The organism is Bradyrhizobium campsiandrae (assembly GCF_014529705.1).
Lineage (GTDB): Bacteria > Pseudomonadota > Alphaproteobacteria > Rhizobiales > Xanthobacteraceae > Bradyrhizobium > Bradyrhizobium campsiandrae.
The window spans coordinates 1-46,419 of the sequence record NZ_JAANIH010000070.1 but is presented as its reverse complement, the minus strand read 5'-3'; the positions used below and the strand labels follow the sequence as shown (position 1 = coordinate 46,419).

The following is a 46,419-nucleotide window of genomic DNA, read 5'->3' as shown; positions in this document are numbered from 1 at the left end:
ATAAGATTTTGAACGTTGCGAGTTATCGTCTCTCATTGTGTTTACCCGACGCTGTATCAATCGACGACGATGGAAAGGCCGTTGCACATCTTCGCAGTGGACGTAAGGTAATCGCAGCTGTTGCGCCGCTTTCGTCATGGACTTCGCCCGAGCTTCTTTCGACATTATCCGACGTATGCGAGTGGATTTATCTTGAGGGGCGGGACGCTGAAACCCGCCATAGTTTGCTGTCCGCCGAACTGGTTCGGCTGTGGCAGACAGATTCGAGTTGGCAGGATGGACTGCGAGAGAGCCTGGAAGGAGCTTTCGCGTCCGCTCGAACGGCTTACCGTCTCCACATTCAATCCAAGGGCGTCGATGCCTTTAAACTCATGTCCGATCTCCGAAAAGGACTGGCAGATGATGTGCGCTCATTGGCGAATAACACATCCTCGCTTTCGTCTGGGTTGTGGCGCAACAGCTGCGATTACCTTACGTCCACTGCGAAGATGTGCAACGGCCTTTCCATCGTCGTCGATTGATACAGCGTCGGGTAAACACAATGAGAGACGATAACTCGCAACGTTCAAAATCTTATCGCGGAGCCATGCATCGGCTACGATCCACGTGCTTACGCTGGTCGGAACCAAGCCTTTCCCAGACATGTCATTGACGAGTCGTCGAGGGGAAGGCGCCGCATCGACACTTTGCGTAGGAGATGACGTGGAGGAGTCATCGATCCAAGGTCGAACGATCAACCCGGCGCTGGTGCTTTCGAAGTCAATCTCAGCAATCAGGACATTTTCCACGGACTCGAATCTGCTCGACTCCGTGGCAGCGGAGCGACAAAAGCCATCGATCGTGAAAAACTTTAAAGTATCAGGATGCGGTACTTTGACTATTCGTATCGAGAAGGCTCTTTCTGAAAACTCCTCAAGATCATCGTCCAACAGTTCATAATCATCCGAATGATCCGTCACGCTAATGGTGACCCCCATTTCGGCGGCTTCCAGGCGTGCAGCCTGAAGGAATTGCCAAAACGGCGCCCCGCTGACGGTTATCGTCTGTTGATAGAGATCGCAGGTTTCACTGACGGGGCCGGCCGCGTGCTGGCGCAGCCCTTCCATCAATGCTTTCGTCCGAGAGTTCGTCATCAATAATACCCTGCGTCCTGATTGTTATCGTGGCGCTTCCGTCTGGGCCTCGGTCTACATTCACGACGGCTTTGCCTGCGTCATCAAGTTGCTTCGGGTAGATCACCCAGATGTTTTCTTGCGTTCTGAGGCGCCGAACTTGGGGGGACTTGACGCGCGCTTTATCGATTTCGATCACTTCACCTGAAATGCGATTTCGATGAAGCTCGCGCTCAACGTCTTTTCTGAACCCATCGTCCTGCCAGAATGGACCGAAGACTTGAGCCCCGAAAACGTTGAGGTCTTCTCCGGGCTCGATTGCGTCACGCGAACGCGTCGCTTCGTGTAGGTTCCTTCTCCAATTCCGCTTGACGTCTTCCGGCATCGATTGCCGGTAGACAGCGGCGCTGGCCGCAAGTGACTTGATAAGCCGATCGGTGGCATCTGATGGCGTCCAAAGCCGCTTTACGCCCAGAAAGGTCTTGAAGTACTCGGTGATATTTCGCTTGTTGGCTCGGTCGTAGACGGCGAGGTCTCCTCCTTTCGCATCCAACACTATCAACGCTGATTTCTGCATCGCCTTGCGGTCCTCAACGAATGTGTTGTTTACTTCAGTGACCTTTGCGCGAACGCGACCGTCTTTCGTTGTCTGCTGGTAACGCAGCACTTTTTGATCGTCGAACTTGATGAGCGCAAAAGCGGGCGTGGGCAATCCGCCGAGTTGAGCCACGATGAACGCGCCTTTCGACGAAAGCGGTGCGCCCTTGTGGCCGCTCTGAAAGACCTCGGTCAGTTCCTTAGAGCGCTGGACAAACTTGCTGCTGTCTTCGGACACACTCCGAAGCGAGGGCCGCACTCCTGCATCTTCACCGATGAAATTGAACCTGTTTCCGACATTCGTTTCCCGAATCCGCGCTAGAAAAAAGCTCTCGAATCCAGCCGCATCGATCTCGTCCATCAATTGAAAATCTTCGTCGGCCGGGCCGACAACATGGAAAATCATTCGTTGGATGGAAATACGATCGAGCGCATCTTCATCTAAAAGACCCATTCGTTCCCCCGTCACGTGCCGCGAAGCGGAGACGGAAGTAGCAGAAAGTTCGCTGCTCAACTAACGCGCAATGCGGAACATAATGAGAACACTCTGATCCGTCAATACGGACTCCGGAAGTTTGGCTACGGCTCTCACGAAGGCGGAAGAGGAGCTTGTCGCGCGGCCACGAGCCGGGCTGCGCCCGTGTCTTGTTGTTGAAAGCGATCCGATTAGTGGGGCTTGAAGTGGGGCTCAGAAGCATCCGAAAAATCTGGCGCGCGGGCGGCACCTGATTTTTTAACTAAGCCATTGAAAAGGCTGGTGGGGGAGGCAGGACTCGAACCTGCGAAGCCATGAGGCGGCTGATTTACAGTCAGCTCCCTTTGCCACTCGGGACACTCCCCCGCTCGACGGCAGCACAATCGGGCCGGACCTTTGCCGGCGGACCGAAGACGGCCATGGAACGTGAAGGCCGCGACAGCCCGGATGGGGGCGCGACCGGGCGCGTTTATGGGCGAAGCGGTGGGGCAAAGTCAACCGAGGCGAACAGCTAAAATGACCCCCATGCGCACCCAAATTGCCATATTCCGGGACCCGTGACACAAGCGAGCCCATGAAGGATCGAAAATTCGTCCCCAAGGGCGCCCGCAGCGGCTCTAAGCCCTTCAACAAAACAGGAAAATCGGCCGGCCGGCCGGCCTGGCGCGAGCGCGATTCGCACCCCGATGGCCCCGTCATCCTCTATGGCTGGCACACCGTCACCATGGCGCTTGCCAACCCGCAGCGGCGGATCCGCAAGCTGACGCTGACCGAGAACGCCGCGCGGCGGCTCGCGGACGAACAGATCGCAACCCGCATCGCGCCCGAGATCGTCCGGCCCCAGGAGATCGACCGCCTGCTCTCGCCCGACGCCGTGCATCAGGGGCTGCTCGCCGAGGCCGATCCGCTGCCCTCGCCCGACATCGAGACCCTGAAGCAGGAAGGCATCGTGCTGGTGCTCGATCAGATCACCGATCCGCACAATGTCGGCGCCATCCTGCGCTCCGCCGCGGCTTTCGCGGTGAAGGCGATCGTCACCACCGCACGCCACAGCCCCGAGGCGACCGGCGTGCTCGCCAAGGCCGCCTCCGGCGCGCTGGAGCTGGTGCCCATGGTTACGGTGCAAAATCTCGCCCGCGCGCTGACGGCCCTGAACGAGCGCGGCTTCCAGACGGTCGGTCTCGACAGCGAAGGCACCGAGGACCTCTCCGACGTCACACTGCGCAAGCCGCTGGCACTCGTGCTCGGCGCCGAGGGCAAAGGCCTCAGGCAATTGACGCGCGAGACCTGCAGCGTCGTGGCGCGGCTCGACATGCCCGGCGAGATCAAGAGCCTCAACGTCTCGAATGCGGCCGTGCTCTCGCTCTATGTCGGTGCAAGCCGGCTGGGGCTGATGAAGCGCTAGGCGTCAGCGCGCATCTCCTGATGATGCCACGGTACACCTGTTTTGCCCGACGGCTCAAGCACATTTCGCTTTTTCTGAAATGGAGGGCTTGAACAGCGGGCCAATGCGCCCTGATCGCTCATCTCGAGCTCATCGCGCTTCAAGTCCCTGATTTCGCTCCCCCCGGCTACTGTGCATGGGGTTGTTTTGGAGACAAAGCGAAGCGCCCGTCCGCATCACGCGAACGGGCGCTTGATTGGCTCAGCCGATCAGAGATCAGTAATAGCGGCGCAGCACGCGATGGCCGCCATAGTACGGCTGATAGCGCGGGGCGTAGCCATAGCGCGGGCCATAGCCATAATGCGGGCGCGGCAGATAGCCGTAGCGCGGGCCGTAGCCGTAGCGATACGGACGGTAGTACGGGCGGTGATGATAGGCGTACGGCGCGACGGCAGCCGCGCGATAGCCATAGCCGTAGCCGTAGCCATAATTGGCAGGCGCGACGACCGCGTCTTCCTGGTAGGTCGGGGTCGGCGCGAAGGCGCCCGGGCCGGTGTAGGTCGGGCCCTGGTTGACGTAGTAGTATTGCGTGGTCGGCTCGGCGAGGCGCTCATAGCCGTAACCATAGCCGGCGCCGTAGCCATAACCGCCGCAGCCGGTGTTGCAGCCGGAGAACACCGGTGCAACCGGCTGGCACGGGCTGAAGCCGCAGGCCATGGCGGGCGCAGCGCCCACAAACATCACGGCAGCCGCCGCGACCAGTCCCGAAATCATCTGACGCATTACTCTCTCCTGTTGATGTCCGTCTTGTTGGTTCTTGACGTTTCTCAACCCGGCGGCCTGCCGGGCATCTCTTCATGCGGCCGTGGTCGCGGAGGCCGCGGACGGTCGTTGATCTCCGGCGCGAGGATCACCGGCGGCGCGGCGACCGGCGCATCCATCTGCGGCGGCAGCGGCGCCGACGAGGCGCCCCAACTCTGGTGGTAGCTCTCCGGCGGCTTCGGCAATTTGCGGTTCGCCGGCGGCTCGACCTCGAGGCGGCCATAGCCGGGCTGCAAACCCATGCTCGGGTAATAATGGCCGACATCGGAGGGCTGCCGTTCCGGAACGTATGTCCCGCCATAGATCGTGGGCTGTACCTGGACGTTCTTGCCGAGGCCCCAGGCACCTTCGATGACGGCGTAGGACGCATCGATATTGTTGATGATGATGGGCACGCCGGGACGGCCGGGCACGACGATATCGAAACCGCCGCCGGCAAAAGCCGTCGCGGGCAGTCCGATCAGAAAGGCTGCAAGCGCGGATGCGCGCATGGAAGTATCCCGGTTGTCCGGAACACAACCTATCGGAACGCGGCGTAGAGAGGGTTAAGGACAGCTCACCAAATTCCGGTAAGCCTAACGCGTAAGGGTTTTGCGCCGCTCAAATGCTGCAACGCGCACTAGCGAAGCGTTAACGGCCATGGCCTGTTCCCGTCAGCTCACATCCGTTTGACCCGAGGGCTTTCGAAAATCAACCCGAGGTTCGGAACGACAGGCGCCTCCGACATTTAGCTTCCCGTCAATTGGATGGGAGACAATAATGACGAAGATGAAACTTCTCGGCGCAGCCGCAATCGCGGCAACCCTGGTGTCCGGCTCCGCGATGGCACAGGCGGTCGTGACCAACCCGGGACGCTGTGCGGCGCAATTCCCCAACGCCAACTGCACCAATCTCGGCCCAGGAAATCCCTACACCGACAGCGGTTATCGCCACCGCCGTGTGAGCTACCGCCAGAGCAATGGCGACTGGAATAACGACTGGAACAGGACCCACACCGGCTTCTGGCCGACCGACGTCGCGGGCGATGTGGCAGGCGCTGCGATCGGCACCGCCGGCGCCATCGCAACCGCGCCGTTCCGTGCCATCGACAACAGCTACGCCTATGACAATCGTGGCTGGGACAATCGCGGTTGGGACACCCGCAGCTACGCCGAGCGCAACGGCTTCGTCTGCACGCCCGGCAGCTGGTTCAAGGGTGAAGACGGCCGCCGCCACCTTTGCCAATAAGCCGGGTCAGGCAGCGTACGCGCGAACAGGCGGCTCAAGGGCCGCCTGTTTCATGCCGTAAGATCCAGGCCAGGGTTCTGGCCCTTTCCAACCAAGTCTGCTATTGCGACGCGCGGGCGGGCCGCCGGCGCGTGCCGGCCCTGCCCGTTTCCCAGCGGCGTCGCCGGCTTAGCTCAGCGGTAGAGCAGCGGTTTTGTAAACCGAAGGTCGGGGGTTCAATCCCCTCAGCCGGCACCAGCGCGTGATGCGCCTTCAACCTGAAGGCTTTCAGTGACCCCAGATTGGATCAGGTTTCGACATGAGGTAGCATGCGTATCGCATGTCCTCTTATATCAACCGAGAGAACGCCAAGATCATCGCCGGAGCGGTCGCTGCGGTCGTGGCAACGGTTTTCCTTTTCACGGTCGCGATGGCGCTGCTGCTGCCGCAATAGCGGCGTGCCGGCGGCGCGAGGCCGCCGGACTCTGTATGTCCGCGTGGGTTTAAGCCGCGCGCACCGTCCGCAGGAATTTTCCGACCTCGTCCTTCAGCCGGGTGCTGTCAGACGCCAGCATCCGTGCGGTCGAGAGCACTTGCGAGGAGGCCGAACCGGTCTCGCTGGCGCCGCGCTGCACGTCGGTGATATTGGTCGAAACCTGCTGGGTGCCGTGCGCAGCCTGCTGCACGTTGCGCGAGATCTCCTGGGTCGCGGCGCCCTGCTCTTCAACCGCCGCGGCGATGGTCGAGGACACTTCGGAGAGCCGCTCGATCGTCGCGGAGATGTCGCGGATCGCTGTCACCGATTCCTGCGTGGCGGTCTGGATGCCGGAGATCTGCTGGCTGATCTCGCCGGTCGCTTTCGCTGTCTGCTCGGCCAGCGTCTTCACTTCGGAGGCGACGACCGCGAAGCCGCGGCCGGCCTCACCGGCCCGCGCCGCTTCGATGGTGGCGTTCAGCGCCAGCAGGTTGGTCTGGCCGGCAATGGTGTTGATCAGCTCGACGACATCGCCGATGCGGGTCGCCGCGATCGACAGTTCGCTGACGCGCTCGGTCGTGGTGCGCGCCTGGTTGACGGCTTCACTCGCCATGCGCGCGGATTCCTGCACCTGCCGACTGATCTCGTTGACCGAGGACGACAATTCCTCCGTCGCGGTCGCAACCGACTGGACGTTGCCGGAGGCCTCACCGGACGCCATCACGACGACCGAGGTCAGCTCCTGCGCACGCTGCGCGGTGGTGGCGAGCGTCGCGGACGAAGCCTCGAGCTCGGTCGAGGCGGAGCCCACCGTCTCGATGATCTCCCCGACGGCGCGCTCGAAACCGTCGGCGAGGTCGACCATGTCGCGCTTGCGCTGCTCGGCGGCCTGCCGCTCGGCCTCCGCTTGAGCCGCCTTGAGCCGCTCGACTTCGAGCGCATTAGTCTTGAACACCTCGACTGTCTTCGCCATCTCGCCGATCTCGTCGCGGCGGTCCTTCTCGGGCACCTCGGTCGTGAGATCATTGCGCGCCAGGCCTTCCATGGCGAGCTTGAGCCGGGCGATTGGCTTCGACGTCGCCACGAGGCCGATGAAGAGCGCGATCGCAATGCCGATGATCAGCCCGCTGGCGCTGACGCTCATGACGGTCCAGGTCGCCGATTTGGCATCCCGCTCGATGGCCTCCTTGCGCTTGGTCACGGCTTTGGACGTATCGGCCGTGAAGCTGGCTACGCGCTCAAGCGCCGTATCGATCAGCGGGTCACATTCCTTGTGAGCGCGATCGGCGGCTTTGGCATTGTCCTCGGGACTGTTCGCGGCGGCACCGGCCTGGAGCACCGGGTCACAGCCGGCGAATACGCCCTTGAGTAGATTGCGAAGACTATTGAGCTCGCTGGCGCGCGACGGGTCGTCTTGCACGGCTGCATCGAGATATTGGCCAATCTCGTTGCGGTTCTGGCTCGCAATCTTCAGCCGGTTGGCATTGCCAGCCTCGGTCGTCTCGGTGAAAACGGCGTACAGCGCCGCGTGATAGGTCTCGACACGGCGCTGGGCCCGCGTGAGATTGAGTAGAGCCGACTGCGCGGCAGAAAGTTCGCCAAATCCGTCAACGGTTGCGGACAGCTCCCTGGTACCGAAGGCCGCGACCGCGACCAGGGCAAAACCCATCACTGTCACGATCAGTGCAACCTTCGACACGATCTTCAAATTGTTCAAAAAGCTCATCACAGCCGCCCAAACGGTTTCCCGGTCACCATTGACCGAAGTCGTCCCTGCAGCGGTATTGGAAGGAGCTAACGTTAAAATTTGATCCTAAATGACGACAGTCATTTTCCGGAGAAATACCCAGACCGGCGGCCGCGCGTAAGCCTCGCGTAAGCTTCGAACGCTTCCGGCTGTCGTCGGAGCAGAGCCGTTTTGCAGAACGGGCACGCTCGTCTTCGGATCGTGCCGTAGCAATCAAGCCGGAGAGACCTCCTGGCCGTCATCAGGCCGGGCATGGGCACGCGCCAAGTCCTCAACGAACGCGATCACCTCCGCCCGCTTGTCGGGCGGCAGTGACAGAAAGGCGCGCACGAGCCGCAGGCCCTGAGCTTCGTCCGGCGGGTCAGACTTGGAATCCATGTATCCAATGTCAGACGTTCGGGAAAAATATGCAATCCCTTGCGGATCGCCCGCTTGATTCGGCGCCTGGGCTTTGGTGGAATGGCTCCAACAAGGTGGTGGCCCATGAAGTGGATCAGGGAGCGCGACGCACTGATCGCGCAGACACTGGCCTTCGTGCAGTCGGTTTCCGGCAGGAAGGACGATCTTCGTCAACAGGATACCGCTGCGGCCGCGCCCGTCCCGGCTGTGGAGATCGTTTCCGTCCGGACCGTAGCGGTCGCATTCGAAGCGTCGGACGTCGAGCCGCCGGCGAAGACCGTCCCGCAACCGTTACCGGCCACCTCGCCACGGACCAGCGACTTTCGCAGCGAGATGCAGGCGCGTATCGCCAATTTCAGAAAGCATCAGGAGCGCTTCGAACGCGAGCGCGAGGAATATTGCGCGGCAACCCTGGCCAAGCTACGCGCCGCCATTCGCGATGCGCCGCCGCCGGCCCAGAAGTGAGGCGGCGCGCTCCAGAGCCCCAGAACCTAAAGCCAAGACCACACCAGCCAGAGATTGGCTGCGCAGGCCCCGAACAGTGCCAGCGTCAGTGGCAGGAGCATGTGCCCGCAGCAGGTTTTCAGCTCAGTCGTCATGGCCGAAAACATCCGCTGATTCCGCCAAACGAGTCCCAAAGTTTCTTTTTTCAGGGATTCAGGACTCGTTAAGGACTCAGAGCCGGGCGCCCCATCACCTTCGATCACGGCCCTGTGATCGTCCCGGAACCCTCGTGCCCCTCCAGCCGTTAACGCGCTTTCCGGGAGCGGGAAGCATGCCCTACGCCCTGTTCTGCAACGACAGCCAGATCAGCAAAGCCTATCCTGCTGAGGCTGACGTCTGGAAGCTCGCGCAGCGGAGCGGCCTGGTCGTGGATGTCGGCACTGACGAGGAGCGGCAGGGTCCGCGCCGGGTGCTCGACAACGACTATGAGATCAAATCGTGCCGGCCCGCCCAAGGCGAGGACCCCGCCAAGAACAAGGCCGACGCGGAGCGGGAATTAAGGATGGAGCTTGAGCTGAACTCGTGAAGCTCGGCCCCCTCAGGGCATCGCGGTCGCCAGGGAGGCCTGCTCACCGGCGAGCGCCACGCAGGCCTTGCGACGGTGAAGCCCGCGGATCGCCCCGGTCACCTTCAGCACCTTGCCGGAGGGACACGAGAGGTCCCTGACGAAGGCGACCTCATAAGGTGCTAACATCAGAGGCTCGGATTTGAGGATTGTTTGGGCAGAGCACGGCAGGGCGACGAAGCACGAGACCACCACCACCGACGCCAAGATACGCATGTTCGTTGTCCCACCAGCCCGGCAATTCAATGATAACGTATTCCGGAGCGCGAGTTCCGTAAGTCGCAAAACTTATTTTTGCTTTACCCGGGCCCCGTGACACGCGTGAGAAGGCGCGCGCCGGATTGTTTGCTTGCAAATGACGCGCCAGATGGTTCACGCAATGCAAACGTGCGAGCCGGCAAACGAAAGGCCGGCGTGAAGCCGGCCTTCTTGTCCGATCGTGGCCGTCCCGCGCTCGGCGATCAGTAGCGCGAGGCTGCGGGCCCGCCCCAGCCGAAGCGGTAGTTCACGCCGACCTTGACGGTATGCTCGTCATCCCGGCCTCGAACGCCGACGACATCGGCCGGACCGGCGGTAATCGTGGTGCTGCCGAAATTATAATACTGGTACTCGGCCTTGGCCGACCAGTTCGGGGCGAACATGTATTCAAGGCCGGCGCCGACCGTATAGCCGTCCTTGCTGTTGCCGGTGGCCGTGAAGGCCTGCGGCACGCCGGCGACGTTGACGCCAAGTCCGCCATTACGCCAGGCATAACCGCCCTTGGCGTAAAGCAGCGTCGGGCCCCAGGTGTAGCCGATGCGGCCTGTCACCGAGCCGAGTTGGTCCGTGTTGGACGTCACCTGGGTCCCCAGCGGGAACGTGACACCGTTGTTTTTGGTCGGTAGCCAGGAGTACTGGGCCTCGATACCCACGACCCAATTGGGCGCGAACTGATAGTCGAACCCGCCCTGCACGCCACCCAGGAAACGGGCGTCGCTGGACTGGAAAGTGCTGTCGCCGGCGAAGGCGCCGCCGATATGGCCACCGATGTAGAAGCCGGTCCAGTTGTAGATCACCTGCGGCGGCGTGTAGGCCGGAGCCTTGGTGTAGGTGCGCGGCTGCATGTCGGCCGCGGCCGCCGGCGCGGCCAGGGCCAGCAGAGCAGCTGCACCGATCAAGATCGTCCTCATGGTCATCCCCGTTCTTTCAAATCGACCCTCGGGAAACAACGTGGCGTGAATTTGGTTGCTTCGCGGCGGTGCCGGAACGTTGATCGTTCGTAACTGTGACGGGGCGGCAACATCGCGATTTTGTTCCGTCACGTCGGCCTGCGAGGACAGATTTCGTCGTCAGCGCAGGGCTTGTCGTAGCGATTTGTCGCAAGACGAACCGCCCCGTTCAAAGCTCGCCGAAATGTGATCCAGCGGCTCCGGCGGCATCTGTCCTAGCACCGCGCGATAAAGATGGGCTTTGCACTACCGCGTCATCTTTTCCAGTTCTGGAAACGGTGTGTAAACCGCACCGGCGCAGAGCTCGCTCGTGCGGTCGACGATGCGGTCGCCCCGCCCGTTGACGAAGATGGCGGCCCGTTCCCGCATGGCCTTGTAGCTGCCGTCGCTCTCGCGCGGTGTGAAGTGCAGGCAGCCGACGTAGAACTGCCGGCCGCCAACCTCGCGTAGCACCGGATCGGCCATGCTGGCCTCGCGCACGCCGACGGGATTGTTGAGGTAAGCGCGCATCAGGGCCAGCGTGTCGCTGCGAAAATTGTCGGGAAACGGCTGTGGCCCTCCAGCCTGTCCCCCGTCCATCAGGGACGGACGGTCGCCATCGCTGCCAAAGCAGCCGGCGAGTGCCAGGGAGAGCACCAAGGGCAGCACCAAAATCGCCGTACGTTTCGCCAATCGCCCCAAGGAATCAACTTCTCCGGTCATTCAGTTTCGGAGATGTTCTAGCTCCTAGGTTGTACAAAGGGAATTCGCTTCCACGAGCCGAAAAACGACGCACCGGCCCGCCGCCCTACCTCGCGCTTTCGTGCGAGGCAGGGCGACCGAGCCGGGCCTGAACTCCGCGCGAGGCGGCGGGCAATGGATGCCGCCCCGCGGGGGTCAGTCGTTAGCTACGCTTCTCGGTCGTCGCCGGCTTGCCGAGGTCCGGCTGCGCCTTGATCGACTTCTTGACCGACAGATGCTTGTGGTGATGGCGATGCGTCCGCACGGTCTTGTGTTCGTCGGGCGTGATCGCGGCGTTGGCATTCATCGCCTTCGCCTTGGTATCGACCTTGGCATCAGCCTTCATATCAGATTTGGCATCGACCTTGGCACCCGATTTGACGTCGGCAGTCTTGCCGTCGGCCTTGAGGCCCGCGTCGGGCTTGGCCGCGGTGGTCGAGACCTTGCTCTGGGTCTGGTCCGCCTTGATCACCGGCGCAGTCGTCGTGGTCTTGCCGGCGTCGGTGGCGAAGGCCGGGGCTGCGATGACGGAAGCTGCGAGCAAGGCTGCGGAAATGGTCTTCAACATGGTGGTCTCCTCTTGGAAGGATCTTGAGGCGGCGCCCTCTCGCCGACCCTTCGATCATGGGGAGAGCCTAGATGGCGCGCGCTGAACCCGTTCTGAAGCGGCCGGCAGGCTTCCGTTCATCTGGATGACAAGTTTGTCATCTTGCGGTGGGAAGGCCGGGCCGCCGCGGAGGGCCGGGAATGTTTTTGCCGGCGAGGTGTTCCGGTATTCGGGCAATCGTGTAGGATCGCCACGTTCCATACGGGAGAACTTAGATGCGCAAACTTTCCATGCTTCTGGTACCGGGACTTGTCTCGATGGCGCTGGCGGCCGGGCCGGTGCTGACGAGCGCCTATGCTGCCGGTAGCGACGAGCCCTCGCCGCCGAAGTCGGACAGCTCGACCAAGAAAGGGAAGAAGAAGAGCTCTTCCGTCAGCGATCCCAAATTTCTCGCAGCCTATCGCACCGCCTACACCACGATCTACGACAAGCACGACTATACGGACGCGATCGGTCAGCTGAAGCAGCTCAAGCGTGACGACGTCGCCGACGTTGCCAACCTGATCGGCTACTCCTATCGCAAGCTCGGCGACTATCAGTCATCGAAAGTCTATTACGAGATCGCGCTGAAGGACGATCCGAACCACGTCCGCACCTGGCAATATTATGGCCTCTGGCAGCTCGAGCAGGGCAACCGCGAACAAGCTCAGTATCACCTGAACAAGATCGCTTCGCTCGCGGGCACCGACAGCGCAGAGTATCGCTCGCTGGCTGCCGCGCTCGACAAGCCAACCGGCGCTACGCTGGTCTACTAAAAGCACCGCATCTTCGCATCAACGAACGGGCACAACCTCCGGGTTGTGCCCGTTCTGCTTTCTCGGCTAGCTTTGGCGTCCATCCCCTTTTCTTGACGCCAAAGAGCTCCTTGCGGAACTGTGCGCCGCGTTCGCAACAAGCGCGGCAAGGTCAGCGACATCTGGATCGCCGGCGCCAATGTGAAGCCGGCAGCTGTCGTGGCGCGCGAGATCGCGCGGCGCTATCCACCGCGCAAGAGGCGTCCTATTCCCTGATCAGCGCCTCGACCTCACCACGAAACGCCTGCCGCGAACCGTCGCGCGAATAGAACATGTGGCCGCCCGGGTAGACGACGAACTTCACTCGCGACGTCGCGAAAGCCGGCAGCTGATCGAGTGCCCGCTTCGTCCCGAAATAGGGCGTGGCGAGATCGAACAGGCCGTGAGCGACCAGCACGTTGAGCTTTGCATCGGTGGCGAGGATCTGGCGCAGCTCCGACAGCGATTGCGGCGGGGTGATGCCACCGCCAAAATCCCAGTTGCGCTCGACAGCGCCGTTGAGGACTTCATAGGAGCCGTCCGGCCGCCAATTGAGCTTGCGCGTGAGAACGTCGACCGCAGCACTCGTCAGCGGCGCCTGCAACGCATCACCGGAGGGGTCGCCGAAGCGCGAGTTGCTGGAATCCGGATAGGGATCGAAGCCGCGCACGGAAGCGTCGTAACGTCCGGTCACCATGCCGTTCTTGCGATCGAGCTCGCGGCGGAATTCGCTGACATCGAAGCGGCCGGCAAGCTTCCGGCTCACCGCCCGGTCGATGCCGGTGAGCTCCGCGACTTTGTCGGCAAGACGATTGGTCGCCTCCTGGTCCGCTTCACCCTTGACGAGATCGGTCAGAAATTCGCCGCGTGCGTAGGCCTCCACGTCGGCGAGATCGGCGCGCTTGACCGGGCCGGTGACCAGTCCTTTGGCTTCGCGTGCGACCGCGACATAGCTCGGCAGGCTGGCGACATATTGCAGGAGGCTGGTTCCCGTGAACTCGCGGAAATCCAGCAGTGGCGACACCAGGATCAATCCCCTGACGCCGACGCCGTGCTGAAGCTGCAGCTGCCGCACCACCTTCGGTCCGCGAATGCCGCCATAGCTTTCGCCCGCGACGTATTTCGGCGACGTCAGACGGTCGTGCCTCTCGAGCCAGCGCCGGATCACAAGCGCGATCGAATTGACGTCGCCATCGACCGAATAGAACCGCTTTCGCGCATCTTCACCGCTCGCGATGACACGGCTGTAGCCGGTGCCGACGGGATCGATGAAGACGAGATCGGTGAAATCGAGCCAGGTTTCCGCGTTGGGCTTCACCTCCGGCGAAGCCGATGGCGACAGCCCCTCGCCGTCGAGCGGCAGCCGCCACGGTCCGGCCGCGCCGAACTGGAGCCACGCCGAAGAGGCGCCGGGCCCGCCGTTGAACAGGAAGGTCACCGGGCGCGTGGCGCGATCGGCGCCATCGAGCTCGTAGGACATGGTGGCGATGTCGGCGAGCGGTTCACCCTTGTCGTCGAACACACGGATCGAGCCGGCGGTCGCGGCGAAGTTGAGGGTTCGGCCCGGCAAATCGAGCGTCTGCTTCGTGGTCGAGTCACCGGGCAAGCGATGCTGGTCGGCGGCCGATGGCGCGGCAGGCGCTCCATTGCCCCCACGCCCGCCCTTCTGTCCCGCCGCCTCGTTGCGCTGCTGCGGCGGGTCGTCGGCGCGCGCCAATCCCGCGAAGCCGAAAGCCGACAAAGTCAGCACCAGCATCGTACTGCGAAGCTGCGGCAAACCCAAAGCCATGATCATTCTCCCTGCCCGGCTCGGCGGGCCGGGTGCGCAGCGATCGCTAGCGAAGAATTGCGACGGTTTGGGGGATCGTAGGGTTGCGGCGGCCAAAGCGGCGTTCGGAGCTCAAATCACCCCGATTTTACCCTGAATCGGGATGGACCGTCACCGGTTTGCCTTCTCCGGTGGTCGTCCTCGACAATGCGGGCCCACCTCGTATAGACGAGCGCGGCGGAACTTTCTCGAGCCAGCGGCCCTGCCGGAAGCCATGACCCAGCCATCGCGACACGATCGAATCGCCTTCGTCGCCAGCCCGAGCGACGAGGCGCAGGCCGCCTTCGCCCAGCTCACCAGGGACTATGGCAATTGCGATCCGGAGGAAGCCGACGTCGTGGTCGCACTTGGCGGCGACGGCCTGATGCTCCAGACGCTGCATCAAAACATGCACACGGGAAAGCCGATCTACGGCATGCACCGCGGCACGGTCGGCTTCCTGATGAACGAGTACTCGACGCACGATCTGCGCGCCAGGCTCGCGGCCGCGCATGAGTCCGAGATCAATCCGCTTCTGATGCGCGCGACCGACGTCAACGACCGGGTGCATTTGCACCACGCCATCAACGAGGTCGCTCTGTTCCGGCAGACCTATCAGGCCGCGCGGTTGAGGATCGTGATCGACGAGCGCGAGCGCATGCCGGAACTGGTCGCCGACGGCATCATGGTGGCAACGCCGGCCGGCTCGACCGCCTACAATCTGTCGGCACAGGGACCGATCCTGCCGATCAACGCCGCGCTGCTGGCGCTGACGCCGATCAGCGCCTTCCGCCCGCGCCGCTGGCGCGGCGCGCTGCTGCCGAACACGGCCTATGTCGTGATCGAAGTGCTGGAGGGCGACAAGCGGCCCGTCGCGGCGGTTGCCGACCATGACGAGGTGCGCGACGTCCGCCGCGTCGAGGTGCTTTCGGACAAGACCATCTCGATGCGGATGCTGTTCGATCCCGGCCACAGCCTGGAAGAGCGCATTTTGCGCGAGCAATTCGGGTACTGAGCCGCTACCCGGGCATCCGGCGGCAACGCTTCGTTAACCCGAGCCGCGATATGGTTAACGAAAGTTGTCCGCTTTGGCCCGGGCGTCATGTTCCGCATCGACTTCAACAAGCTGCGCTTCCTCGTTTGCGACGACAATCCGCACATGCGCCGCATCCTGCGGACGCTGCTGCATTCGTTCGGCGCTCGCGAGGTCTATGAGGCCGAGGACGGCGCCACTGCGCTGGAGATGTACAGCCATTACGTGCCCGATATCGTCATCACGGACTGGGCGATGCCGATCTTCGACGGGCTCGAGCTCGCGCAGATGATCCGGCAGCCGGAATCCAAGGGCAACCCCTATGCGCCGATCATCATGCTGACCGGTCATTCCGAGAAGCGTCGCGTCACGGTCGCGCGCGATGCCGGCGTCACCGAATTCCTGGCCAAGCCAATCTCGGCCAAGGGCCTCTATCAGCGCATCCTCAACGTCGTCGCCAATCCCCGCCCCTTCATCAAGACCAAGACCTATTTCGGCCCCGACCGGCGCCGCAATACCAACTCCGCCTATATGGGCCCCGAGCGCCGCGTCGGCGAAAAGCACGAGGTGCTGCAGCAGCCCTCGCTGCTCGACAAGGCCCGCTCCTCCATCTAACGCAACGTCTCATACGATCGCGGCAGGTATCATGGCGAAGAACAACGCAAAGGACATCGAGGTCAAGGCCTTCGCCACGCACCACCTCATCACGCAGCCCAACCCGCTGCGCAAGGTGCTGCGCCGCGTCGAAGAGAAGGACATGGACGATCCGGTCGGGCGCGCCGAGCAGGCGCTTGCGGGCCTCTCCGGCGAGTTCAAGGATTGGATGACGACCGAAGTCAACCGCCTGTCGGCGGCCTATGTCGCCATCCGCAACGACGGCTTCACCAAGGCGCGGCGCGACGAGCTGTTCCACGCCGCGCATGACATCAAGGGTGACGCCGCAACGTTCGGTTTTCCGGCCGCGGCGGGAGTTGCCGAGAGCCTGTGCCGCGTCATCGAACACGCGCCGGATCTCGAGAAGGTGCCGGCCGAGCTGTTCACGCACCACATCAACGCGATCCTTGCCATCGTGCACGAGAACACCAAGCTCGACAGCATCAGCGTCTCCGCCGAGCTCAGCCGCCGTCTACGCAAGGTCGCCGACGATTATCTCGCCGACGTCAACCGCGACCGTCCCGAGCATCTCGAAGTGATCCTGGCGCCGAGCATCGTGCCGGCGGAGTAGTATTCTCTCGTCATTGCGAAGATTGTAGGGTGGGTTAGCGCAGCGTAACCCACCACTTCTGTCACCGTGGAAATCAAAGAAGTGGGTTACGCCGTGCGAACTGCGCTTCGCGCAGTCGAGCGGCTAACCCACCCTACGGCGCCTGTCTATGCCGCGATCAGATCGTCGTACACCGGATCAATCGCGTCATCCGAGACCAGCTCGTCGCAGAACAACCTCGCTTCTTCGCGTGCGGACTCCGTGGCGAAGCGGCGCAGCAGGACCATCAGCGGCTCGGTGGCGCCGCGATCGGTCTCGCAATGGGTGAGCACGCGCTCGACCATGCGCCGACGCAAGCGCGCCGCGGTATCGTCGGTGTCGGCAAAGCCCTGCTCGTGGCAGGCGTCGAGCGCAACCTGGAACGCGGCGAAGGTCGTCTCGGGCAACCCGGCGCGGCGCAGCAGCGCCTGCAGGCTGTTGCCGCCTCTGTCATGCAACAATGCGGAGACGCGCGCCAGCGGCAGATCTGCGAGTTCGGCGAGCGCCGCATCGAACAGGTCCAGATTGCTGGACAGCAGCGCGCGCAGGATCAGGCCCGCGGTGAGCTGGCCGGTCACGCGCAGATGCTTCACCAGGCCCTGCATGTCGTCACCACGCGAACGCGCCGCGATATTGATGGTGGAGCGATCGCGCGCCTCTGATGTCATGCGCTCGGCACGATCGGCGCTCAGCCAGTTCCGCGCGACGACGAATTGCGCCAGGGTCTCGGAGAGCTTCGCCACCAGCGCGGCACGCGTGGCGGCCGGAATATCGTCCAGCACCAGCATCGCCTCGCGGATCGCGGCAAGATGACCGTGACGCTCGACGATGCGGGTCCAGGAGAACGGCGCCAGCTCGGCATGGGGATTTTCGATCAGCTCCAGCGCGGCCGCGGCGCAGCCGACCTCGGCGATGGCGGCGCAGACCGAGACCGGCAGCGCGATACGGCGGGCAACCGCGCATTGCACCTCGTCATTGCCGGTCGCGACAATGTCGACGAGATCCGCATCGATCAGCAGCGGCGAATGTTCGAGCACGGGCAGCGCCACGGTCGGCTGGTCCGCCGACAGGGCCCGCACGATAGATGCCGGCGCGTCTGGGCTGCGCGCGAATGCCTCGGCCATCGCCTGCCGGACCAGCGGCGAGGGATCGTCGAGCAGCATCAGCAACGCGCCTTCGGCGGCGACGCGATCATCATGGGAAAGGTCCGAGATCAGCCAGGCCCGGGCCAACGCCCGCGTCGCCTCCGCCCGCTCACCGGCAGGCGCGGTCCTGATCCAATTAATGAACTGCCGAACAATCATGCTGCTTCCGGCTTACGCAACGAAAAAAAGAACCGGTGACGACTCGTCACCTGCAACACAAAATAAACCACGACGCTTAACAAAGCGTTCACCATAACCGGCTGGTTTTGTTGATGATTTATTAAGGGCTGAAGGTCGCCCAACGAGCGCGGCGGCGCGCTAGCTCGAGAAGGTGCCGCTGCGGTCGCTGAAGAGATCGAGCGGTTGCGGCGGGCGCACATCGGGCGTCGCCGCGGCTACTGATGTCAGCGAGGCATTGTTGCCCCACAATTTCTGCACCGTTGTCGAGACCGGCTGCACGACATCGCCTGGCTGATAGATCGAACGGAAGGCAGGTGCTGTCGGGGCATTGTCGGCCACCGACGTCGACGATGTCGCACTCACCGGCGTCACCGAACGCTGGTCCGGAAAGGTCTGGAGGTAGGCGGCGCCATTGACCATCGGCGCGGAGGGCTGCACGCCGTTGGCACTGGCGACCTGCGTGGTCGACGGCGTGTCGCCATACATCGCCATCGCACTGCGCGTCGATTTTGCATTCGCGGCGCTGGCGTAGCGGGCGTTCAGGACCGAATAGACTTCGGAGACGCTGCGCGCACGACCGTCCCGGGCATAGAAGATCGAGCGGTTGGCGGACGCGGCATTGGGGAACAGCCGCGCACCGACCGCTTGCGGATTGTCTTCGGCGTTGGCGATCAGCTTCGCCGCGCCGCCGACGCCCATGAAATGGGCCATGTAGAGCTCGCTGTCGGAGGGCCTGCGGCCGAGCAAACCGGTCAGCTTGAAACTGTTGGACTGTGTCAGCGCCGCCGCCATGCTGGAGGCGGCCTCCGGGTCGTCGCGGAGCTTCATGATGGAGCGCTTCATGAAGGGATCGTCGACGGTATAGCTGCCTGACGACGTCCTGGTAATGGCGTCCGCATAATGGCCATAGCCAAGCTGGGCGCCCGCCTCCTTCACCGTGCCGAGCCAGGTCTGGTCGATGAACTGATAGAGGCCGTGCGCGGACGAGGTGGTGGCACCGGCCGAGGGATCGAAATCCGATTCCATCTTGGCGGTGGTCAGCATGTATTCGAAGCTGACGCCGGTCTGGCTCGAGGCCTGCTTGATCGCACCCGCAACGCGGCGCGCACCATCCGTTGCGATCGTCTGCGAGGCAGTGGAATTGTCGACCGACATGATGGTGTGACCGACCCGCGCGGGCGTGTGAGCGGCGCCGGCAATTCGGTCGCCTGATCGTCCCACCGTGGGACAGGTATGGTTAATGCGGGGTTAATTTGGCCTTCGCTGTCATTCCCGGGGCGAAGCACGAACCCGGACTTGCGAGGTTCCGGGTCCGCTCCTCGAGCCGCCCGGAACGACGAGTGTCATTTCTTATAGACCGCGCTCGGATCGAACAGCCTGTCGGCATCGACGAACACGAGCTTCGCACCCCCGCCCTCGACCTCAACCTTGCGGTAGAAGCAGGACCGGCGGCCGGTGTGGCAGGCAGCGCCGATCTGCTCAACGCGGAGCCAGACCGCATCCTGGTCGCAATCGGTGCGAATCTCGACCACGCGCTGAGTCTGACCTGACGTCTCACCTTTTCGCCACAAGGCATTGCGCGAGCGACTGAAGTACCAGGCTTCGCCGGTCGCAATGGTCTTGCGCAGCGCCTCGTCATTCATGTGCGCGACCATCAGCACGTCGCCGGTGGCGACGTCGGTCGCCACGCAGGTCACGAGGCCGGCGGCATCGAATTTGGGAAGGAAGGCCAGGCCTTCCTCGATCTCATGGGAGTGAGCGGACACGGGCGTTCCTCGCTTGGGCGTTCGCGAGGTCAGCGCTGAAGGCCCCGCACCATGGACAGGAAACGGGCTTGCTCCGCCGGGTTGTCGCGGAACATGCCGGTGTAGCGGCTGGTGAAGGTGGAGGCACCATGCTTGGCGACGCCACGCACCGACATGCAGGTATGTTCGGCCTCGATCAGCACGGCAACGCCGCGCGGCTTCAGGATCTCGTCGATCGCGGCAGCGATCTGCGCCGTCAAATGCTCCTGGGTCTGCAGCCTTCGGGCAAAGATGTCGGTCAGGCGCGCGAGCTTCGACAGGCCAACGACGCGCTCCACCGGCGTGTAGGCGATATGCGCCTTGCCATAGAACGGCATCATGTGGTGCTCGCATTGCGAGGTGAATTCAATGTCCCGCACCAGCACGAAATCGTCATAGCCGGCGGTCTCGCCGAAGGTGCGGTCGAGCACCTCGGCGGGGCATTGATGGTAACCCTGATAGAGCTCGTCGAAGGCCTCGACCACGCGGCGCGGCGTGTCGAGCAGGCCCTCGCGCTCGGTGTTCTCGCCGATATAGGCAAGCAGCGTCTTCACCGCCGCTTCCGCCTCGGCACGCGCGGGACGCGGCTGGTCGGCGCGGACGGCGGCCGCGAGGAACTCCGAGGGGTCGAGCTCGGCCGGGCGGCTCTCGGGCTGGCGATCGGAAGGCTTGGTCGGGCGGATGGATTTGATTGCAGCGTCCATGTCTACTCCGTTCGACGGCCTTGCGGCCGGAGTGTCACCGGCAGACGGGGCGGGCAAGCCGCCGGACGCCTGAAGAGCACAGTATTTGGCGAAAGAGATCACTTGGCAATAACGCCGGCGACGCAGATCTGGATCACCGCCGACGCACTGCTGGACTGTTTTTCCGCCAGTTCCGCCCCTATATAGGACCGTGGACGGCGCCCGCCAAGGCCGATCCGGCCGGGAAGTTCTGGACCCCATCACATGCTGAACGACATCTATAACAAGCGGATCATCGAGCTGGCCGGTAATATTCCGCGCCTCGGACGACTGCCAGACCCCGATGCCACCGCGACCGCCCACTCCAAATTGTGCGGCTCGACCGTCAAGGTCGATCTCAAGATGAGCGGCGACACCATCACCGACTTCGCCCATGACGTGAAGGCCTGCGCCTTGGGACAAGCCTCTTCATCCATCATGGCAAGTCACGTGGTCGGCTCGACTGCGAGCGAACTCCGTGAGTTACGCGAAACCGTTCGCAAGATGCTCAAGGAGAACGGCGCCCCTCCCCAAGGCAAATGGGACGAGATCAAGTTCCTGGAGCCGGTCCGTGACTACAAGGCGCGCCACGCGTCCACGCTCCTGACCTTCGACGCGGTGGTCGATGCGATCGGCCAGATCGAGGCCAAGGCGAAACAGCCTGACACGGTGCAAGGCTGAGGTACAAAAGCTGAGGCCGGGCTGGACTGGCGCTGCTACTTCGGCGGTGCCGCGGTCGCGGGCGCCGCCACGCCGCCGGTCGGGACCACGGCTTCGGCCGTCTTGGTCGACTTGGCAGGCTGAGGCTCCGGCTCCTGGCCGAACCTGGCCTGCGTCTTCGGCGCGAGCTCAGCAACCGCGGGTGCCGTGATCTCCACATGAGGCAGCACCTCGGCCACCAGATCGGTCGTCACGAGATTGGTCAGCTTCAGCTCGGTGGCGTCAAGCTCGTGCAGATCTTCCCAGGGCGGCACGCTGAGCGAGAGCGACAGCAGGTCGCCTGCGCCGCCCATGTCGAAGGTGTATTTGGCAAGCCGGCCGATGTCACGTTCCACAATCATCAGGTCCTGGGCGCTATAGCTCGCCGCCTTGGCGTCGTCGGCACGGTCACCCATCCAGATCTGGTGGACGCGGACATGGGCGGCTTCCGGCACGTAGCGCTTCTTGCCGGCCAGCAGCAGGAACACGCACATGGACTCGCAATAGGCTTCCGAAGCGACTGCCGGACGGGCGCCCTGTACGCTCTTCTGCTGCGTGATGCCGACGGTGGTGAGAAGGCCGAGGTTGCGAAAGCGCCGGCCGAGCGTGATCGCGTCGTTGACGGAGCCGCCGCTGGAGTCGAGTACCACGGTGGCGCCGCCGAGCTGGCGCCCGCGGGCGAAGTCGTCGAAATCCTTCGGTGTATCTGCGGTAATGATCCCGACCGCGCTAATCCAGCCGCGGCAATTGGGTTCGCAGGCAACCCAGCCAAACTTCATCGGCAGCTTGCGTTCTTCCAGCGTAGCACCGGCACTGGCCGGCGAGCCAAAGGTCGCGACGGCGCCCGCCAGCACGACACCACAGGCGGCGGTTCCCACCAGCAACCAGCCGCGAAGGTTGAGCGACTTCAGAACTTTCAAACTGGTTCCTTCCCCAAGCCCCGAAAGCAATCAGGCAAGCCCCGTTTCGACGTCCTCATGAGTCTACACAAGGACGTCACAAAAATGGTATCCGGGGGAATACAGATCGTCCATAGGTACTTGCTGCACTGCTCCCTGAAAGTAGGTAAAATGTGGCGCGCCAACAGCAGCTTGCTGTTCCCTGCGCTGGAACCGCGCATTGAGGCGCTCAGGATGTCGGCACAGCGCATATGAAGCACTCAACCTGCGAGCACTGTTCCGCTCCCATCGCGGAGGCCTCCCGGCTGCCGCGCAGATTCGGCCGCGCATTGATCTGGCTCTATCGCCATACGCTCTCGCCTCTGGTCGGCTATAATTGCCGCCATCTGCCGACCTGCTCGGTCTATGGCGATGAAGCCGTCGAACGGTTCGGACTCTGGGCTGGTGGCTGGATGACGCTGGCGCGCCTGTTGCGCTGCAATCCCTTTGGCACGTCGGGCATCGACAACGTTCCCCTCGCCGCACCGCAAGGTGCGTGCTGGTACTTGCCGTGGCGATACGCACGCTGGCGCGGCGTCAACGCATCGTGAGGATGCTGCGGTGCTTTACGCATCGCTGCTCTGAGCGGAACCGGAACTCTGGCCTCGCATTGTTGTGATGCTCCCGCGGGAGGAAACAACAATGCGCTGGAAAATCAGCCCTCGTATTCACTTCAAGCCCGGTTCACATCTCAGCTTCCATCCCAGGGATCACGATCCCCGAACGATCGACGTGCTCGCGATCATCGCGTTGCTCCTGCTCGTCGTCGGCTCCGGCTGGTATCTGACGGCAAGCTTCGCGACGCCACCCAGCACGACGGCGTTCATTGAGCCCAGCCAGAGCGTGCACTGGTAGTTTAGAGGTCCAGCACCAGCCGTTCAGCGTCCGAACCAGCGACGCAGATCATGAGGAATCGCTCGCGCTCGTAGGCGGACAGAATGCGGTCGCGATGCACAGGCTTGCCCTCGATCCATCCGACCTTGCAGGCGCCACAGATCCCGCCGCAGCAGGACGTCGCAATCTCGACACCGCCTTCCTGCAACGCAGCCAGCATGGTTTGGCCGGCACGCACCTGGATCTCGGCACCCGACCGGGCCAGTGACAAAGTGAAGGGCTTTGCGTTGGGATCGATGACCGGTGGCGGCGCGACGAAGCGTTCGACATGAACATTGGCCGCGGGCCAGGCGGCGGTCAGCCGCTCGAAATCATCGGTCATGCTTTCCGGGCCGCAGCAGGCAACCATGGTGTCGGGCCCGACCTCTCCGATCAGTGGCGCGAGGTCAGGACGCCCGATCCGGGACGTGCGATGCACGACGACCCGCCCTTGATCGATCAGCGAGGCGAGCTGCGCAGCGAGCGGCAGCTCGTCGCGCACGATCAGATGCAGCGTGAAGTCAGCCTCTGTCGTTCGCGCGAGATGGTGCACCATCGACAGGAACGGCGTCACGCCGATGCCCCCGGCAATGAAGACATGGCGCGTGATGTTCGCGCCGGGCTCCAGGCCGCCGCGCGGCAGCGATACGCCGATGACGTCGCCAACCCTGATATCGTCGTGGAGCGCGCGCGAGCCGCCGCGTCCCTCCGCCTCGCGCTTGACCGCGATGACGTAGCGCGTGTTGTCGGCGGGCTCGTTGCACAGCGAATAGGTGCGGACCAAACCATTAGGCAGATGCAAGTCGATATGCGCGCCGGGCCTGAAGGGCGGCAATTCCCAGTGGTCGGGATCTTCCAGCGTGAACAGCTTGATGCCTGTGCCGGCCTGCTCGATGCCGGCGACGATCGTCTTGATCGTCGTGATGGGACGAACCTTCATGCCGTGTTCCGCACGGCGTCGCCGACCCTGACGATGCCGCCTTGCAGGATCTTGCAGTTGAGGCCGGAGCGGTTGATGAGGGGATCGAAGATCGCCTTGCCGGTGATCTCCTCGATATGCCGGCACGGCACCGACAGGCGGGTCGCCTCCAGCAGGGTCTCCCCCAACCAGAAGCGGCGGCCGACGAGATGGTTCAGCGGCACGCCCTCGACAGTGACGTTGCGCCGATGCTCTTCGGGACCGAGTTCGATCCTGGCATCGCGCTTGAGTGCGATCAGCGTTTCGAGCTCGAACAGGGTAACTTGCCGCCCCTCCTCGGGCTTGTGCGAGTAAAACCCTTCCTCGTTGCCAATCATGTAGCGGTCGCCCTCGATGCCGCGGCCGGCGATGAGGCTGATGGAGTCCACTGAGCGCATCGGCAGGAAGGCGCGTGGCGTCAAATGAAGAAAGCGCACCACGCCGGTCCAGCCGAGCCGTGTTGCGCCCTGTGCCGAGCCGGCGCCGATGATGTCGAGCATGACAATTCCTCTTGATGAGAGCGATGGCGCGCCGCTGGTGGCGGCGCGCCGCAGGATCAGGTCAGCTCCTTGTTCGCCATCTCTGGGGCGAATTTGGTCGCGGTCGCGGTGACGGCGGCACAGGCAACCAGCAGCAGCGAGACCGGCCAGGTGGCACCGCCGCTCCAGGCCATCAGAGAGGCCGCAACCAGCGGCGTCAACCCGCCGCTGATGGCAGCACCGATCTGAAACCCGAGCGAGGCGCCGCTGTAGCGCAGTCGGGCAGAAAACAGCTCGGAATACCAGGGCGCGCCGATGCCGAACATCACCATCTGGCCGAAGGTGATGGCAACCACGATGGTGCCGACGACGATGGTGGGATCGCGGGTGTCGAGCAGCCAGAACAGCGGAAAGGCAAACAGCGCCGAGAACGCGCAGCTTGCGTAAAACATCGTCTTGCGGCCAACGATGTCGGACAGCCAGCCGAACAAGGGAATGGCGAACAGCGCAACCAGCGATGCCGCAAAGGCGCCGTTCAGCACCACCGCGCGCGACAGGCCGAGATTGGCGGTGGCGTAGGACATCACGAACACGCCGCCAATGCTGGCATAGGCGATCTCGGAGATCTTCAGACCGACCGCGGTGAAGAACGGCTTGCGATGGTGCTTGAAGATCTCGACCAGCGGCAGGCTTGCGACCTCCTTCTTGGCCTGCACCTGACGGAAGGCCGCGGTCTCCTCCATGTTGAGGCGAATGTAAAGACCGACGCCGACGAGCAGGACCGACAGCAGGAAGGGAATGCGCCAGCCATAGGTCATGAAGTCGCTTTCAGGCAGGCTCGCCACCATCGCGAACATGCCGATTGCGGCGAGATTGCCGATGGGATTGCCGACCTGCACCATGCTGCCGAGCAGGCCGCGGCGATGCGTCGGGCAGTTCTCGACCACCATCAGCACCGCACCACCCCACTCGCCGCCGAGGCCGATGCCCTGGAGGAAACGCAGGCCGATCAGCAGCAACGGCGCAGCGATGCCGATCTGCTGGTAGGTCGGAAGCAGGCCGATTAGGAAGGTGCCGATGCCCATCACCATGATTGTGATCGCGAGCATCGCCTTGCGGCCGACCCGGTCGCCGTAATGACCGAAGATCGCAGCGCCCAGCGGCCGCGCCAGGAAGCCGACCGCATAGGTGCCAAAGGCCGCAATGGTGGCGAGCGTGGGATTGCCGGCGGCGAAGAACACCTTGTTGAAGACCAGCGCGGTCGCCGTGCCATAGATGAGGAAGTCGTACCATTCGACCGCGGTGCCGATCACGCTCGACCACACGATCCGTCGCAAGCTCGCCGCTTCGTCCGGCGCTACGTTCAGGGTTACGTCGTCTGCTACGGTCATCGATCTCTCCAGAAAGTACCGGCAACTTGGCTTTGGCCATGGAGCCCATCGGCAGCCAGGACGGTAAAATCGACCATGTTTACTGTTAGAAATCAACGGGGCGGAACGCGGCAAATGCCGTCAATCCCAGCAGAGGGGGCTCTTTGCATTATTTTTCGGCTATTTTGCGCGATATACCAGCGCATTTGCTCAGAATATCCGCGCCCATGTTCAAAATTTCCTCGCATAAGTTTTCCTTCGGAATACAGGAGCAGCACGCTGAATAGGCAGTGGTACACCGCCGGGCTGGCAGAACGGCTGCATCTGTTGCAAAAGAGGCAGCAGAAGTTCGGGAGACTCATGCGTGCTTGACGTCAGCAAAGCGACAGCGGTCGGGGCCAATATCCGCCAGGCGCGGATCGCCAAGGGCCTTACGCTGGATCAGCTTGCCAGGCAGAGCGATCTCACGCGCGGCTACATCTCGCTGGTCGAGCGCAACCTGAAGATCCCTTCCCTCGCCGCGCTCCTGCGGATGGCTGCCGCGCTCGAGGTCAACGTCGCGAACTTCTTCGATCCGAACGCCGAGCCTGCGCCGCGCTACACGCTGTTCCGGCGCGAAGACGGCAACGTTCCGCTGTTCCAGGACACGTTTGGCGTGGTCCCGCTGGTAACGGGCCGCACCCGTAAGATGATGGAGCCGTTCCTGCTGAGCCCACCGCACAAATCGGCGACGCGCGCCTCGCACGCCGGCGAGGAGCTGCTGTTCGTCATCAACGGCAAAATCGCAATCAAGCTCGATGGCGAAGAGCTCGTCCTCACCAAGGGCGACTGCCTGTATTTTTCAGGCGAGACCCCGCACGAGGTCAGGAGCCTCGGCCGGCAGAAGGCCGAGGTACTCGTCGTTGTGGCTCAGAGCCCGACAGCCTAGCGGAGCCAGAAGAAACGTCCGGGCGGTGGCGGTATCGGCTCGGGTGGCCGCGGGCGTCTCGGGCGCGGCGGTTTCGGCGACGGCTCGGCGGACGACGTGGCTTCCGCGGTCGGGGCTGTCTCACTACCCGCGATCTTCACCGACAGCAGCAGATTGGACTCGTTCATCCGCCAGCGATAGCCAACCCCGAAGTCGATCGGCTGAGCGCGCGTGAACAATTCGGCATAGCGCTCCTGGTAGCGGCCGGGGAATTCGCCGATCGGCCCGAGATAGCGGCCGAACGGAAAGAACCGCCATTGCCGCGGATTGTAATAGGCAAGCGGAATTCCGGAATCGTCCTGGATGATGGTTGCGCTATTGGCGAGCAGCCAGTCGCGCGCGACGGTGAAGTTGCCGGCGTGCAGGAGATAGGATGCGCTCTTGATCAGGCTGTTGCCGGGCCCGAGCGTCTCGCAGAATTTCAGGAAGCCGGCGGCACGTGCGCCCGAGTTGGAAAGATCGGTCGAGAAATAATACAGCGTGCGCGTCTCGCCGTCGGCGCCCGCGAACGTGATGCGAACGCCGCGCGTGGCGTTCGGTCCTGGATTGTCGCTGCCCGTATGCACCCCGCCCTTGTCGTCGAGCGCAACCGTCTCGACGTTGCGGATGGTCTTGCCGGAGCGCGCCAGGAAGACATAGAGGATCGGCAAGGTGCCGTTGACCTGGTTGGCGTGCAGGTCGACCTTCATCTGCTTGGTGATGAAGAAGGAAAAGCTGAGGATCGAGCCGAGCGAGCGCTCGACATTGTAGAGCGCGGCACTGACCGAGCCGCGCGGCAGTCTGGTCAGATCGGGCGCCGCACCGGCGGGCTCCAACGCACCGAGCACATAGGTGCTGGCCTTGGAATAGAACGCGTTGGCGTACAGGAAATCCGGACCGCTGAAAAAGTAGAACATGGTCGGCCGCGGGGCGGCGAGATTGACGTCGGACCAGCTCCGGATCTTCGATATCTGCCGCTGCTCGAGCTGGGCGAAGGCACCGTCGAAGAATTTGGCGTGATGCTGCCAGGACGGATCCTTGGTGAGCGGCAGCAAGGGCGAGTCCGCCGACGGCTGCATGCCGGCCAGGAAGCGCGCGGTGTCGTCGAAGGTGACCTCGGCCGCACGTGCGGACGAGATGGCCGCAGCCAAAAGGGCAAGAGCGACGGCCGCAAGTCTCATGGGTCGAAACATGTCTATTCGCGATTGTATGACGTGCCAGCGGCGACCGGCCGCCTGCGGAAAACAGCATAAATCAACAAGCCCGAGAGCATGACGAGCATCCCCGACAGCGACTGCACGGGCCGCTCGGTCAAGAGGTAGTACATCATGGACGCAGTCACGAGCAGGAAAATGAGCGGCGTGAAGGGGTATCCCCAGGCGCGATAAGGTCGAGGCAGTTCGGGATCGGTAATGCGCAGCTTGATCACGCCGGCAACCGTGAAGAACGAGCAGAACAGCAGCGCGAACTGGATGAAGTCGAGCACCGCCTCGAAGCTGCGCGTGAACAGCAGGAGATTGGCGACCACGAGCTGAAACAGGATGGCATAGGCCGGCGCGCCGCTCACCGATTTCTTCGAGAACACGCGCAGTGCCGGGATATCCTCCCCCATCGTCATCATCACGCGCGGACCGATCCACATCATCGCGCTGATCGAGGAGATCAGGCCGACGCAAATCATCGCGCCGACGATCCGCCCACCGAGATTGCCGAAGATGGCGCTGCCGGCGACGCTTGCGACGTCGAGCTGCCCGGCCAAGGCGCCGATCGGCGTCGAGTAGAGGAATACCGCATTGAGCGCGACATACAGTACCAGCACGATCAGCGTGCCCGCGAGCAGCGCGCGCGGCAGGGTCTGCTGCGGCGTATTCATCTCGCCGATGATGTAGGTCGCGGCATTCCAGCCCGAAAACGAATACATCACGAAGACGAGCCCGATCGCGAAAGGCGCGCTGACGATATGGGCGAGATCGCCCGCCTGCGGCGCAAAGGAGATCGGCTGCGGCGTGCCGATGACGAAGCCGGCCACCAGGAAAGCAACGATCAGCACGACCTTGAGGATGGTCGAGATCAACTGGAACGTCGAGGAATGCCTGACGCCGGTCAGTTGCACGATCGAGACCAGCCACACCACGCCAATCGCGAGCGGGATCGGCGGCAGATCCGGCATGACGGACTTGGCGTATTCGCCGAAAGCCATGGCTGCCAGCGCCACGGGCGCTGCGAAACCGACCGTTGCCGAGACCCAGCCGGCGAGAAAGCCGAAGGCCGGATGATAGGCGCGGCCGAGGAAATTGTACTCTCCGCTCGAGCGCGGAAACATCGCGCCGAGTTCGCTGTAGGAGAACACGCCGCACAGCGCAACGATGCCGCCGACGGTCCACAGCGCGAGGATCGAGAACCCCGAGGGGATGTCCTTGACCTGGAAGCCGAGGCTGGTGAAGACGCCAACCCCGATCATGTCGGCAACGACGATGGCGGTTGCGACGAGTACGGAGACCCCGGAGCCGCCGGTCAGCCGTCCGGTCCAGGGCGCGGTTCCCGCATCTGATGCCGTCATCTGGGTCCCTAGCCTCGGGCGTCACGCCTCGTGAGAGGCATCGTGCAGATTGGTGCAGTGAATTCAAGCAGGGTTAACAAGGGTTAAATGAGGCGGCCAAAATAGGTAACTGGCCACCTTATTTGCCCCCTTCAGGCCAATAAACCCGTAGTCGCCCGCCCAATGCGCGCCCCTCTCCCACAATCGCGACACGATTGCGTGGTCTTTTTCGCTCCATCCGGATGTGGGGAAGTTTCTCCGGACGCTTAACGTCGCCTAAACGCCAGTCGGCTCAATTGTCTTAAAAGATTGCCGATGGTTCGTGACTTGGAGTCATGCTTGGGGTCATGGGTGGATGGTCGGGGCCGTTCCGAAATTGAAAGCAGACATGCGCGTTGACCGGACCAAGGCGTCCGGGGCGCGCGGTCGTGCGCTTCGGATCGCCCTGACCTCCAGCTTGGTGCCGGTATCGCTGATGCTGGTTCAATGCGGCCAGTCGCCCAATCCGGCGGCGCTCGCTGCGAACTCGCAGGCCAATGTCCAGGTGGTGGCCAAGACCAATCCGCAAGTCGCAAGTGGCGACACGTTCGAGGACCGCTTCCCCGCCCCGCAATTCAAGGAGCGCTTTCCTTCCGCGAGCGAAAGCTTGCTGCAACGGCAGATGTCGGACTTCTCGCCCAAGCGCGCCGTGCAGCCGGCGCCCTACAAATTGGCTTCGCTGGAGCCGCAGCTGCCCTACCAGCGTCCACCGCGCGACGATCTGACGACCCTCATCAGCATGAAGTCCTCCGCCTTCCCCTATTTCGGCAACAACCCCGCCTCCGACGCGCCCTTCCTCAACATCTCCAAGGGCGACCGCCGCGGCCACCGCAGCTATTCGGGGCGCGTGTTCTGGCAGGACGAGACCTACAACGACAGCCGCGTGCTGGTGCATGTCCCCGAACATTTCGACGTGCGCAAGCCCGGTGTGATCGTGGTGTTCTTCCACGGCAACGGCGCGACGCTTGAGCGCGATGTGCGCGACCGCCAGCTGGTGCCGCAGCAGATCACCGCATCCGGCGCCAATGCCGTACTGCTCGCCCCGCAGATGGCCGTCGATGCCGCCGATTCCAGCGCCGGAAAATTCTGGCAGGCGGGCGGCCTCAAGCGCTTCATGGAGGAATCGGCCACCCACCTCGCCCGTCTCACCGGCGATCCCAACAGCGCACGCGCCTTCGCGAGCATGCCGATCGTGATCGTCGGCTATAGCGGCGGCTTCCTGCCGACCGCCTGGAGCCTCGAGGTCGGCGGCATCAGCGATCGCGTTCGCGGCGTCGTGCTGCTCGATGCGGTCTATGGCGAGATGGACAAGTTCGCGTCCTGGATCGAGAGCCACCGCTCGGGCTTCTTCGTCAGCTCCTACACGCACTACACCGCACGGCGCGACCGCGAACTGATGAGCATGCTCAGGCAAAAGGGCATCAGCGTCTCCGAGGACATGGATGGCCCGTTGCGTCCCGGCAGCGTCGTGTTCGTCGAAACCGGCGACGGCATCACCCACCGCGATTACGTCAACCGCGCCTGGACGCAGTATCCGCTCAAGGACGTGCTGGTGAAGATGTCGGCGACGCCGGCGCTGGCGTTGACGCGCGTCGCCGCCAGCAGCCCTTCGGTATCGAGCCGGTAGCTAATGTTAGCTTTTGGGCAGCTTCGGAATGCTCTCGGCAAAGCCGTTGTAGCAGGCCAGGCGCTCGTCCTCTTCCTTGAAGAATTTGCAGTCGGCGTAGCCCTTGGCCTTCGCCGGCTTCGGCTTGGGCGCCGGCGGGATAATGGCGTCGTAGCAATTGAGCCGGTCCTTGGTGCCGTCGTCGATGTCGAGGCAGGCCTGAAGCCGTGCCGCGATCGATTGCGGCTTGCCCTTCGGTGCCGCGGCGGCTGGTTTGGCGGCCGCCTCTTTCGTGCCGGACTTGGTCCCCTTGGGCTTGACCTGCACCAGCGGCTTGTCCCCCACCATCGGTGGCTTGTCGGTTTGCGCGAACGCGGAGGCTGAATAGAGCACCGCGGCAACCGCCAAAATCATCCTCATTTCAGTCAACTCTCTTTGGTCCCCATAACCGGCCTTCTAGCGCTCTCCCACGCCGTTTGCCAAGCGCCTTACGCACAGGAGATGCCCCTTTCAACCCGCGGCGGCCAGCGCTGGCCGAGGCCGGCTCACGACCACCAGCACCAGTGCCAGGACAACGAAGCCGACCGCGACGAAACCTGTGCTGTGCAGCAACTCGCGGGAAAACAGCAGCCCCCCGACCGCCGAGCCAATGGCCTGACCGATATAGAGCACGGACGTATTGAGCGCGACGGTCGCGGGCGCCAGTGGCGGTGCGGCTGCGACCAGCCGCACCTGCTGCATCGAATTGGTCGAGGCAAAGCCCAGTCCCCAGATCGCAACCCCGATCGCCATCAACACAAGCGTGCCCGCGCTCAGCGCCCAGCCGGCAATGCCCGCCAGTAACAGGCACGTGAACAGCAAGGAGGTTCGGTACGGGCCCCAAGTGTCGACGATGCGGGTTGCGAACACAACGCCGAGGAAACCGCAGACGCCATAGACCGCGAACACCATGCCGATCGCATCCGGGGTCGCCTCGGTCAGCTTCTTGAGCAGCGGGCCCATAAAGGTGAACACCGTGAACTGCCCGGACATCTGCAGCATCGTGATCGCGAGCAGCAACAGGATCGCCTTGCTACGGCCGACCTCGCGCCAGGTCTTCAGATCGACCGGCGTGCCCTTCAAGCCGGCCGGCAAACGCACCAATAGCAGCAGGAAACTGACGCAGCCGAGCACGCCGATCCCGCCATAGGCGGCGCGCCAACCATAGCGGCTGGCGATGAAGGTAATCAGCGGCAGGCCGACGGCGGCAGCGAGCGACCAGCCGAGGAAGATATAGGCGATCGTGCTGCCGCGCCGCTCCGCCGGCACGATCAACGCCGCTGTGCCAGCTGCCTGCGGCGTGTACAGCGCACCGACCGCAAGCATCACCAGGCGGATGACGAGGAGGCTTGCATAGTCGGGCGCAAAGGCCGAAGCGAGATTGCCTGACGCGAGCACCGCGAGCGTGGTCGTGAGCAGGAGCCGGCGTTCAATACGGCTGGTCAGCCAGGCCGTCAGCGGCGAGCCAATGCACAGCGTGACCGCGCCAAACGTGATGAGCAGCCCGGCCGCATGGATACTGATGCCGAGCCCCGCCGACAATTCCGGCAGCATCCCCGCCGGCGCCAGCACCGCGCAGCCGGTAACGAGATTGCCAAGCATCAGGGCGGTTGACGTGAAGCGGCCGGCGCGGGAATTTTCCATGCACTTGCATGTAAAGCAAGGCCGCAGCCAGTTAAAGGGCACGTCGTGAAATAGTTGGAGCGCCGTCCCGGCTTTTGCGCGCCACTTTCTTGGAAATGCCGGATTGCACAGGCCGAATCGCCTGATATATCGCTCGTTCCCGCTTACCTGCGCTCGTTCGCAGGAGTGAGCCTCAGGAGAAAAGCAATGTCCGACCAGCCCAAATCCGAATCCGGCTTCCAATATTCCCTCAGCAACCTGAAGCCCGTGACCCCCGCCGCCAAAGTCACCCTCACCTTCCCAGACGGCGCCCAGCGCCAGTATGACAAGAGCATCACCGGCCTCGATGTCGCCAAAGGCATCTCGCCCTCGCTGGCGAAGCGCACCGTGGCGATGGCGCTCGACGGCGTGCTCACCGATCTCAACGATCCCATCGAAGCTGACGCCAAGTTCAGGCTGATCACCCGCGACGAGCCGGAGGCGCTCGAGTTGATCCGCCACGACTGCGCGCACGTGCTCGCGGAGGCCGTGCAATCGCTGTGGCCGGGCACGCAGGTGACCATCGGCCCAGTGATCGAAAACGGATTCTACTACGACTTTTTCCGCAACGAGCCGTTCACGCCGGACGACTTTGCCGCGATCGAGAAAAAGATGCGCGAGATCATCGCGCGCGACAAACCTTTCACGAAGGAGGTTTGGGACCGCGAGAAGACAAAACAGGTGTTCCGGGACAAGGGCGAGGCCTTCAAGGTCGAGCTGGTCGACGCCATTCCCGGCAACGAGCCGATCAAGATCTACTACCAGGGCGACTGGTTCGATCTCTGCCGCGGCCCGCACATGACCTCGACCGGCAAGGTCGGAGGTGCCTTCAAGCTGATGAAGGTGGCCGGCGCTTATTGGCGCGGCGACAGCAACAACCCGATGCTGACGCGCATCTACGGCACCGCCTTCGCCAAGCAGGACGACCTCGACGCTTATCTCAAGCAGATCGAGGAAGCCGAGAAGCGCGACCATCGCAAGCTCGGGCGCGAGCTCGACCTCTTCCATTTCCAGGAGGAAGGTCCCGGCGTCGTGTTCTGGCATCCGAAGGGCTGGACGATCTTCCAGCAGCTGATCGCCTATATGCGCCGGCGCCTCACCGGCGATTACAGCGAGGTCAACGCGCCGCAGATCCTCGACAAGGTGCTGTGGGAGACGTCGGGCCATTGGGGCTGGTACCGCGAGAACATGTTCGCGGCCCAGTCGGCCGGCGACGAGGCCGAGGACAAGCGCTGGTTTGCGCTGAAGCCGATGAACTGCCCCGGTCACGTGCAGATCTTCAAGCATGGCCTGAAGAGCTACCGCGACCTGCCGCTGCGCCTCGCCGAGTTCGGCGTAGTGCACCGCTACGAGCCGTCGGGCGCCATGCACGGATTGATGCGCGTGCGCGGCTTCACCCAGGACGACGCACATATCTTCTGCACCGAGGATCAGCTCGCCGAGGAATGCCTGAAGATCAACGATCTCATCCTGTCGACCTATGCGGACTTCGGCTTCACCGGCGATCTCACCGTGAAGCTGTCGACCCGACCGGAGAAACGCGTCGGCACGGATGCGATGTGGGATCACGCCGAGCGCGTGATGGCGACGGTGCTGCGCGAGATCCAGGCGCAGAACACCCACATCAAGACCGAGATCAATCCGGGCGAAGGCGCCTTCTACGGGCCGAAGTTCGAATACGTGCTGCGCGACGCCATTGGCCGCGACTGGCAGTGCGGCACCACGCAGGTCGACTTCAACCTGCCGGAGCGCTTCGGCGCTTTCTACATCGACCATGACGGCGGCAAGAAACCGCCCGTGATGGTGCACCGCGCGATCTGCGGCTCGATGGAGCGCTATATCGGCATCCTGATCGAGCACTATGCCGGCAACTTCCCGCTCTGGCTCTCGCCGGTGCAGGCGGTGGTCACGACCATCACCTCGGAAGGCGACGAATACGCCAAGGCGGTGCTGGAGCAGGCGCGGCGCGCCGGGCTTCGGGTCGAGATCGACCTGCGCAACGAAAAGATCAACTACAAGGTCCGCGAGCACTCGCTGGCCAAGATTCCGGCCCTGCTCGTGGTCGGCAAAAAGGAGGCCGAGACGCATTCGGTCTCGGTTCGCCGGCTCGGCAGCGACGGCCAGAAGGTGATGACGACGGCGGAGGCCATCGCAGCCCTCGTCGACGAGGCGACCCCGCCGGATGTCCGGCGGGCACGCGGCACGGTGTGATCCCTGAAATCGATCTAAACTCGCTTCCGGTTGCGGGCGTGCATGCCTATCTCGGCAGGGCACGCCCGACGACCAGCCGAAGAGGCCCTCGCAATGCCTGATGCTATCGAACTCCTGAAAACCCGCCGCTCGGTCAAGCCGCGCGAGATGACCGGACCAGGTCCCTCGCCGGCCGAGCTCGAGACCATCTTGACCATCGGCGCCCGCGTCCCCGATCACGGCAAGCTCGCGCCCTGGCGCTTCATCATTTTCGAGGGTGATGCCCGCGAGCGCGCCGGCGAGGTGATCGCCAAGGTCTTCGCGCGCAAGAATCCGGGCGCCCCCGCCGCCGATATCGAGACCGAGCGCAAGCGCCTCACCGATGCGCCGCTGGTCATCGGCATCGTCAGCTTCACCAAGCCGCATCCAAAGGTGCCGGCCTGGGAGCAGGAATTGTCGGCGGGCGCCAGCGCCATGAATATCGTCACGGCAGCGACCGCACTCGGCTACGGCGCCTGCTGGCTCACCGGGTGGTTCTCGTTCGATCGCGACGTGCTCGACGGCCTCGGCCTCAAGGCCGACGAAAAGCTTGCCGGCTTCATTCACGTGGGCAAGCCGACCAAGCCGAGCGAGGACCGTCCGCGACCGTTCCTTTCGGAAATCGTGACGCGTTTTTAATCGAAGGCTTGTTGACGCCCCTAACGTCTTGCGGCTTTGTTCTCCGCGAAGGAGAAAGCCCGGATGAAGCGTCGTGATTTTCTGGTCGGGGCCGCCATGCTGGCCGGCACGATGGCGCGAAGCCGGGCCGCCGACCTTCCCGCTCCTTCTCCCGACGGGCTGCGACGTATCACCTCGTTCTTCGAAAACGAGGTCACCGCCGGCCGCTTGCCGGGCGCGATCGTCCTGATCCAGCAGCACGGCAAGCCCGTCTATTTCAAGATGTTCGGCGTGCGCGACGTCAGGACCCGCCTGTCCATGACGCCGGACACGATCTTCGCCATCCATTCCATGACCAAGCCGATCACGAGCCTTGCGGCCATGATGCTGATCGACGAGGGCAAGTTAGCGCTCGCCGATCCCGTGTCGAAATACATCCCCCTGTTTGCCGGCACCAAGGTGGGGCTCGAGATCACCAAACCCGACGGCTCGCTCGCGCTCGACATGGTGCCGCCGGTCCACCCCGTGACGATCCGGGACCTGATGCGCCATACCTCTGGCATCAGCTACGACTATATCGGCGGCAAATGGGTCGAGCTCGCCTACAAGGCGGCCAATATCTTCGAGGGCCAGTTCGACAACCGCGAATTCGCCGACCGCATTGCCAAGCTGCCGCTGGCGCGCCAGCCCGGCACGTTGTGGCGCTACGGCCATTCCACCGACGTGCTCGGCAGCATCATCGAGATCATCACCGGCCAGACGCTGTATGAGCACCTGAAGCAGCGCATCCTCGATCCGCTCGGCATGACCAGCACGAAATTCGTGCTGTCGACACCGGACGAGCTCGAACGCATGGCACGGCCGCTGCCAAGCGACCAGATCCTGCTCGATGCCGAGCGCGAGCGTCTCGATCATCCGGAATGGCAATCCGGCGGCGGCGGACTGCTCTCGACCATCACCGACTATCAGCGCTTCTCGCAAATGCTGCTCAATGGCGGTGCGTTCGACGGCAGGCGCTATCTTAGTCCGGCCGCCTTCAAGGACATGACGACCGACCAGATCGGGCCCGGCTCCGGTGTCGGCCGCGACTATTTCTATTTCCCCGGCGACGGTTTCGGCTACGGCTACGGCCTCGCGGTACGCACCGATCCCGGCAACGCCAGACCGCCACCGCCCGGCTCGCTCGGCGAATTGAAATGGGACAGTGGCAGCGGCACCTATTTCGGCGTCGATCCCAAGCTCGACATGGTCTACCTGCTGATGCAGCAGACCCAGAACGAGCGCGGCCGTATCACGCCCGCCTTCAAGGCGCTGGTCTATGACTGCTATCCCGAAGAGCTACGCCGCCCGTGAGGTGCGCTGGCCGAAATCGGCCAGCAGCTTAGCGATCTCGCTGGCAGGCCGCGCTGCGCTGAACAGGAAACCCTGCACCTCGTTGCAACCTTCGATGCGGAGCCAGTCGAGCTGATCCTCGGTCTCGACGCCCTCCGCCGTCGTGGTGATGTTGAGGCTGCGGCCGAGCCCGGAGATCGCGCGCACGATCGCGACGCAATCTGGGCGCTGCGCCAGATCCTTCACGAAGGAGCGATCGATCTTGATCTTGTCGAACGGAAAGCTTCTGAGATAGCTGAGGCTGGAATAGCCGGTGCCGAAATCGTCCATGGAAATGCCGACGCCGAGCTCGCGCAATTGATGCAGAATGGCGAGGTTGGCATCGGTCTCGGCGAGGAAGATCGACTCGGTGATCTCCAGCTCGAGGCGCTTCGGCGACAGGCTGGATTGCGCCAGCGCCGAGATCACGACCTGAACCAGGTTGCGGCTGCGGAATTGCGCCGGAGACAGATTGACCGCCACCTTGACGTCGTTCGGCCACTTCACCGCCTCAGCGCAGGCCTCGCGCAGCACCCATTCGCCGAGCGGTGTGATCAGGCCGATGTCTTCGGCGACTGGAATGAATTCGGCCGGAGAGATCATGCCCTTCTCCGGATGACGCCAGCGCAGCAGCGACTCGAAGCCGGAGATGCGGTCGGAGGCGATCGACACCAGCGGCTGGTAGTGCAGCTCGAATTCGCCATTGGCAAAGGCCCGGCGGAGGTCGAGCTCCATGTCGCGGCGCTTCTGCGCCTGGAGATCCATCTCGCGCTCGAAGAAATGGTGGACACAGCCGCCGTCGGACTTCGCCCGGTACAACGCCATGTCGGCGTTGCGCATCAGCTCCTCCGTGGTCACGCCGTCGCCCGGCGACAGCGCGATGCCGATGCTGGCGCCGATCACCATCTCCTGGCCATCGATGTCGTAGGGTGCCTTCAGCATGTCGATCAGCAGGCTCGCGCAGGCGCTGGCCTCGTTCGGCGAGACATCGGCCGCCAGGATCACGGCGAACTCGTCGCCGCCGAGCCTTGCGGCGAGGTTGGCACCGCGGACCGTGGCGGTCAGGCGCTCGGCGACCTCCTTGAGCAGGCGGTCGCCCGCAGGATGGCCGAAGGAATCGTTGATGTTCTTGAACAGGTCAAGGTCGATATAGAGCACGCCGACACGCTTGCCGCCGGCCTGGTCGAGCGCTTGCTTCAACCGCTCCTGGAAATATTCGCGGTTCGGCAGATCGGTGAGCCCGTCATGATGCGCCATGTGGGCGATCCGCGCCTCGGCCTTGCGTCGCTCGGTGATGTCGACCACCGCGACCAGATAACCGTCGCGATCGTTGAAGGCGACGCGGCGACCGAAAGTCAGCACCTCGATCTCGCTGCCATCGGCGCGCAAATGCCGCCAGTTGCGCGAGGAATGATAGGTATCGCCGATGCGCTCCAGCGCCTCGGCGTGGCTGTCCCATTCGTCCTCGGGCCAGATCTCGTGCAGCCTCATGCGCAGGAACGCCGCGCGGCTGTAGCCATAATGCTGGACCGCAGCATCGTTGACGCCTAGGAACTGCTTGGTCTCGGCGTCGAACACCCACATCGGCATCGGATTGTTGTCGAACAGCAGCCGGAACGAGGCGTCGCGACGCTTGAGCGCCGTGACGTCGGAGATCGTCAGCGAGACGACGTCGGCAAACGCGGTAGCGCTGAGGCGCAGATAACGGCTCTCGTGCTCGATCTCGAGCTGCTCGCCGCGGCCGCCGGAGACGGCCCGGAGCAGGAATTCCATGATCTCGGGCGCGGCCAGCAGCGTGTTGCCCTCGCCGAGCCGCCGCCACAGCAAGCCGCCGGTCGAAACCTTGAGCAGCAGCGCGGCGCTCTTGTTGTGGTGCACGATCTGAAGATCGAATGGTGCACCCTTGGCGTCGCGCAAGGTCGCCAGCGAAATGACTGCATCGTCGGTCGACGAGAAGATGGCGTCGAGCAGATTGTATTGCGCGCCGCGCTCGTTGACATAGGCGCCGACCAGCGTCGCGCCCCACCGTGAGGCGGTCGGCAGCGCCAGCACGTCATAAGTCCTCACCATGCCGTCGCGCACGCAATGCGCGCTCGCATGATGTGGCAGCCCGGTGGCAAGGGCGTTCACCGCCGCTTCCGACAGCGCGGTGGCACAATCCGGCGACAGCTCCGTGATCGGAATGTCCCAGCGCTCCTCGCCGAGCCAGGCCTGCACGTAACGTCCGCTGCGCGACAGTTCGAGCGTGCCGTCGCCTTTAAGCAGCGCGATGTGGTCGGCAAGCCGTCCGAGGCTGCCGAGCATCACGTCTTCATAGCGCGGCAGCCGGTCGCCCGGCTTCAACGCAGCACGCCATTTGCGCTGAAGCACCGGGATGTCGTCAAACATTTCGGTGGCCGGTTTGCCCGGCATCTTCTTCGCGGCACTCATTGCAGTCCCCAACGCACTTTCCGACGCATCCAATGCGGGCGCGCTTAATAGCGTGTAAAAACAGCGCGGCTGCGGGTTCCGTTGGGCAATTATGACAGTTTTAAGTCGCGCATTGGTTAGTGGGCATTAGAGACTATGACAGTCACTTAAAATGCGATGTGTCTCCATGCACGAGGTTTATGCTCACGGATACCGCCCGGCAAAACCCTTCGCGCCGATGTGACGGGCGTCCACCGCCGCCCGGCCCGCGTCGTGACGATCGCGATACGCCCTCTTCCTTGGGCCGGGTTGCCATAACACATACGTCATTTCCGAATTTCGGTAAAGTAGAACATCTCTGGCGGGCCGGATTGACCTAGCGTTGGGGTGTTTTGCCCGACCGGGCCACACAAGTCGTTGTGGTCCATGGCCCGGATGGCCTATGGGCCCGAACCGCTGCGCACTTTTCCCGATCGTGCTTTAGTCCTCGCTGGACGCTGCCGAGCGGTTGCGCAAATAGGCCTGCGACAACAGGAAAAATAGTGCGCGCTCGCCGTGATATTTGGCCGAAGGACGCGTGCGCTCGAAGCCGTCGGCGAATATCTTCCCGGACTGGTCGCAGACCTGCCAACGCCAACCCAGCCGTTTGCGCCTGGTGAGGATCACTTCGAACATGCCGACGCGCTTGGCCCCTGCTGCTTTCCGGTCGCGCGAGCCTACCCAAGGCCGCGCCGCCTCCCCCCATTGGAGGGATGCCCGACATATATCGCGGCAGCACGGAAAGCGAATGAAATTGATTATCGGAAATGCGTATCTTGCACCTGAAATGACGAAGTTGCTGCAGCATGAATACAAGCTGGAATAAGCCGATGCCGCCGGTGTTTTAAACCTTTTGCGGCGTAGTGCGGTGGCGGTGGCAGCGGTATTCAAGCCGAAACACAACACGAATGTTCGGTAAGCGAACGCTCACCGGACGAGAGCTGCGCATGTGAACAGCCGTCAACATGTGAACGCTCGACTCGTGCGGGAAGATGTGGAGCGATCTCATCGCGCAATCCTCCGCGGCCCTCCGTGACCTTGTGTGCGCTGAATGAGAAGCGCGGCGCGCTTAGCGCGCGACGACTTCGACTTCGCCGTCGACGCCGTTCACGACGTTGAAGCCGCGCTCATAGACCTTGCCCTCGTTCTTGGCGATGGCGCGGTATTCGCCTTCGGAGAGCACGACGCGCGGGAAGGCGCCGATCGATTCCTTGATGACGTCGCCGCCCGGCGTCAGCACCGACCAGGCGGTGTTGGCGAGCGCCTCGCCGCCCTTGTCGCTGACGAGCTTGAGCGTGATGACGGCGGCGCGGTGGGTGATGGTGACGTCGGTAAGCTTGCCGGCCTGGACGCGGATGTCCGAGCGCACCACCGAATTGGCGTCGCCATAGTTCGAGATGATGTAGTAGGTGCCCTCCGGAATCAGCACGACGTCGCCGGCGGCAACGTTCGGCACGAGCGCGGCGCGCTCGCCGGATTCGAACTGGCTGCCCTTGTAGATGGCGAAGGAGATCTGGTTCTGCGGAATGCGGCTGGTACCGACGCGGCCCTCGATGCGCAGGCCGCCGGCCGGCAGCACGAAGGATTCGCGGTCGGTCTCGGCCTTCAGGCTGACGGTGCGCACCGCGCTGACGAGGCCGAAGGCGACGTGGACGACGTAATTGCCCGGCGGCAGCACGATGTTGGGCGTGGCATTGCGATCCTCGCGGATCAGCTTGAAGGTGCCGTTCTCGTCGGGCCGGTCGGCAAACACCCGCCAGACCAGGCCGCTGGTGATCGGCGGGGTGTCCTTGCCGTATCTGGCTGTCAGCGACAGCACGGCCTGCCCGGGCGCGGCCGCGTTGAGCGGCGCAGCCGGCGGCACGGTAGTCACCGCGGGTGGCGGCATGCTGGGCGTATTCGGCTGGGTCAGGGTCGGCGGCAGGCTCGGTGGACCGGCGCCGGGACCGGAGGGCGGCGCCAGGCTGACGGCGCCGCCGGGATCGGGCACCGAAGCCGGCGGCACCGGCGGTGGCCGGTCGGAGAAAAGCTGCGCCTGAGCGGTATTTTGGCCGAAGGCGAGCAGGCATGCGGCAACGACGAGCGCCGGCAGCAGCCTGCCGCCGCGCCGCCATCCGATGATGCCGTCACCCCCTGGAGTCATGTCTGCTGGTTTTCACCGAAAACGCGGCAAATTCAAGCCTCTGAAATCCCGGGGAATACGGCTTTGCCCTGATCATTGGAACCTAGTTGACGCCTGCGTGATTACACAGGAGGCAACCGGCCTTTGCCACACTCCTGCCCCCTGCGTCCCGAACGCTGTAAACCAAGCTTTGCGCCCGTTCTGGCGAAGCGGAAATTCGGTGCCTACTCTGGAGTGAGGACTGGCCCGGAGTAGGAGAGTTTCGGTGCTGGATATCTTGAAAGGTCGGAGCTCGAACGGCGCGAATGGCGAGAAGGTCGGCCTCGGCAGTATCCGCAGACCCGTCCTCGGCCTCGCGCTGGGAGGCGGCGCGGCACGTGGCTTTGCGCATATCGGTATCATGAGAACGCTGCTGGCCAACGGCATCGTGCCCGATGTCGTGGTCGGCACCTCGATCGGTGCGGCCGTCGGCGGCGCCTATGCGGCCGACCGGCTCGATGCGCTTGAGGAATGGGCCCGCAGCCTGCAGGGGGTGCGCAACATCCTCGGCTATCTCGACATCCGTCTCAATGGCTCCGGCCTGATCGGCGGCGAGAAGCTCGCAAGCCGGCTGGAGGAATCGATCGGCCAAACCCTGATCGAGGACCTGCCGATGAAATATGCCTCGGTCGCGACCGAGATCCGCACCGGCCACGAGATCTGGCTCACGCGCGGCCGGCTGGTCGAGGCGATGCGCGCCTCATATGCGCTGCCCGGCATCTTCGCGCCGGTGATGATCGGCGACCGCTGGCTCGTCGACGGTGCGCTGGTGAACCCGGTGCCGGTCTCGGCGGCGCGGGCGCTCGGTGCCGAGATCGTCATCGCCGTCAACCTGTCCACCGACGTCTTCACCCATTCGACGACGATCCATGCGCACGGGGCGACGCCCGCGCCGGCCGCCGCCCCCGTCACCGAGGAGACCCCGGCCAAACGGCGCTTTCCGCGCATCTTCTCACCGGAGAGGACCGTCAAGCGCGAGTTCTTCGGCAGCGCCGGCCGGCCCGGCATCTCTTCGGTGATGATCGATGCCTTCAACATCATGCAGGATCGCATCACTCGCGCGCGGCTCGCCGGCGACCCGCCCGACCTCTTGATCACGCCGCGGGTCGGCCAGTTCGGCTGGTTCGATTTTCATCGCGCCGAGGATCTGATCGCACATGGCGTGCGCGCTGCCGAGCGCGCGCTGGAGCAGATCCAGGAAACGATCGACGTGCTGGCGCCGGCACCCCACGGCGCCGCGCCAAAGGCGGTCGAGTAGGCTCGGCCTCTAAGCCGGCTCAGGCCGTCTTGATGTAGTCGCGCAGGGCTTCCTGCTCGGACTCGTATTCCTGCACGCGGCGCTTGACGATGTCGCCGATCGAGATCAGGCCGACCACCTTGTTGTTCTCGAGCACGGGCAAGTGGCGGAACTTGCCCTTGGTCATCATCTCCATGAGCTCGGCGACCGTGTCGGTCTCCTTACAGGTCACGACCTTGCGGGTCATGACCTGAGAGACCGGCTCATCCAGCACAGCGGCACCGCGCTCGCCGAGGACGCGCACGATGTCGCGCTCGGACAGGATGCCCTCGAGCCGGCTCTGGTCCATGACCAGCACCGCGCCGATCTTCTTCTCACCGAGCAGCTTCACGGCGGCCGCGAGTTTGGCGTCGGGCGCGACGCTCATGATCTGGTGGCCCTTGGTATTGAGAATGGAACGTACCGTCATTGTCGCCTCCCTGAATCGGATCCATCCGCTTTGCACGGTCTGGACTTGTTCGCGAGTCTTCAACTAACAGTTTTGGCGCCGGTTTCACGCTCGGGCGCTTGTCGAAGCATTGCCTCTACGGGCTTGTCGCTTCGAAACATTCTTCGCTGGGATGATGGATGAATTCGAGCCGCGCCGCAAGCGCCGCTTCAAATACCGTTTGAAATGTCGCGTGATGACGCATCCGCAGCATCATCGTTTCGCACGCGCGGCACCGGATCGAACAGCGCGAACAGCAAGAGGCCCGCGAAGAAGCCGCCGATATGCGCCTGCCAAGCAACTTGCGCACTGCCGCCCTCGACGCCGATCGCGCCGACGCCGAAGATGATGTTCATCACGAACCACACACCGAGGAAGCCGACGATCCGCCGGTCGCGAAGGGCCCGCAGCAGCGGCTGCGCCGGAACCTTGGCAGCGGTATCGGCATCCGAACGGCTGAACGACAGGAAGCTGCCGCGCACGAAGGCGAAGCGGATCGCCGCCGCCATGGCACCCGACACCGACGCCGAGGCGCCGATCATCGGCACCACCGCATGCTCGTGGGTGAGGAGATGGGCAAGCGCGCCGGCCGCCGCCGTCACCGCCAGGAAGGCGAAGAAACGCAAGCCGCCGAAGCGCCGCGCCAGCGCGCTGCCGAACGGCAGCAGCCACAGCACGTTGAAGGCAAGATGGGTCAGATTGGCGTGCAGCAGCGAATAGGTGACGAAGCTCCAGACCTTGGCGCCCGCACCACCCGGAATCTGCAGGTTGAGCAGCGAGGAATCGTAACGCTTCGGAATGAATCCGAACACGTCGATGGTCCAGTTCTCCAGCTCCGGCGGCAGCAGCACCCGCAAATGGATCACCGCCAGGAGGACGACATAGGCCGTCAGCGGCCACGGCAGCGTCAGGATCGGCTCGCGCGGGGCCGGTTCGACGACGACCGGATGGTCCGACGGGGGGTGTGACGGGGAATCCAAAACGGTTTCGCTTTCGGGCGCGCGGAGCAAGAGGCTTGGAGATAGTCGCCTTTACCAGCCCAGCGCAAGTGCACAAAAGGAAAAGGCAGGGCCCTGGGAAAGCCCTGCCTATCCGTGTCGGCCTTTCCGGCGCAACGGAAGAACAAGGTGTATCCCCACCCCTCCCCGCGGCCAGTGACCAAACTGTTTGACGCCCGTGTACAGGCCTCGCCGAGAACCTGGAGAAAGCGGCAAGGCTTGCGACCGCGACCACCATAGCAGCCGTGCGGCAGCGCGAAAGCGCATAGTTAATTTAACGTTAACGACGCAAAGGCGGCGCGCAAGGCGCCGAAAACGCCCTCGCGGCATGGACGCTGCAATTCCCCTCCTGCACAACAGCAAAGGGATCTCCGGTGCGCTGAAGCGGGACAGGTCTGTCCCGTGGAGCTGCACCTCGGGGTAGGCGTCAGACATGAAACATCCATCGAGCCGCGCGTTCTTCGCGTATTGGGACAAGAAGCGCGGCAGCGCGCGGGCCCCTGACAGGGCCGATATCGACCCGGCTGCCGTGCGCGAGCTGCTGGGCGACATCTTCGTCCTGTCGTGCGAACCCAAGCTCGGCTTTCCGTTCCGCGTTGCCGGCACCCGCGTCTGCGCGCTCGCCGGCCTCGACCTCAAGGACCAGAGCTTCGCCGCGCTGTTCATGGAAGGCAGCCGCAGCGAGATCGAGGAGATCACGACGGTGGTCGCCGAAGAGACGTTAGGCGCCATCGCCGGTATCACGGCGACCCGTGAGGACGGCAGCAAGGCTCATCTCGAACTGCTGCTGCTGCCTTTCAACGCCCGCCCGCACACGCCGGTGAGCGTGACCGGCGTGCTCGCCCCGTTCGACGACGAGTGCGGGGCGCTTGGCCCGTTCACCGTCACCTCCTGGCGCTATCTGCACCAGCCGGAGAAATTGCTGCCGCGGGCGATCCGCAAGCTGCAGATCGCACGCGGATTGATGGTGTATGAGGGGCTGCGCTAGGCCGCCTCTCCTGTCGCGTTCACGGCATCGCCAGATGCCAGGCACCGTTCAGAAAACCGTCGCCGGTGATGTCGCCGGGCTTGGTGTCCTTGGCAAAGGTGTAGAGCGGCTTGCCCTTGTGCGCCCACTGCTTGGAGCCGTCGTCGCGGGTGATGATGGTATAGCCGTCGCCAGGTGCGTCGTTGGCTTCGGCCTTCAACGCCGGCCAGTTTGCCGCACACGGGCCGTTGCACGCCGACTTTCCGTCCGCATCCTTGTCGAACGTATAGAGCGACATGCCCTTGGCGTCGGTCAGCACGTTGCCCTTGTCGGTCTTGCCGGTCTTGGTCGGCGGCGCGGCGAGCACGGCAGAGGTGATCGCAAGGGACGCAACGAGCGTGAGCGCGAGGCGGATCGAGGATGTCGTCATGGTATCTCCTGTCATGCAACTAGCCAAAAAAATCGCTTTGCATGGGGTAGGACGCCGCGATGCGCGCACTATTCCTCGAACCTGCGCAAAGATATTTTTGGCTGCGCGTGTCGATGCAACGGAATAAATTGCGGTGATCGATACGGAGCAGGCAGATGAGCGGGCCGCGTTGGCGTCGCGCGCACGACGGAGACCTCGAAGCGATCAGCGCGATCGCGGCGCGGATTCATCCTGATTTGCCCGAGCGTCCCGAAGTGCTTTTGGAAAAGATGCGGCTCTATCCTGACGGCTGTCGCGTGCTTGCCGCAGGCAACGAGATTGTGGGTTACGGCCTCGCGCATCCCTGGCTGCGGCAACAGATCCCGCCACTCGACGACTTCCTCGCGCGATTGCCCGAAGCTGCCGACTGTCTCTATGTGCACGACGTCGCCGTGCTGCCCGGCCATCGCGGTGACGTGGCGCGCGCTTATGTCACAGAGATCGAGGAGATCGCGCGATCTTCCGGCATCAGGACGCTTGCACTGGTCTCGGTCTATGGCACGCGCGCATTATGGGAGCGTCTCGGCTTCCACGGCGTCGCAGCGGACGCGGCGCTGCGCGACAAGCTGTCGTCCTATGGCGCAAGCGCGACCTACATGCTGCGCGAGCCCGGCAAGTAGCCCCCTTCCCGCGTACCGCCTCACGCGGGCGTGAAGCCGGCCCTCGAACCGGCTTCGATCAGCTCCCGTCGAAGAATCGTGCGAGCCATTCCGGTCTCGCCGAATTGAGGCTGGAGAATTTCCATGCAACTCACATTGCCCAAAGTTGCTTTGATCGC

The 46,419-nt window shown here is 63.6% G+C and carries 48 protein-coding genes, 2 tRNA genes and 1 pseudogene; 21 read left to right on the top strand and 30 right to left on the bottom strand.

All coding sequences use genetic code 11. The features are described from left to right. Positions 1-410: 410 nt before the first annotated feature. The 3 genes from G8O24_RS35205 to G8O24_RS35195 all read right to left on the bottom strand — a co-directional run bounded on the left by G8O24_RS35205 (position 411) and on the right by G8O24_RS35195 (position 2,550). Entirely contained in the window at positions 411-1,106 is a 696-nt protein-coding gene (locus G8O24_RS35205; RefSeq protein WP_188107118.1) for a hypothetical protein, read from the bottom strand. Next, positions 1,066-2,163, bottom strand: coding sequence for a nucleoid-associated protein (locus tag G8O24_RS35200; RefSeq protein WP_188107117.1), 1,098 nt, complete (start codon positions 2,161-2,163; stop codon positions 1,066-1,068). The genes G8O24_RS35205 and G8O24_RS35200 overlap by 41 nt, the downstream gene beginning before the upstream one ends. A gap of 301 nt (positions 2,164-2,464) precedes the next feature. Beyond that, positions 2,465-2,550 (bottom strand) — tRNA-Tyr (locus G8O24_RS35195). A 208-nt stretch (positions 2,551-2,758) separates the two neighbouring features. Between G8O24_RS35195 and rlmB the strand changes: the two genes are divergently transcribed. Beyond that, positions 2,759-3,589, top strand: a complete 831-nt coding sequence (gene rlmB / locus G8O24_RS35190) for a 23S rRNA (guanosine(2251)-2'-O)-methyltransferase RlmB (RefSeq protein ID WP_188107116.1) — start codon at positions 2,759-2,761, stop codon at positions 3,587-3,589. Between the two features lie 255 nt (positions 3,590-3,844). Here rlmB and G8O24_RS35185 read toward each other — a convergent pair whose 3' ends face one another. Together G8O24_RS35185 and G8O24_RS35180 are read right to left on the bottom strand one after the other, a co-directional pair. Beyond that, positions 3,845-4,351 carry a hypothetical protein gene (locus G8O24_RS35185; RefSeq protein ID WP_188107115.1) on the bottom strand — a complete coding sequence of 169 codons (507 nt, stop codon included), beginning with the start codon at positions 4,349-4,351 and terminating at the stop codon, positions 3,845-3,847. A 44-nt stretch (positions 4,352-4,395) separates the two neighbouring features. Next, positions 4,396-4,881: a hypothetical protein gene (locus G8O24_RS35180; protein WP_188107114.1), complete on the bottom strand. Its 486-nt coding sequence runs from the start codon at positions 4,879-4,881 to the stop codon at positions 4,396-4,398. A gap of 268 nt (positions 4,882-5,149) precedes the next feature. Here G8O24_RS35180 and G8O24_RS35175 point away from each other — a divergent pair, with 268 nt between their 5' ends. Both G8O24_RS35175 and G8O24_RS35170 read left to right on the top strand, forming a co-directional pair. Further along, positions 5,150-5,617 carry a hypothetical protein gene (locus G8O24_RS35175; protein ID WP_188107113.1) on the top strand — a complete coding sequence of 156 codons (468 nt, stop codon included), beginning with the start codon at positions 5,150-5,152 and terminating at the stop codon, positions 5,615-5,617. 162 nt (positions 5,618-5,779) lie between these two features. Then, positions 5,780-5,854, top strand: a tRNA-Thr gene (locus tag G8O24_RS35170). Between the two features lie 245 nt (positions 5,855-6,099). Here G8O24_RS35170 and G8O24_RS35165 read toward each other — a convergent pair. Both G8O24_RS35165 and G8O24_RS35160 read right to left on the bottom strand, forming a co-directional pair. Then, complete coding sequence (locus G8O24_RS35165; RefSeq protein ID WP_188107112.1) at positions 6,100-7,797, bottom strand: methyl-accepting chemotaxis protein; 1,698 nt, start codon at positions 7,795-7,797, stop codon at positions 6,100-6,102. Positions 7,798-8,031: 234 nt separating this feature from the next. After that, positions 8,032-8,196 carry a hypothetical protein gene (locus G8O24_RS35160; protein ID WP_188107111.1) on the bottom strand — a complete coding sequence of 55 codons (165 nt, stop codon included), beginning with the start codon at positions 8,194-8,196 and terminating at the stop codon, positions 8,032-8,034. A 105-nt stretch (positions 8,197-8,301) separates the two neighbouring features. Here G8O24_RS35160 and G8O24_RS35155 point away from each other — a divergent pair, with 105 nt between their 5' ends. Together G8O24_RS35155 and G8O24_RS35150 are read left to right on the top strand one after the other, a co-directional pair. Continuing rightward, positions 8,302-8,682 carry a hypothetical protein gene (locus G8O24_RS35155; RefSeq protein WP_188107110.1) on the top strand — a complete coding sequence of 127 codons (381 nt, stop codon included), beginning with the start codon at positions 8,302-8,304 and terminating at the stop codon, positions 8,680-8,682. A 310-nt stretch (positions 8,683-8,992) separates the two neighbouring features. After that, entirely contained in the window at positions 8,993-9,247 is a 255-nt protein-coding gene (locus tag G8O24_RS35150; protein ID WP_188107109.1) for a hypothetical protein, read from the top strand. Between the two features lie 12 nt (positions 9,248-9,259). On the opposite strand, the gene G8O24_RS35145 is transcribed toward G8O24_RS35150, so the two are convergent. The 4 genes from G8O24_RS35145 to G8O24_RS35130 form a co-directional block, all read right to left on the bottom strand. Further along, positions 9,260-9,502, bottom strand: coding sequence for a DUF6719 family protein (locus G8O24_RS35145; RefSeq protein WP_188107108.1), 243 nt, complete (start codon positions 9,500-9,502; stop codon positions 9,260-9,262). A 245-nt stretch (positions 9,503-9,747) separates the two neighbouring features. Next, complete coding sequence (locus G8O24_RS35140; protein WP_188107107.1) at positions 9,748-10,455, bottom strand: outer membrane protein; 708 nt, start codon at positions 10,453-10,455, stop codon at positions 9,748-9,750. 285 nt (positions 10,456-10,740) lie between these two features. Continuing rightward, positions 10,741-11,175: a hypothetical protein gene (locus tag G8O24_RS35135; RefSeq protein ID WP_188107119.1), complete on the bottom strand. Its 435-nt coding sequence runs from the start codon at positions 11,173-11,175 to the stop codon at positions 10,741-10,743. A gap of 202 nt (positions 11,176-11,377) precedes the next feature. Continuing rightward, a complete protein-coding gene (locus G8O24_RS35130) occupies positions 11,378-11,782 on the bottom strand; it encodes a His-rich protein BRANT (RefSeq protein ID WP_188107106.1) in 405 nt (134 codons plus the stop codon). A 254-nt stretch (positions 11,783-12,036) separates the two neighbouring features. On the opposite strand from G8O24_RS35130, the gene G8O24_RS35125 reads away from it, so the two are divergent. Together G8O24_RS35125 and G8O24_RS45285 are read left to right on the top strand one after the other, a co-directional pair. Next, positions 12,037-12,576, top strand: a complete 540-nt coding sequence (locus G8O24_RS35125) for a tetratricopeptide repeat protein (protein WP_188107105.1) — start codon at positions 12,037-12,039, stop codon at positions 12,574-12,576. A 120-nt stretch (positions 12,577-12,696) separates the two neighbouring features. Then, a pseudogene (locus G8O24_RS45285) lies at positions 12,697-12,831 on the top strand (hypothetical protein); the annotation flags it as partial. Here G8O24_RS45285 and G8O24_RS35120 read toward each other — a convergent pair. Further along, positions 12,821-14,383, bottom strand: a complete 1,563-nt coding sequence (locus G8O24_RS35120; RefSeq protein ID WP_188107104.1) for a S10 family peptidase — start codon at positions 14,381-14,383, stop codon at positions 12,821-12,823. The pseudogene G8O24_RS45285 and the gene G8O24_RS35120 overlap by 11 nt on opposite strands. Before the next feature lie 253 nt (positions 14,384-14,636). On the opposite strand from G8O24_RS35120, the gene G8O24_RS35115 reads away from it, so the two are divergent. The 3 genes from G8O24_RS35115 to G8O24_RS35105 all read left to right on the top strand — a co-directional run bounded on the left by G8O24_RS35115 (position 14,637) and on the right by G8O24_RS35105 (position 16,659). Continuing rightward, positions 14,637-15,416: an NAD kinase gene (locus G8O24_RS35115; protein WP_188107103.1), complete on the top strand. Its 780-nt coding sequence runs from the start codon at positions 14,637-14,639 to the stop codon at positions 15,414-15,416. A gap of 87 nt (positions 15,417-15,503) precedes the next feature. After that, complete coding sequence (locus G8O24_RS35110) at positions 15,504-16,049, top strand: response regulator (protein ID WP_008549760.1); 546 nt, start codon at positions 15,504-15,506, stop codon at positions 16,047-16,049. Between the two features lie 31 nt (positions 16,050-16,080). Continuing rightward, on the top strand, positions 16,081-16,659 hold the full coding sequence (locus G8O24_RS35105) for an Hpt domain-containing protein (RefSeq protein ID WP_188107102.1): 579 nt from the start codon (positions 16,081-16,083) through the stop codon (positions 16,657-16,659). A 146-nt stretch (positions 16,660-16,805) separates the two neighbouring features. On the opposite strand, the gene G8O24_RS35100 is transcribed toward G8O24_RS35105, so the two are convergent. The 4 genes from G8O24_RS35100 to folE form a co-directional block, all read right to left on the bottom strand. Further along, the gene (locus tag G8O24_RS35100) at positions 16,806-17,981 is read right to left on the bottom strand and encodes a DUF2336 domain-containing protein (RefSeq protein ID WP_188107101.1); all 1,176 of its coding nucleotides are present in this window, start codon (positions 17,979-17,981) and stop codon (positions 16,806-16,808) included. A 159-nt stretch (positions 17,982-18,140) separates the two neighbouring features. Continuing rightward, positions 18,141-19,157, bottom strand: a complete 1,017-nt coding sequence (locus G8O24_RS35095; protein WP_188107100.1) for a lytic transglycosylase domain-containing protein — start codon at positions 19,155-19,157, stop codon at positions 18,141-18,143. 188 nt (positions 19,158-19,345) lie between these two features. Beyond that, positions 19,346-19,768 (bottom strand): phosphoribosyl-AMP cyclohydrolase, encoded by a 423-nt coding sequence (hisI, locus tag G8O24_RS35090; protein WP_188107099.1) that lies wholly within the window; start codon positions 19,766-19,768, stop codon positions 19,346-19,348. Between the two features lie 29 nt (positions 19,769-19,797). Beyond that, positions 19,798-20,490, bottom strand: coding sequence for a GTP cyclohydrolase I FolE (gene folE / locus G8O24_RS35085; protein WP_188107098.1), 693 nt, complete (start codon positions 20,488-20,490; stop codon positions 19,798-19,800). A 243-nt stretch (positions 20,491-20,733) separates the two neighbouring features. Here folE and G8O24_RS35080 point away from each other — a divergent pair, with 243 nt between their 5' ends. Further along, a complete protein-coding gene (locus tag G8O24_RS35080; RefSeq protein WP_188107097.1) occupies positions 20,734-21,189 on the top strand; it encodes an iron-sulfur cluster assembly scaffold protein in 456 nt (151 codons plus the stop codon). Between the two features lie 35 nt (positions 21,190-21,224). On the opposite strand, the gene G8O24_RS35075 is transcribed toward G8O24_RS35080, so the two are convergent. Beyond that, positions 21,225-22,127 carry a COG3904 family protein gene (locus G8O24_RS35075; protein WP_188107096.1) on the bottom strand — a complete coding sequence of 301 codons (903 nt, stop codon included), beginning with the start codon at positions 22,125-22,127 and terminating at the stop codon, positions 21,225-21,227. Positions 22,128-22,357: 230 nt separating this feature from the next. On the opposite strand from G8O24_RS35075, the gene yidD reads away from it, so the two are divergent. Together yidD and G8O24_RS35065 are read left to right on the top strand one after the other, a co-directional pair. Beyond that, positions 22,358-22,696 carry a membrane protein insertion efficiency factor YidD gene (gene yidD / locus G8O24_RS35070; protein WP_188107095.1) on the top strand — a complete coding sequence of 113 codons (339 nt, stop codon included), beginning with the start codon at positions 22,358-22,360 and terminating at the stop codon, positions 22,694-22,696. Between the two features lie 91 nt (positions 22,697-22,787). Further along, a complete protein-coding gene (locus tag G8O24_RS35065; RefSeq protein ID WP_188107094.1) occupies positions 22,788-23,000 on the top strand; it encodes a hypothetical protein in 213 nt (70 codons plus the stop codon). A gap of 1 nt (position 23,001) precedes the next feature. Here G8O24_RS35065 and G8O24_RS35060 read toward each other — a convergent pair whose 3' ends face one another. From G8O24_RS35060 to G8O24_RS35050, 3 genes are read right to left on the bottom strand one after another with little or no spacing between them, the layout of a single operon-like run. Then, positions 23,002-23,958 (bottom strand): PDR/VanB family oxidoreductase, encoded by a 957-nt coding sequence (locus G8O24_RS35060; protein ID WP_188107093.1) that lies wholly within the window; start codon positions 23,956-23,958, stop codon positions 23,002-23,004. Continuing rightward, complete coding sequence (locus tag G8O24_RS35055; protein WP_188107092.1) at positions 23,955-24,476, bottom strand: MOSC domain-containing protein; 522 nt, start codon at positions 24,474-24,476, stop codon at positions 23,955-23,957. The genes G8O24_RS35060 and G8O24_RS35055 overlap by 4 nt, the downstream gene beginning before the upstream one ends. A 56-nt stretch (positions 24,477-24,532) precedes the next feature. Continuing rightward, positions 24,533-25,846, bottom strand: coding sequence for an MFS transporter (locus G8O24_RS35050; RefSeq protein WP_188107091.1), 1,314 nt, complete (start codon positions 25,844-25,846; stop codon positions 24,533-24,535). A gap of 343 nt (positions 25,847-26,189) precedes the next feature. On the opposite strand from G8O24_RS35050, the gene G8O24_RS45435 reads away from it, so the two are divergent. Beyond that, complete coding sequence (locus tag G8O24_RS45435; protein WP_188107090.1) at positions 26,190-26,753, top strand: helix-turn-helix domain-containing protein; 564 nt, start codon at positions 26,190-26,192, stop codon at positions 26,751-26,753. Here G8O24_RS45435 and G8O24_RS35040 read toward each other — a convergent pair. Next, the gene (locus tag G8O24_RS35040) at positions 26,750-27,964 is read right to left on the bottom strand and encodes a hypothetical protein (protein ID WP_188107089.1); all 1,215 of its coding nucleotides are present in this window, start codon (positions 27,962-27,964) and stop codon (positions 26,750-26,752) included. The two genes, G8O24_RS45435 and G8O24_RS35040, sit on opposite strands and share 4 nt — an antisense overlap. Positions 27,965-27,966: 2 nt before the next feature. Then, positions 27,967-29,331 (bottom strand): APC family permease, encoded by a 1,365-nt coding sequence (locus G8O24_RS35035; protein ID WP_188107088.1) that lies wholly within the window; start codon positions 29,329-29,331, stop codon positions 27,967-27,969. A 367-nt stretch (positions 29,332-29,698) separates the two neighbouring features. Between G8O24_RS35035 and G8O24_RS35030 the strand changes: the two genes are divergently transcribed. Next, complete coding sequence (locus G8O24_RS35030; RefSeq protein WP_244646193.1) at positions 29,699-30,976, top strand: alpha/beta hydrolase; 1,278 nt, start codon at positions 29,699-29,701, stop codon at positions 30,974-30,976. A gap of 6 nt (positions 30,977-30,982) precedes the next feature. Here G8O24_RS35030 and G8O24_RS35025 read toward each other — a convergent pair whose 3' ends face one another. Both G8O24_RS35025 and G8O24_RS35020 read right to left on the bottom strand, forming a co-directional pair. Next, positions 30,983-31,375, bottom strand: coding sequence for a hypothetical protein (locus G8O24_RS35025; RefSeq protein ID WP_188107086.1), 393 nt, complete (start codon positions 31,373-31,375; stop codon positions 30,983-30,985). A gap of 90 nt (positions 31,376-31,465) precedes the next feature. Beyond that, positions 31,466-32,638, bottom strand: a complete 1,173-nt coding sequence (locus G8O24_RS35020; RefSeq protein ID WP_188107085.1) for an MFS transporter — start codon at positions 32,636-32,638, stop codon at positions 31,466-31,468. Positions 32,639-32,824: 186 nt separating this feature from the next. Between G8O24_RS35020 and thrS the strand changes: the two genes are divergently transcribed. The 3 genes from thrS to G8O24_RS35005 all read left to right on the top strand — a co-directional run bounded on the left by thrS (position 32,825) and on the right by G8O24_RS35005 (position 36,856). Then, entirely contained in the window at positions 32,825-34,867 is a 2,043-nt protein-coding gene (gene thrS, locus G8O24_RS35015) for a threonine--tRNA ligase (RefSeq protein ID WP_188107084.1), read from the top strand. A 93-nt stretch (positions 34,868-34,960) separates the two neighbouring features. Next, a complete protein-coding gene (locus tag G8O24_RS35010) occupies positions 34,961-35,524 on the top strand; it encodes a nitroreductase family protein (protein WP_188107083.1) in 564 nt (187 codons plus the stop codon). Between the two features lie 63 nt (positions 35,525-35,587). Then, a complete protein-coding gene (locus tag G8O24_RS35005; protein WP_188107082.1) occupies positions 35,588-36,856 on the top strand; it encodes a serine hydrolase domain-containing protein in 1,269 nt (422 codons plus the stop codon). Here G8O24_RS35005 and G8O24_RS35000 read toward each other — a convergent pair. The 3 genes from G8O24_RS35000 to G8O24_RS34990 form a co-directional block, all read right to left on the bottom strand. Next, on the bottom strand, positions 36,842-39,304 hold the full coding sequence (locus G8O24_RS35000; RefSeq protein ID WP_188107081.1) for a putative bifunctional diguanylate cyclase/phosphodiesterase: 2,463 nt from the start codon (positions 39,302-39,304) through the stop codon (positions 36,842-36,844). The two genes, G8O24_RS35005 and G8O24_RS35000, sit on opposite strands and share 15 nt — an antisense overlap. 459 nt (positions 39,305-39,763) lie before the next feature. Then, a complete protein-coding gene (locus tag G8O24_RS34995) occupies positions 39,764-39,958 on the bottom strand; it encodes a hypothetical protein (RefSeq protein WP_188107080.1) in 195 nt (64 codons plus the stop codon). A 433-nt stretch (positions 39,959-40,391) separates the two neighbouring features. Next, a complete protein-coding gene (locus tag G8O24_RS34990; RefSeq protein ID WP_188107079.1) occupies positions 40,392-41,465 on the bottom strand; it encodes an RgsD C-terminal domain-containing protein in 1,074 nt (357 codons plus the stop codon). Positions 41,466-41,709: 244 nt separating this feature from the next. Between G8O24_RS34990 and G8O24_RS34985 the strand changes: the two genes are divergently transcribed. Beyond that, positions 41,710-42,741 carry a patatin-like phospholipase family protein gene (locus G8O24_RS34985; protein ID WP_188107078.1) on the top strand — a complete coding sequence of 344 codons (1,032 nt, stop codon included), beginning with the start codon at positions 41,710-41,712 and terminating at the stop codon, positions 42,739-42,741. Between the two features lie 19 nt (positions 42,742-42,760). Here G8O24_RS34985 and G8O24_RS34980 read toward each other — a convergent pair whose 3' ends face one another. After that, positions 42,761-43,189 carry a CBS domain-containing protein gene (locus G8O24_RS34980; protein ID WP_188107077.1) on the bottom strand — a complete coding sequence of 143 codons (429 nt, stop codon included), beginning with the start codon at positions 43,187-43,189 and terminating at the stop codon, positions 42,761-42,763. Positions 43,190-43,377: 188 nt separating this feature from the next. Next, entirely contained in the window at positions 43,378-44,187 is an 810-nt protein-coding gene (locus G8O24_RS34975) for a rhomboid family intramembrane serine protease (protein ID WP_188107076.1), read from the bottom strand. A gap of 451 nt (positions 44,188-44,638) precedes the next feature. Here G8O24_RS34975 and G8O24_RS34970 point away from each other — a divergent pair, with 451 nt between their 5' ends. After that, entirely contained in the window at positions 44,639-45,193 is a 555-nt protein-coding gene (locus G8O24_RS34970; protein WP_188107075.1) for a PAS domain-containing protein, read from the top strand. A 19-nt stretch (positions 45,194-45,212) separates the two neighbouring features. Here G8O24_RS34970 and G8O24_RS34965 read toward each other — a convergent pair whose 3' ends face one another. Beyond that, positions 45,213-45,602, bottom strand: coding sequence for a COG4315 family predicted lipoprotein (locus tag G8O24_RS34965; protein ID WP_188107074.1), 390 nt, complete (start codon positions 45,600-45,602; stop codon positions 45,213-45,215). 155 nt (positions 45,603-45,757) lie between these two features. Between G8O24_RS34965 and G8O24_RS34960 the strand changes: the two genes are divergently transcribed. Further along, positions 45,758-46,261: a GNAT family N-acetyltransferase gene (locus tag G8O24_RS34960; protein ID WP_188107073.1), complete on the top strand. Its 504-nt coding sequence runs from the start codon at positions 45,758-45,760 to the stop codon at positions 46,259-46,261. The last annotated feature ends 158 nt before the right edge of the window (positions 46,262-46,419 follow it).

Excerpts from the sequence above, each read along its gene's own strand:
- G8O24_RS35125 (WP_188107105.1), top strand. The coding sequence starts at position 12,037 with ATGCGCAAACTTTCCATGCTTCTGGTACCGGGACTTGTCTCGATGGCG.
- G8O24_RS35150 (WP_188107109.1), top strand. The coding sequence starts at position 8,993 with ATGCCCTACGCCCTGTTCTGCAACGACAGCCAGATCAGCAAAGCCTAT.
- G8O24_RS35115 (WP_188107103.1), top strand. The coding sequence starts at position 14,637 with ATGACCCAGCCATCGCGACACGATCGAATCGCCTTCGTCGCCAGCCCG.
- G8O24_RS35040 (WP_188107089.1), bottom strand. The coding sequence starts at position 27,964 with ATGTTTCGACCCATGAGACTTGCGGCCGTCGCTCTTGCCCTTTTGGCT.
- G8O24_RS35005 (WP_188107082.1), top strand. The coding sequence starts at position 35,588 with ATGAAGCGTCGTGATTTTCTGGTCGGGGCCGCCATGCTGGCCGGCACG.
- G8O24_RS35025 (WP_188107086.1), bottom strand. The coding sequence starts at position 31,375 with ATGAGGATGATTTTGGCGGTTGCCGCGGTGCTCTATTCAGCCTCCGCG.
- G8O24_RS35165 (WP_188107112.1), bottom strand. The coding sequence starts at position 7,797 with ATGAGCTTTTTGAACAATTTGAAGATCGTGTCGAAGGTTGCACTGATC.
- G8O24_RS34980 (WP_188107077.1), bottom strand. The coding sequence starts at position 43,189 with ATGACGGTACGTTCCATTCTCAATACCAAGGGCCACCAGATCATGAGC.
- folE (WP_188107098.1), bottom strand. The coding sequence starts at position 20,490 with ATGGACGCTGCAATCAAATCCATCCGCCCGACCAAGCCTTCCGATCGC.
- G8O24_RS35200 (WP_188107117.1), bottom strand. The coding sequence starts at position 2,163 with ATGGGTCTTTTAGATGAAGATGCGCTCGATCGTATTTCCATCCAACGA.
- G8O24_RS35130 (WP_188107106.1), bottom strand. The coding sequence starts at position 11,782 with ATGTTGAAGACCATTTCCGCAGCCTTGCTCGCAGCTTCCGTCATCGCA.
- G8O24_RS35110 (WP_008549760.1), top strand. The coding sequence starts at position 15,504 with ATGTTCCGCATCGACTTCAACAAGCTGCGCTTCCTCGTTTGCGACGAC.
- G8O24_RS35050 (WP_188107091.1), bottom strand. The coding sequence starts at position 25,846 with ATGACCGTAGCAGACGACGTAACCCTGAACGTAGCGCCGGACGAAGCG.
- G8O24_RS35020 (WP_188107085.1), bottom strand. The coding sequence starts at position 32,638 with ATGGAAAATTCCCGCGCCGGCCGCTTCACGTCAACCGCCCTGATGCTT.
- G8O24_RS35030 (WP_244646193.1), top strand. The coding sequence starts at position 29,699 with ATGCGCGTTGACCGGACCAAGGCGTCCGGGGCGCGCGGTCGTGCGCTT.
- G8O24_RS35010 (WP_188107083.1), top strand. The coding sequence starts at position 34,961 with ATGCCTGATGCTATCGAACTCCTGAAAACCCGCCGCTCGGTCAAGCCG.
- G8O24_RS35060 (WP_188107093.1), bottom strand. The coding sequence starts at position 23,958 with ATGAAGGTTCGTCCCATCACGACGATCAAGACGATCGTCGCCGGCATC.
- rlmB (WP_188107116.1), top strand. The coding sequence starts at position 2,759 with ATGAAGGATCGAAAATTCGTCCCCAAGGGCGCCCGCAGCGGCTCTAAG.
- G8O24_RS35185 (WP_188107115.1), bottom strand. The coding sequence starts at position 4,351 with ATGCGTCAGATGATTTCGGGACTGGTCGCGGCGGCTGCCGTGATGTTT.
- G8O24_RS34965 (WP_188107074.1), bottom strand. The coding sequence starts at position 45,602 with ATGACGACATCCTCGATCCGCCTCGCGCTCACGCTCGTTGCGTCCCTT.
- G8O24_RS35035 (WP_188107088.1), bottom strand. The coding sequence starts at position 29,331 with ATGACGGCATCAGATGCGGGAACCGCGCCCTGGACCGGACGGCTGACC.
- G8O24_RS35205 (WP_188107118.1), bottom strand. The coding sequence starts at position 1,106 with ATGGAAGGGCTGCGCCAGCACGCGGCCGGCCCCGTCAGTGAAACCTGC.
- G8O24_RS35155 (WP_188107110.1), top strand. The coding sequence starts at position 8,302 with ATGAAGTGGATCAGGGAGCGCGACGCACTGATCGCGCAGACACTGGCC.
- G8O24_RS35180 (WP_188107114.1), bottom strand. The coding sequence starts at position 4,881 with ATGCGCGCATCCGCGCTTGCAGCCTTTCTGATCGGACTGCCCGCGACG.
- G8O24_RS35000 (WP_188107081.1), bottom strand. The coding sequence starts at position 39,304 with ATGAGTGCCGCGAAGAAGATGCCGGGCAAACCGGCCACCGAAATGTTT.
- G8O24_RS35080 (WP_188107097.1), top strand. The coding sequence starts at position 20,734 with ATGCTGAACGACATCTATAACAAGCGGATCATCGAGCTGGCCGGTAAT.
- G8O24_RS34990 (WP_188107079.1), bottom strand. The coding sequence starts at position 41,465 with ATGACTCCAGGGGGTGACGGCATCATCGGATGGCGGCGCGGCGGCAGG.
- G8O24_RS35175 (WP_188107113.1), top strand. The coding sequence starts at position 5,150 with ATGACGAAGATGAAACTTCTCGGCGCAGCCGCAATCGCGGCAACCCTG.
- G8O24_RS35120 (WP_188107104.1), bottom strand. The coding sequence starts at position 14,383 with ATGGCTTTGGGTTTGCCGCAGCTTCGCAGTACGATGCTGGTGCTGACT.
- G8O24_RS35140 (WP_188107107.1), bottom strand. The coding sequence starts at position 10,455 with ATGAGGACGATCTTGATCGGTGCAGCTGCTCTGCTGGCCCTGGCCGCG.
- G8O24_RS34995 (WP_188107080.1), bottom strand. The coding sequence starts at position 39,958 with ATGTTCGAAGTGATCCTCACCAGGCGCAAACGGCTGGGTTGGCGTTGG.
- G8O24_RS35065 (WP_188107094.1), top strand. The coding sequence starts at position 22,788 with ATGCGCTGGAAAATCAGCCCTCGTATTCACTTCAAGCCCGGTTCACAT.
- G8O24_RS35095 (WP_188107100.1), bottom strand. The coding sequence starts at position 19,157 with ATGTCGGTCGACAATTCCACTGCCTCGCAGACGATCGCAACGGATGGT.
- yidD (WP_188107095.1), top strand. The coding sequence starts at position 22,358 with ATGAAGCACTCAACCTGCGAGCACTGTTCCGCTCCCATCGCGGAGGCC.
- G8O24_RS35100 (WP_188107101.1), bottom strand. The coding sequence starts at position 17,981 with ATGATTGTTCGGCAGTTCATTAATTGGATCAGGACCGCGCCTGCCGGT.
- G8O24_RS35145 (WP_188107108.1), bottom strand. The coding sequence starts at position 9,502 with ATGCGTATCTTGGCGTCGGTGGTGGTGGTCTCGTGCTTCGTCGCCCTG.
- G8O24_RS35160 (WP_188107111.1), bottom strand. The coding sequence starts at position 8,196 with ATGGATTCCAAGTCTGACCCGCCGGACGAAGCTCAGGGCCTGCGGCTC.
- G8O24_RS35055 (WP_188107092.1), bottom strand. The coding sequence starts at position 24,476 with ATGCTCGACATCATCGGCGCCGGCTCGGCACAGGGCGCAACACGGCTC.
- G8O24_RS34960 (WP_188107073.1), top strand. The coding sequence starts at position 45,758 with ATGAGCGGGCCGCGTTGGCGTCGCGCGCACGACGGAGACCTCGAAGCG.
- G8O24_RS34970 (WP_188107075.1), top strand. The coding sequence starts at position 44,639 with ATGAAACATCCATCGAGCCGCGCGTTCTTCGCGTATTGGGACAAGAAG.
- thrS (WP_188107084.1), top strand. The coding sequence starts at position 32,825 with ATGTCCGACCAGCCCAAATCCGAATCCGGCTTCCAATATTCCCTCAGC.
- G8O24_RS35105 (WP_188107102.1), top strand. The coding sequence starts at position 16,081 with ATGGCGAAGAACAACGCAAAGGACATCGAGGTCAAGGCCTTCGCCACG.